The 57,671-nt window shown below is 47.7% G+C and carries 52 protein-coding genes and 7 pseudogenes (2 of these 59 running past the window's edge); 17 read left to right on the forward strand and 42 right to left on the reverse strand.

The window, feature by feature from the left end:
* Window positions 1–675 carry the 3' portion of an MFS transporter gene (locus tag NNL21_RS00800; RefSeq protein ID WP_204815509.1) on the forward strand. It extends 510 nt beyond the left edge of the window, so the window shows 675 of its 1,185 coding nt (coding positions 511–1,185); the start codon falls outside the window, past its left edge; it ends in the stop codon at window positions 673–675.
* A gap of 46 nt (window positions 676–721) precedes the next feature.
* Here the strand turns inward: NNL21_RS00800 and NNL21_RS36705 are convergent, their stop codons facing one another.
* From NNL21_RS36705 to NNL21_RS36715, 5 genes are all read right to left on the reverse strand, one after another.
* Window positions 722–967 carry a cupin domain-containing protein gene (locus tag NNL21_RS36705; protein WP_204815510.1) on the reverse strand — a complete coding sequence of 82 codons (246 nt, stop codon included), beginning with the start codon at window positions 965–967 and terminating at the stop codon, window positions 722–724.
* Window positions 964–1,371, reverse strand: a complete 408-nt coding sequence (locus NNL21_RS00805) for a hypothetical protein (protein ID WP_204815511.1) — start codon at window positions 1,369–1,371, stop codon at window positions 964–966. Before NNL21_RS00805 ends, NNL21_RS36705 begins: the two co-directional genes overlap by 4 nt.
* 137 nt (window positions 1,372–1,508) lie before the next feature.
* Window positions 1,509–1,997, reverse strand: coding sequence for a cysteine hydrolase family protein (locus NNL21_RS00810; protein WP_204815512.1), 489 nt, complete (start codon window positions 1,995–1,997; stop codon window positions 1,509–1,511).
* A 724-nt stretch (window positions 1,998–2,721) separates the two neighbouring features.
* Window positions 2,722–2,859 (reverse strand): 23S rRNA (pseudouridine(1915)-N(3))-methyltransferase RlmH, encoded by a 138-nt coding sequence (locus NNL21_RS36710; RefSeq protein ID WP_373567512.1) that lies wholly within the window; start codon window positions 2,857–2,859, stop codon window positions 2,722–2,724.
* On the reverse strand, window positions 2,834–3,010 hold the full coding sequence (locus NNL21_RS36715) for a 23S rRNA (pseudouridine(1915)-N(3))-methyltransferase RlmH (protein ID WP_204815514.1): 177 nt from the start codon (window positions 3,008–3,010) through the stop codon (window positions 2,834–2,836). The genes NNL21_RS36710 and NNL21_RS36715 overlap by 26 nt, the downstream gene beginning before the upstream one ends.
* Before the next feature lie 422 nt (window positions 3,011–3,432).
* Here NNL21_RS36715 and NNL21_RS00815 point away from each other — a divergent pair, with 422 nt between their 5' ends.
* Complete coding sequence (locus NNL21_RS00815) at window positions 3,433–3,633, forward strand: hypothetical protein (RefSeq protein WP_204815515.1); 201 nt, start codon at window positions 3,433–3,435, stop codon at window positions 3,631–3,633.
* A 1,010-nt stretch (window positions 3,634–4,643) separates the two neighbouring features.
* On the opposite strand, the pseudogene NNL21_RS36720 reads toward NNL21_RS00815, so the two are convergent.
* The 4 genes and pseudogenes from NNL21_RS36720 to NNL21_RS00830 form a co-directional block, all read right to left on the reverse strand.
* Window positions 4,644–5,021 (reverse strand): annotated as a pseudogene (locus tag NNL21_RS36720) (DUF418 domain-containing protein); the annotation flags it as partial.
* Window positions 5,022–5,847: 826 nt separating this feature from the next.
* Window positions 5,848–14,409 (reverse strand): LamG domain-containing protein, encoded by an 8,562-nt coding sequence (locus NNL21_RS00820; RefSeq protein ID WP_204815516.1) that lies wholly within the window; start codon window positions 14,407–14,409, stop codon window positions 5,848–5,850.
* A 22-nt stretch (window positions 14,410–14,431) separates the two neighbouring features.
* Window positions 14,432–16,030, reverse strand: a complete 1,599-nt coding sequence (locus NNL21_RS00825; RefSeq protein WP_204815517.1) for a phospholipase D family protein — start codon at window positions 16,028–16,030, stop codon at window positions 14,432–14,434.
* A gap of 29 nt (window positions 16,031–16,059) precedes the next feature.
* Entirely contained in the window at window positions 16,060–20,373 is a 4,314-nt protein-coding gene (locus NNL21_RS00830; protein WP_204815518.1) for a fibronectin type III domain-containing protein, read from the reverse strand.
* 419 nt (window positions 20,374–20,792) lie between these two features.
* On the opposite strand from NNL21_RS00830, the gene NNL21_RS00835 reads away from it, so the two are divergent.
* The 3 genes from NNL21_RS00835 to NNL21_RS00840 all read left to right on the forward strand — a co-directional run bounded on the left by NNL21_RS00835 (window position 20,793) and on the right by NNL21_RS00840 (window position 22,387).
* Window positions 20,793–20,948: a hypothetical protein gene (locus tag NNL21_RS00835; protein ID WP_204815519.1), complete on the forward strand. Its 156-nt coding sequence runs from the start codon at window positions 20,793–20,795 to the stop codon at window positions 20,946–20,948.
* 19 nt (window positions 20,949–20,967) lie between these two features.
* The gene (locus tag NNL21_RS36725; protein WP_204815520.1) at window positions 20,968–21,402 is read left to right on the forward strand and encodes a TIR domain-containing protein; all 435 of its coding nucleotides are present in this window, start codon (window positions 20,968–20,970) and stop codon (window positions 21,400–21,402) included.
* Window positions 21,403–21,901: 499 nt separating this feature from the next.
* Window positions 21,902–22,387 (forward strand): DUF3995 domain-containing protein, encoded by a 486-nt coding sequence (locus NNL21_RS00840; RefSeq protein WP_256554989.1) that lies wholly within the window; start codon window positions 21,902–21,904, stop codon window positions 22,385–22,387.
* A 680-nt stretch (window positions 22,388–23,067) separates the two neighbouring features.
* On the opposite strand, the gene NNL21_RS00845 is transcribed toward NNL21_RS00840, so the two are convergent.
* Both NNL21_RS00845 and NNL21_RS00850 read right to left on the reverse strand, forming a co-directional pair.
* Window positions 23,068–24,957, reverse strand: coding sequence for a putative phage tail protein (locus tag NNL21_RS00845; RefSeq protein WP_204815521.1), 1,890 nt, complete (start codon window positions 24,955–24,957; stop codon window positions 23,068–23,070).
* A gap of 320 nt (window positions 24,958–25,277) precedes the next feature.
* Window positions 25,278–25,439, reverse strand: a complete 162-nt coding sequence (locus NNL21_RS00850; RefSeq protein ID WP_204815522.1) for a hypothetical protein — start codon at window positions 25,437–25,439, stop codon at window positions 25,278–25,280.
* A 519-nt stretch (window positions 25,440–25,958) separates the two neighbouring features.
* Between NNL21_RS00850 and NNL21_RS00855 the strand changes: the two genes are divergently transcribed.
* Both NNL21_RS00855 and NNL21_RS00860 read left to right on the forward strand, forming a co-directional pair.
* Window positions 25,959–27,326 carry an ABC transporter substrate-binding protein gene (locus tag NNL21_RS00855; protein ID WP_204815523.1) on the forward strand — a complete coding sequence of 456 codons (1,368 nt, stop codon included), beginning with the start codon at window positions 25,959–25,961 and terminating at the stop codon, window positions 27,324–27,326.
* 86 nt (window positions 27,327–27,412) lie between these two features.
* Window positions 27,413–27,577 (forward strand): annotated as a pseudogene (locus NNL21_RS00860) (IS256 family transposase); the annotation flags it as partial.
* A gap of 99 nt (window positions 27,578–27,676) precedes the next feature.
* On the opposite strand, the pseudogene NNL21_RS00865 reads toward NNL21_RS00860, so the two are convergent.
* From NNL21_RS00865 to NNL21_RS00920, 12 genes and pseudogenes are all read right to left on the reverse strand, one after another.
* Window positions 27,677–27,772: pseudogene (locus NNL21_RS00865) on the reverse strand (phosphotransferase-like protein); the annotation flags it as partial.
* 372 nt (window positions 27,773–28,144) lie between these two features.
* Complete coding sequence (locus NNL21_RS00870) at window positions 28,145–28,489, reverse strand: hypothetical protein (protein ID WP_204815524.1); 345 nt, start codon at window positions 28,487–28,489, stop codon at window positions 28,145–28,147.
* 112 nt (window positions 28,490–28,601) lie between these two features.
* Window positions 28,602–28,868, reverse strand: a complete 267-nt coding sequence (locus NNL21_RS00875) for a DUF5071 domain-containing protein (RefSeq protein ID WP_256554990.1) — start codon at window positions 28,866–28,868, stop codon at window positions 28,602–28,604.
* A gap of 117 nt (window positions 28,869–28,985) precedes the next feature.
* Window positions 28,986–29,513: a hypothetical protein gene (locus NNL21_RS00880; RefSeq protein WP_204815525.1), complete on the reverse strand. Its 528-nt coding sequence runs from the start codon at window positions 29,511–29,513 to the stop codon at window positions 28,986–28,988.
* Between the two features lie 324 nt (window positions 29,514–29,837).
* A complete protein-coding gene (locus tag NNL21_RS00885) occupies window positions 29,838–30,377 on the reverse strand; it encodes a hypothetical protein (protein WP_204815526.1) in 540 nt (179 codons plus the stop codon).
* Window positions 30,378–30,423: 46 nt separating this feature from the next.
* A complete protein-coding gene (locus NNL21_RS00890; protein ID WP_204815527.1) occupies window positions 30,424–31,029 on the reverse strand; it encodes a histidine phosphatase family protein in 606 nt (201 codons plus the stop codon).
* Between the two features lie 188 nt (window positions 31,030–31,217).
* Complete coding sequence (locus NNL21_RS00895) at window positions 31,218–31,673, reverse strand: GNAT family N-acetyltransferase (RefSeq protein ID WP_204815528.1); 456 nt, start codon at window positions 31,671–31,673, stop codon at window positions 31,218–31,220.
* Between the two features lie 129 nt (window positions 31,674–31,802).
* Window positions 31,803–32,177, reverse strand: coding sequence for an NUDIX hydrolase (locus NNL21_RS00900; protein ID WP_204815529.1), 375 nt, complete (start codon window positions 32,175–32,177; stop codon window positions 31,803–31,805).
* Between the two features lie 223 nt (window positions 32,178–32,400).
* Window positions 32,401–33,702 carry a GerAB/ArcD/ProY family transporter gene (locus NNL21_RS00905; RefSeq protein WP_204815530.1) on the reverse strand — a complete coding sequence of 434 codons (1,302 nt, stop codon included), beginning with the start codon at window positions 33,700–33,702 and terminating at the stop codon, window positions 32,401–32,403.
* A gap of 7 nt (window positions 33,703–33,709) precedes the next feature.
* Complete coding sequence (locus NNL21_RS00910; RefSeq protein ID WP_204815531.1) at window positions 33,710–33,934, reverse strand: hypothetical protein; 225 nt, start codon at window positions 33,932–33,934, stop codon at window positions 33,710–33,712.
* A gap of 1 nt (window position 33,935) precedes the next feature.
* The gene (locus NNL21_RS00915) at window positions 33,936–35,120 is read right to left on the reverse strand and encodes a Ger(x)C family spore germination protein (protein WP_256554991.1); all 1,185 of its coding nucleotides are present in this window, start codon (window positions 35,118–35,120) and stop codon (window positions 33,936–33,938) included.
* Window positions 35,117–36,661, reverse strand: coding sequence for a spore germination protein (locus NNL21_RS00920; RefSeq protein ID WP_256554992.1), 1,545 nt, complete (start codon window positions 36,659–36,661; stop codon window positions 35,117–35,119). Before NNL21_RS00920 ends, NNL21_RS00915 begins: the two co-directional genes overlap by 4 nt.
* A gap of 221 nt (window positions 36,662–36,882) precedes the next feature.
* Between NNL21_RS00920 and NNL21_RS00925 the strand changes: the two genes are divergently transcribed.
* The 4 genes from NNL21_RS00925 (at window position 36,883) to NNL21_RS00940 (ending at window position 39,159) form a co-directional block, all read left to right on the forward strand.
* Window positions 36,883–37,218, forward strand: a complete 336-nt coding sequence (locus tag NNL21_RS00925; protein ID WP_204815532.1) for an ArsR/SmtB family transcription factor — start codon at window positions 36,883–36,885, stop codon at window positions 37,216–37,218.
* 101 nt (window positions 37,219–37,319) lie between these two features.
* Entirely contained in the window at window positions 37,320–37,817 is a 498-nt protein-coding gene (locus NNL21_RS00930) for an SRPBCC family protein (protein WP_204815533.1), read from the forward strand.
* A 22-nt stretch (window positions 37,818–37,839) separates the two neighbouring features.
* Complete coding sequence (locus tag NNL21_RS00935; RefSeq protein WP_204815534.1) at window positions 37,840–38,643, forward strand: alpha/beta fold hydrolase; 804 nt, start codon at window positions 37,840–37,842, stop codon at window positions 38,641–38,643.
* 54 nt (window positions 38,644–38,697) lie between these two features.
* Window positions 38,698–39,159, forward strand: coding sequence for a hypothetical protein (locus NNL21_RS00940; protein ID WP_204815535.1), 462 nt, complete (start codon window positions 38,698–38,700; stop codon window positions 39,157–39,159).
* 174 nt (window positions 39,160–39,333) lie between these two features.
* On the opposite strand, the gene NNL21_RS00945 is transcribed toward NNL21_RS00940, so the two are convergent.
* A complete protein-coding gene (locus NNL21_RS00945) occupies window positions 39,334–39,831 on the reverse strand; it encodes a DinB family protein (RefSeq protein WP_204815536.1) in 498 nt (165 codons plus the stop codon).
* An 89-nt stretch (window positions 39,832–39,920) separates the two neighbouring features.
* Between NNL21_RS00945 and NNL21_RS00950 the strand changes: the two genes are divergently transcribed.
* Window positions 39,921–40,100 (forward strand): hypothetical protein, encoded by a 180-nt coding sequence (locus tag NNL21_RS00950; RefSeq protein ID WP_204815537.1) that lies wholly within the window; start codon window positions 39,921–39,923, stop codon window positions 40,098–40,100.
* Between the two features lie 90 nt (window positions 40,101–40,190).
* Here NNL21_RS00950 and NNL21_RS00955 read toward each other — a convergent pair.
* From NNL21_RS00955 to NNL21_RS01010, 12 genes and pseudogenes are all read right to left on the reverse strand, one after another.
* Window positions 40,191–40,319: pseudogene (locus tag NNL21_RS00955) on the reverse strand (S-layer homology domain-containing protein); the annotation flags it as partial.
* Between the two features lie 12 nt (window positions 40,320–40,331).
* A complete protein-coding gene (locus NNL21_RS00960) occupies window positions 40,332–40,544 on the reverse strand; it encodes a hypothetical protein (RefSeq protein WP_256554993.1) in 213 nt (70 codons plus the stop codon).
* Window positions 40,545–40,714: 170 nt separating this feature from the next.
* Window positions 40,715–40,846, reverse strand: a complete 132-nt coding sequence (locus tag NNL21_RS00965; protein WP_256554994.1) for a YdeI/OmpD-associated family protein — start codon at window positions 40,844–40,846, stop codon at window positions 40,715–40,717.
* Entirely contained in the window at window positions 40,794–41,210 is a 417-nt protein-coding gene (locus NNL21_RS00970) for an SOS response-associated peptidase (RefSeq protein ID WP_204815538.1), read from the reverse strand. Before NNL21_RS00970 ends, NNL21_RS00965 begins: the two co-directional genes overlap by 53 nt.
* 751 nt (window positions 41,211–41,961) lie before the next feature.
* Window positions 41,962–43,416 carry an alpha/beta hydrolase family protein gene (locus NNL21_RS00975; protein ID WP_204815539.1) on the reverse strand — a complete coding sequence of 485 codons (1,455 nt, stop codon included), beginning with the start codon at window positions 43,414–43,416 and terminating at the stop codon, window positions 41,962–41,964.
* Between the two features lie 314 nt (window positions 43,417–43,730).
* Window positions 43,731–43,865, reverse strand: a pseudogene (locus NNL21_RS00980) (site-specific integrase); the annotation flags it as partial.
* 199 nt (window positions 43,866–44,064) lie between these two features.
* Entirely contained in the window at window positions 44,065–44,463 is a 399-nt protein-coding gene (locus NNL21_RS00985) for a DUF6223 family protein (RefSeq protein ID WP_204815540.1), read from the reverse strand.
* A gap of 353 nt (window positions 44,464–44,816) precedes the next feature.
* Entirely contained in the window at window positions 44,817–45,209 is a 393-nt protein-coding gene (locus NNL21_RS00990; protein ID WP_204815541.1) for a DUF6223 family protein, read from the reverse strand.
* A gap of 100 nt (window positions 45,210–45,309) precedes the next feature.
* Window positions 45,310–46,539, reverse strand: a complete 1,230-nt coding sequence (locus NNL21_RS00995; RefSeq protein WP_204815542.1) for a cytochrome P450 family protein — start codon at window positions 46,537–46,539, stop codon at window positions 45,310–45,312.
* A gap of 41 nt (window positions 46,540–46,580) precedes the next feature.
* A complete protein-coding gene (locus NNL21_RS01000) occupies window positions 46,581–46,655 on the reverse strand; it encodes a sigma factor (protein ID WP_309145309.1) in 75 nt (24 codons plus the stop codon).
* 222 nt (window positions 46,656–46,877) lie between these two features.
* Window positions 46,878–47,279 carry a DUF6223 family protein gene (locus NNL21_RS01005; protein WP_204815543.1) on the reverse strand — a complete coding sequence of 134 codons (402 nt, stop codon included), beginning with the start codon at window positions 47,277–47,279 and terminating at the stop codon, window positions 46,878–46,880.
* 73 nt (window positions 47,280–47,352) lie between these two features.
* Window positions 47,353–47,745 (reverse strand): DUF6223 family protein, encoded by a 393-nt coding sequence (locus NNL21_RS01010; RefSeq protein WP_204815544.1) that lies wholly within the window; start codon window positions 47,743–47,745, stop codon window positions 47,353–47,355.
* A gap of 167 nt (window positions 47,746–47,912) precedes the next feature.
* On the opposite strand from NNL21_RS01010, the gene NNL21_RS01015 reads away from it, so the two are divergent.
* The 4 genes and pseudogenes from NNL21_RS01015 (at window position 47,913) to NNL21_RS01030 (ending at window position 50,856) form a co-directional block, all read left to right on the forward strand.
* A complete protein-coding gene (locus NNL21_RS01015; protein ID WP_204815545.1) occupies window positions 47,913–48,599 on the forward strand; it encodes a response regulator transcription factor in 687 nt (228 codons plus the stop codon).
* The gene (locus tag NNL21_RS01020) at window positions 48,596–49,738 is read left to right on the forward strand and encodes a sensor histidine kinase (RefSeq protein WP_204815546.1); all 1,143 of its coding nucleotides are present in this window, start codon (window positions 48,596–48,598) and stop codon (window positions 49,736–49,738) included. The genes NNL21_RS01015 and NNL21_RS01020 overlap by 4 nt, the downstream gene beginning before the upstream one ends.
* Before the next feature lie 216 nt (window positions 49,739–49,954).
* Window positions 49,955–50,278 (forward strand): DUF2834 domain-containing protein, encoded by a 324-nt coding sequence (locus NNL21_RS01025; RefSeq protein ID WP_204815547.1) that lies wholly within the window; start codon window positions 49,955–49,957, stop codon window positions 50,276–50,278.
* 131 nt (window positions 50,279–50,409) lie between these two features.
* A pseudogene (locus NNL21_RS01030) lies at window positions 50,410–50,856 on the forward strand (acetyltransferase).
* A gap of 162 nt (window positions 50,857–51,018) precedes the next feature.
* Here the strand turns inward: NNL21_RS01030 and NNL21_RS01035 are convergent.
* Window positions 51,019–51,516, reverse strand: a complete 498-nt coding sequence (locus tag NNL21_RS01035; RefSeq protein WP_204815548.1) for a hypothetical protein — start codon at window positions 51,514–51,516, stop codon at window positions 51,019–51,021.
* Between the two features lie 143 nt (window positions 51,517–51,659).
* Window positions 51,660–52,868 (reverse strand): Gfo/Idh/MocA family protein, encoded by a 1,209-nt coding sequence (locus NNL21_RS01040; protein ID WP_256554995.1) that lies wholly within the window; start codon window positions 52,866–52,868, stop codon window positions 51,660–51,662.
* 137 nt (window positions 52,869–53,005) lie between these two features.
* Between NNL21_RS01040 and NNL21_RS01045 the strand changes: the two genes are divergently transcribed.
* Window positions 53,006–53,809, forward strand: a complete 804-nt coding sequence (locus NNL21_RS01045; protein WP_204815550.1) for an AraC family transcriptional regulator — start codon at window positions 53,006–53,008, stop codon at window positions 53,807–53,809.
* Window positions 53,810–54,034: 225 nt separating this feature from the next.
* Here NNL21_RS01045 and NNL21_RS01050 read toward each other — a convergent pair whose 3' ends face one another.
* The 4 genes and pseudogenes from NNL21_RS01050 to NNL21_RS01065 form a co-directional block, all read right to left on the reverse strand.
* The gene (locus tag NNL21_RS01050) at window positions 54,035–55,048 is read right to left on the reverse strand and encodes a phosphotransferase enzyme family protein (protein WP_204815551.1); all 1,014 of its coding nucleotides are present in this window, start codon (window positions 55,046–55,048) and stop codon (window positions 54,035–54,037) included.
* Between the two features lie 787 nt (window positions 55,049–55,835).
* A complete protein-coding gene (locus tag NNL21_RS01055) occupies window positions 55,836–56,423 on the reverse strand; it encodes a metallophosphoesterase family protein (RefSeq protein ID WP_204815552.1) in 588 nt (195 codons plus the stop codon).
* Window positions 56,424–56,833: 410 nt separating this feature from the next.
* Window positions 56,834–57,193: pseudogene (locus NNL21_RS01060) on the reverse strand (transposase); the annotation flags it as partial.
* A gap of 145 nt (window positions 57,194–57,338) precedes the next feature.
* Window positions 57,339–57,671, reverse strand: the 3' end of a protein-coding gene (locus NNL21_RS01065; RefSeq protein ID WP_204815553.1) for a Ger(x)C family spore germination protein. It continues 873 nt past the right edge of the window; only the last 333 of its 1,206 coding nucleotides appear in the window; its start codon lies beyond the right edge, outside the window — the gene reads right to left on this strand; the stop codon is at window positions 57,339–57,341.

Below are 57,671 nucleotides of genomic sequence, written 5' to 3' on the forward strand. Positions count from 1 at the left end.
ATTACATTCGTGATTTACCGCCTGCTTCCGGAGATCGATGGAGACGAACCGATTTCATTCCGACAACAATTCAAAGTGCTGGGAAGCGTCGTGATCGTTAGTGGGTTGTTCCTTACCTTCTTCAGGGAATCGGGCAATTCGGTCCTGTTTACGTACTTAACGCCATTTATGCAAGACATCCTTCATATTAGAGCATCGAGCATCAGTATCGTCATGCTTGTGTTGGGTCTATTCGGTGCAATCGGCACACGCTTGGGCGGTTACGGGATCGATCGATGGGGAGCTTCACGCATCATTGCTTGCTGCACCATCGTTCATGCTGCTGTCCTGGCGCTGCTTCCCCTCTTTGCTGAATCAATGATCATCGGATTAGTGCTGATTTCCCTTATGGTTGTCTCTATGTTCATGGCCGGTCCAGCCACTCAAACGTATTTTATCCAACAAGCACCTCAGTCCTCTAATCTCATACTCAGTATAAATACATCGATTGTGAATTTGGGATTGGCGGTAGGAGCCGGGGCTGGCGGTGCAATGATAGAGGTCAACTCCACCGTTATGTATAATCCATGGATGGCAAGTATCGTTGTTGCGTTAGCACTAGTGGCTGCATACATGAGTTTTTCGATGGGGAAGAAGCGGGTAGTAGCGCTGCAAAAGCGAAAGACATCCCTTTAAACAGCCTACTGTTTATACAACGTTCTGCGTTAATGGGACGTCTCATCTAGACGGATCGAAGTGATATTCTCGTTGTGAATACTCTGCAGGAGAATACCACTAGAATGGTTAAATCTTGTGTTATACTGTGAAACTTGTGTGCAGCATGAGCGGGTACATAAATGATGGAGCCTTGCTGCACCTCGAAATCTTCATTTTCGATACAGAATCTCCCTTCACCTTGGACAACATGATAGATCTCGTCTTCAATGCCATAGTCCCTCCCTATCCCTTCTACATATAAATAACTCATTTCATAATGAGCGACTGTTCAACATCTATAAGTATTATCTTACTTGGTATGTTGGTTATATTCGTGCTTGTTATTTCTATTCGCTGGTCTGCTTCAAGCAACTCCAATACCTCAGGTACAATGATCTTAAATCTCTGCATCTTCCCGTCATCACTTAATACATGTATGATTTTCCCCTCTTTATTAATAATTTTCCCACTAATGATTCTTCTCTCTCTAGAAAACAAGTCTATGGTAATAACAACAGCCAACCCCAGAAAGACAGCTGTAATTAAAAAGGAAATGAACCCGACACTCCTTGCATGATTTTCGATTATTAATCGGATAATGGATAAGACGAATTGCACAGAACATATCACAAGTAGGATGAGCAAGATCTTTCTAGGCTTTAAATTAATATCCATTCCCCTCCTGCGGATCAGCTTACTGGTATTATATCCCATGTGAGAGCTGCTCGTATCTATTATTCCAACAAAAAAAGCCCCGCGGCGCTTATTCGGGTTTCTCCTTCGCTCTTTTACAGCGTGTGTTGTTAAAATCTTTAACTCACCATAAACTCAATTACAGGATAAGATACAAGGTTGCGATCACGATATGTACTCGCAATCACATCACCATGTGTACTTAGAATTCCATTTTGCAATAACACTGTTTTAAAACCTCTTTCTTTTGCACCGTTATAGGTGAAGAGTACGCATTGCTCTGCAGCAAAACCCGCCACTATAACTAGACTAATTTGTTGTTTTATTAAAATCTGTTCTAAATCTGTATTCCAGAATGCATTTGATTCTTCCTTAGTAATCCGGATATCAGTTTCGTTGACTTCGATCTCCGGGATAATAGGAAGTAACTCAGGGTTATGGTCATCTGCTCCCTCGATATCCTGAACATGTATGACACAATGATTATTTGAACGAAGCAGATCTGCAACATGGTTGATGTGTTCACATGCTCCAGCGACATTAAGTTCATTCTTTTGATTGTGTAAAAAAACTTCCTGCATATCTACAATTAAAAGTCCTATCTTCATTGTAAGTCTCCTCTTGTGTTGGATGTGTTTGTAATATCATCAAGCAAAACGCACTTAGCTTACCTTATACGGTTACCCCATTCATCCTTCGTTATCTGCTTAAACCCAAGCTCATAGAGCGGCGCAACTTGAACCTTCCATTCCTTAGCATTATGAGTGTCAACAGCTACAATATCCAGGTTATCAAACGCATACTGTATCATTATATCTAAAGCTTCAACATCTTCACCATATTGATTATACAGAGTGATTGTTCAATTTCTTTCCAATCAAGAACTCTCTGAATATTCTCATGAACACATTATAAGGTTTGTTTAGCAATAATACGTTGATTCCATTACTCGCTAATTCAATAGCATGTCTCGGGTGATCTTTAATAAATAGGGTCACTTCTAGCTTCTTCGCGCTTCCGCTTTACCTTCTGTATGTTCAGAAGCACAATGATACTCTTCAATAGCTATGCTGTCTTTCTTGATCCACTCAATGGCAGAATCCATCCATTCTGTTGCCGGGCGGTAATTAATACAAGCTTCCCTTTATCACTCAGCTTCTTAATTACTTCAACTACGCTGCCTTCAGGTTTAATTTGGTTCAAATGAAATTGATTTGTAGAAAAGAAACTAAAAAATTGATTAAAATCATACTGATACAAATCTGAAACTTCATATAATAACTCGTGTAAAACGTGTTGTTTAAGCGGGATTACGTCTTAATTGGTCGCTCTTTACTTATGGTATGGATGGTTATTGATGCAGTAAGCTCGGTAAATTTGTTCAATAATAATAGTCACTTTGAGTCCAATATCCATTCCCATAGGGCTTAGTGCTAATGTTTGGTCAGATGGAATGCACTCCGGCTCCAATTATAACCGCTACATCAGACCTACCTGATGTTCCCAACTCATCTATTCTAGAAGCAAATTGTTCAGAAGATAGCATTGTGCCATTTGTATGTATAAGTATTTTATAGGACTTATCAGTAAGTTTATTCACTAGTTGTTCTTCCCGCTTCATGTGGTGTAATTGCCACCCCAAGGAAGAATAACTTGTATTAAACCTACAGTGGGATTATTGTCATCAATATTCCGCCACTAAACCTAAATATAATGAGACGAAGGTAACCGAGAAATTGGCACCTTCGTCTTTTTGTTGTGCTTCCTCAGTGTTACCTAATTCCTTAAGTCCGTGTTCTATCCCCTATCACCAAGAAACTTATCCACTACCTCAGATTTATTTTACAAACCCATTTAGTTGATCTTCCCAACCTGCGAGGCATACGCTATCATATTACATCGCCATATTTATACGGTAACAGCGATAAACTACTGAGAGAGGTGATTTCATGGAATTCGTTGATTTCGTTGACAAAGGGTTTGAAGATGCAGTGAGGACAGTATTGGGTACGGCACAAGAGTGGTTAACACAGGGGGATATTAATGTTATCAGTGGGATTTTGGTCAGTACAGCAACAGACGCGGGTTCTCCCTGTTCCTTGGTTGTTAGACACGATTGTCAATAAACTGGTGGAGGAAGCCGTCCGTACCGGTGTAACGATCTGTCACAATAAGAACGTTATCGAAATTAGTCATGAGGGGGCCGTCCGGCATATTCTCTTCAACAATGGAGACGGCAAGTAGAAACGACAATGCGACGAACCATGGGATCTTCGACCTCTCGGTCTACCCAATCCGTTAAGCTGACACCGGTTAACTTCTCTAGGTTCATTTTACGCAATTTCAACATCAGATTAATAAACTCCATTTTCCCGGACCATGACATTAAAGTAGATGTCATCAAAGACAATCCACCTGCCGGCAAAGGGAGGACCTGATTCTGATCCACTACCGCCACCTGACTTTTCCAACAATACAACGGACAAACCGGCTTTGGCCATTAGAATTGAAGCTGACAAACCAGTTAACCCCCGCCGATGACGGCGACATCAAATTTCCCTTCCACACCTGATCACCTCATTATCAATATAATGGTAATTTTTATGATAGCATGTCTATTTTATGAAGATTATATGAAAACACACAAAAAAAACGAGTCCCTCACTTTGGTAGTCCCTCGCCTCATTCACTATTTCCAAATTTGAAAAATACAGCAGTTAATCGATAGGTAACCTTTACATTTCGAAGTTTTCCCTTCCAGCAAATAGTCGAGTGACTGTTGCTGTTCTTCCAAACATTTTACAAAAGATCACTGGAGTCAGCAATACACAATTTTTGAGAGCGATATTAAGGGAGTTAACAAAACGTGGTGTCTTCTATCCAGGCTTAGTTTCCGAGCTAAGGAGAACGGTTACTTTCCGAAAAAATCTATCAGATCATGCATATGTTTTCTTTATTGAGTGGAGGTTCTAATGCATGATACAAAGAGACTTAAAAAATTTCCCGCTATAGGCGGAAAGAGCCGCCTTCTTTTACTTTTGTTCAACTGTTGAAGCATATTATCTACCAAGGAGAGATCACCAGGTAAAGCCTGTGGGTCCCCACCATTGTTGGGCCAATTCCGAATCTGTCCAAGCAGCCCACAACTCTAAGGAGCTTTTATATGGGGAGCGGTAGCTGCTCAATTTCTGATGATTTGTATCATGGTTAGACAGTTCGAACCATCCACTTATTGGGCCCGGTAAATGTCATTGTCAACGTTTGATGAATTTCCACTTACTGTAAGTCAACAAACGCCATACCCATTCTACCGGTCCGAACTTGTATCTACGTAGCCACAACTGGCTAGCCCATACTTGAACGACAAATATAAGAACAGAAAGTACAAATCCCCATAACGGCGAAACCTCTCCGTATAATCCAAGACCGAAGCTGTAAAATATAAAGGTACAGATAATAGATTGCAATAAGTAAATTGTAAGTGCCATACGTCCTGCTGCTTGCAAGGGATTTAGTAGCTTCCGCCATATTTTATTCTGGATCAATAGTAAAAACGAGGTTATATAAAATATACTGAGCGCTGGTCCAGAGATGAGTACACCTGCAAAATGCGCATAGTTATATCCACTATTCTCGGTATCGACTGTTGTATATAAGAAAAATTGAAATAAAGCTCAGCGATTCGTTCGCCCCGATTAACTGGATTCAAATCTACTTGGTTATAATCCATGCTCTTCATCTCCTTGGCTCGTATCAAACAGTTTCTGCAGAAGCGTGATCGTTATATCGACCCCTTTTTCAAAAAAATGCGAGAATATTTGAAGAAATACCCTCCTCGGAATCTAAAAACTCACCAAAAGTTTTCTTACCAAAATAGACGATATCACGCACAATGAGCAATGACCAGTTATTGCCAAAAGTCTCCAACGAGAAATTAATCGGGCAATGTGATTATTATCTGAACGGTGGATTCATGGTCGCTAAAATTGTTGAATGAGCTCCATATACCCCTCTTAAGAACTGCTAAACAGGTAGTTCTGCTATGTTGTGCGCTCAAACGCTACTACGAGCAAAGAAATCTTCATAAAAAAATCGTACGCAAAGTCTGGATGAAATACACCACTCCATCCATGCCATCGCGATTAGGATACTTTACAAAATATCTAAGAAAATTAGTAGGTACGGTAATTCCACTCGCCACTGGAGTATTTTCGGCTCGGTTAAGGATACATGTTCTTATCCATTTCGGCTATGTGATGAAACCGATATGGCCCGTAAAGAACCACCATCCCGATAGACTCCTGATTCATCCCGATCCCTCCGAGCCTTTATAAGTTCGAAAACCCCCATAAGATATGCAAAATTACGACCGTTTCCCGGTAAAGAATGAAATAGTGGGAAACGGTCGTAGTAAAAGTACCCTTCGAACCAAAACAATTTGACTTTAATGAACCTTTCTTACAGCGTATAACCCGGGATGTCTAAGACCGTGCGCTCAGGGGATGCCTTCCCCGCTTCCCGCAGCACCAGGCTGTCCGGATCTATGCTGGTATTGTCACGCCGATAGGTCCAGGTCAATCGATAGGATCCTGCATCGGGGACGATCACGAACACGCCCGTTCCGTCCCGGTTGCGGATCACCTTCGCGGGTGTATTCCCGTACAGTGCGCCGGAAGGAAACTTGCGGTTATGCAGAATGCCCGCGCTTCCTGCCTGCCGGAGCCGAACCCTAACCCCGCCATTCCGGAAGCGAATCGTTCCCGCTTCATCAAGAGCGGCGGCGGATCGGTGCAGCATACCCGCCTCGGCGGCGTCCGGAATCTGACCGGAACGGACCCGAATTTGCGTGCCTGCCGCATACCGTTTCTCACGCCCGAACCGGTAATAGGTCGCCCATGCCGGCGCAGCCACGCAAACTTCCTCGAACCGGGCACCGGGATCACCTGATGCGTAAAGCCCGATACTACCGGAAGGAATGTCTCCGTCCTCAATGCGGAACAGCGGGTAGCCGTCCAAATATCCCGACATGACCGGTCCGTCCAGATCGACTGTGAACAGGTGCCGCTGCCCCTTCGCGATGCTGCTTCCTTCTCCCCACAAGTATGTCTCCACGCCGTTCTTCCTTTTGACGACCAGACTCGCCCCACCCGGCATCGAGGAGAATTTATAAAAGTTATTATCATCCTTATATCGGAAGATAACGCCTATCGCACCGTTAGCCTCAGTCCGAAGAACGACGCTAATGCGGTAATCCGTCCAGCCGGCATCACCCGCGAGCGCATAGGTGCCGCGCTCGTTAGGATCCGCAGCCGGCGTACTGACCTTGCCAGTCTGCAGCAGCTCCTCTCCGCTGCAGCTCCAGCTGCCTTCGCCTTCAGCCTCCGGATCGGTTGCGAAGGTCCAGCATCCGGGAACGAGGGCGGCGAAGGAATCTGTCAGTAGCCAATCCGAGAAGGCGAGCTCAATGGGGTACAGCTCTACCCGCGAGAATCGTATGTCCGTGCCTCCTGAACAGAACAAACCGATGCTTCCTGACGGGATATCCTTATCGTTGACAACGAATGCCGGAACGTCGTCGATGAATCCCCGAAGCTCCGAACCGATCGCTATAATCGTCAATTCGTAAGTTTGGCCGAGCTGGTAACTATTCCGATCCTCCCATAGGACCATGGTGATTCCCGCCTGGCGCTTCACCAATCTTCGGAAGCGGGCCCCTTGGTCCATCACGAAGCCGTAATAGTCGCCTGGTCCCGCGAAGCGGAACAGGAGTCCCATGATCCCTCCGTTCATTGATCGAAGCGCGGCCTTGATTATCAAATCTCCCTTTGGGGTTCCCGGCAAAATAGCGGCTGCGCCGGATAGCGCCGGTTTGGCATCCAAACCGAATAGAGTCCCCGTCTGTCGCAGTTCGCCGTCTGTCGTTCCCCAACTCGCCGTTCCCCACACGCTACCTAGATTAGGGAACGTCCATCCGGCCATGTCGCCGGTGCGGAAACGGTCGCGGAACAGCGCTTTCGCCGACAATGGCGGCCGAACGACCTCGACGCGCTCGAACCTCGCCCCGTTGTTCTGTGAGCTGTACAGGCCGACTTGACCTGAGCCATGCGTTCCGTCCGTCAGCTCGAACAAGCGGTTCCCGTCTACGTATCCGGTAAGCCGGTTCCCGACGGCATCCACCGTGATTGTGAACGGTATCCCTTGGACATAGCTTCCGCTCGCTTCCCATAGTACGGATGCCGCGCCGTCCTTCATGCGAATCAGACGACGGAAGGCCCGCTTCTGATCGAGCGATAGCCTGTAATAGTTAGACGGATCCCGGTAGCGGAACATAACGCCGATAGCGCCGTCTCCGTCGGAGCGGGCCTGCACCTGCAGCCGGTAATCCCGCCAGTCCGATCGGCCGGATACGGCATACGTTCCAGGCGCGGCTAGCATTGCCGAGCCATAGACGCCTGAGCGTTGTTCCAGCGATCCATCGCCCAGCATCCAGACCGAAGGAGCATTCAGCTCGCCTTCGTCCCGGATCGTCCATCGGCCGACGCGGCGCACGGACTCCATTACGGCTATCCGTTCAAAGGAGGCCGCGATATTCGCGCGGGTATACAGTCCGATTCTCCCTTGGCCGATCGCCCCGTCATTGACGCTGAACAACGGCAAGCCGTCCAGATGGCCGATCAGCTCGCTCCCGTTCATCGTTATCGTAAGCTCATAGCTATGGTTGCGGACGTAGCGCACTTTGTCCTGCCACAATACCGTCTCGATACCCGCGACGCGGCGGACCAGCTTCCTGAAGCTCCGTTCCTTATCCATCACGAAGATATAATAATGATCCGTATCTTCATATCTAAAAATGACGCCAATCGCGTCGTTATCCTTGGAACGCAGACGCACCGAGAGGACGATGTCCCGCCATTCCTGAGGCCCTCCGATTGCAACGGTGCCCGGCTGAACGATATCTTCGTTGAAGCCGTAAATATTGCTGTCCTGGACGATCGATCCGTCTGCCGCTTGCCAATTCGACGGACCGTCATAAGCGTACGGCGCATCTGAAATCTCGAACCCGCCCAAGACGTCGTCATCCAGGAACGCATGCCAGAGCAGCGGCGAGTTCGCCAGTGCCTCTACACTCAAGGCTTCGAAGTGGGCGTCGAGGTTGGCCCAGCAGTAGAACCCGATTTGTCCGGACGCCAGCTCCCCATCCTTTAAGCAGAATAGAAGCTCGCGGTTCAGATAACCGATCAGCAAATCTCCGAACATGTCAATCACAAGCTCATAGCGGACCCCGACTTGATAGGAGACTTTGTCTTCCCATAAGACGGTCACATTGGCATTGCCGCCGCCTGCTTTTCTGATGAGGCGGCGGTATCTGCGGTCTCGGTCCATCGAGAAGCGATAGTAATGGTTCGGGTCGCGGTAGCGGAACACGAGTCCGATCGCGTCGTCATCGCCCGAACGCAGCGCTGCCCGCACCCGGATATCTGTCCATGCGGCCGACCCCGTGATCGCGAGCGTGCCCGGCTTCTCCGGATCCTTATCACCCCCCGACCCGCCGTACAGATTGCGCAGCTGCACGAGGTGGCCTGACGCGATTCGCCAATCCGACGGCCCGTGGCTTCTCCCTTCGTCCACGATCGAATAATGATCCAGCGCGTTCGGGCCGAAATCCTCCACGAATAGCATACCGGAATCACGGTCCGCGAAGTCGTCCAGCAGAAGCGGTCCGTCGTCCGATGGATTCGCAATAGGCCCGGGCGGGCATGCATATTCAATGCTCAGGTTCGACAAGTCGGAGGGCTCCCTGAGCATCAAGGTCACATGCTCATCGCTCGGCTGAGAGGAACCGGAAACGGCGCCGATCGCCTTAATCTCTTCTGGCCGGACCTGCGGCGCGGGCATCTTTAGCCCCGCCAGACCAACCTGGAGGTCCGTGCGGCTCCAAACAATCGGTTCTGGACTGCGAAGCAGCAGCGCGCGCACCTTTCCTTGGGATTCGATCCTCTCAATCTCGACCCTGCCGCTTGGTGATTGTGCGATAGCACAGGCCAATTCTCCGATTAAAGCCTCGTAGCTACGGTACTCTACATCCGACGGTACTGCCTGCGGTGAGACAGCTTCGGCTTCATACGCTGCCCACGCCTTATCCGTCATACTCTCCGCGGCAACCGGCCAAACCGCATCCTGATAGCTGTGAAGGTGATGGACAAAATTCGCAAAAGACGAAGTAGTAAACGAGTACCGATAGACCGCCGGGGCATCCATCCGGTAATCCTCCACCCGTACGTCGCTGAAACGCGTCCCCAGGTTGCCCCAGGCATACAGACCGATGCTGCCCGCGTCATTGGAACTATCGGTGACGGCGAATACCAGCGTCCCGTTCATATAGACCTTCAGCGAGTCCCCCACCACCTCGATCGTGATCAGCTCATCCCGATCGGGCACGTAAACGTAATCATCCTCAGCCAAAATCGTATGGACACCGCCGAAGACCCTTATGAATCTGCGGTACTTGCGCTCCCGGTCCATAACGAACCGGTAATGGTGCTTATGATCGCGGAAGCGGAAGACGACGCCGACCGCATCGTCGTCCATCGAACGGAGATATGCGCTGAACTTGTAATCCGTCCATCGGGACGGTTGGTCGCGATGGGACGCAGGCAGATTCCGATCTTCGCCGATCAGCAGCATCGTGCCTGGCTTGTTAGGATCCGAGCGCAGCAAGTTCCCTCCCCAAATCTCGGTCAGCGACTCGATCCAACGGCTGCCTTCAGCGGCATTCTCCCGGACTTCCCAACGAGACGGGCCGGCATACTGGCCTTCATCAAGCACCTTCCAGCGTCCGAGCGTTCCGGCAGGGCCCGAAACGATGGTTCCGGTGGGCCAATCGCCGAAGTCGTCATGCCACAGCAGCGGCACAAGCTTGGCTTCATAAATGGTATCAGCATCCAAGACGTGAGGAGCGGCGGACAACGTCACGCTGCGAAGGATGGGATCCTCGTCGACAGACACGCATTTGCTTTGATTAACCAGCTTCAGATGGCGAATCTCGCTCCGGGTCAAATTCAATTGATCGCTCCGTCCCCAAAGATTGGACAAGGAGACGAGCCTGCCTTCCGCATCCCGGACGGGCCGGTTATTGTTGTCGTACAAATACAGCCCGAGATCCCGCCGGTCGATACGATACATAAGGTCGACATAATCTTCGTTAAACGCGACGCCGACATCGTAAGCGCGATAGACCGGCTTCGGCAGCATCGGCTTCTCGCCCTCGCCCGGCACGGTGGGCGGTACCGTCTGTGCAACATACCGCTTTAGATCGTCCAATCCGCTGACGAAACCGTCCGGGCTCTGTCCGGCGGGAATCGACAGCTTCGCCAGACCCGGAGGTCCTTCCGTACGGAAATAGACGTATTTCTTCTGCTCCTCCACCCGTTTAACATAAGAGAGCTCCCTGAGCCCTTCCGCCTGGACGGTGGCAATCACCTTCAGACGGTAGGTTGAATTCGGCAGGAGCACTTCACCGCTCTGCGACCATCGCGCCGTTTCGGAGACCATATGTTCGGTCATCGTTTGGCGGCGCACCGCTTCGACACGGTCGCCTTCTTCTCCGGCGCAGATGCGGAACAGGTGGATTTGGTAGCCGCCCGTCAGCTCCACGCGGACAATTCCGAGCCCCGTCAATTCCAAACGAGGATTGTCGGCGGCACCGCCGTTGTAAGGGCCATAGGCCTTGCCGTTCCCATCATAAGCGGTCACGGAAACGCCTTCCACGTCCGTCACGACGAGTTCGACGCGGTCGACGGGCTTAGGCAGCGCGATCGAAATGACATTTCGTACGGATTGCATCGGGCCCGAAGGCGCACGTGACGGAAAGATCAGTGCATTCTTCAACCCTGCTACCGCGCTCGCGACCGTCACGACGCTCTGCTTCGCCGGAGCCATCCAGCTCAGCGTAAAGCTGCTCGGCTGCGATGACGTCCAAGGCGATATCAAGATGGTATTGCTGGGCTGCCGCTCAAAGTCGAGGCAAGCTCTCTCGCTGGGTACGGGCGGGATACACGGATAATCCGCATACTCCTCCGTGAACCACTCCTCCCATGACCCGTTCGTATGCCGGGAATAGTTGAACGGCGAGCGCGACCACAACCACAGCTTTGTCTGCGCCGTGAACGCGCCTTCTCCGCTCGGCAGCTGCGGAACCGGCGCCCAGGAGCCCCACAGCTTCTCCGCACCGGCAGGCGCCCCAGCCGTTGTTTGGGCGATCGTCTCCCACACCGTGCCGTTTTTGCGCTGCAGCTCGATCGAATTCAGCGCATACCTGGCTTTCATCGGACCTTCGCCCTTGTCCGGGTCGCCCACCGTCTCCCACGGAACCGGCTGCGGATTGACTCCGGCGAACGCATCGTCGTTGACCGACCGGCTGAAGGTCAGATGCGGGCGCACGTCGAGCGGCACGACCGGAATCGCCGCCGGATTCGGTTCGACGCCTTCGTCCATGTAGGGAACCGGCCATCCGGCCGTTACCTTGAAGTGCTCCAAGGTGGCTTCCTGCAGAGGCTTCGGCAGAGCCGGCTCTTTAGGCTCCGGCCCCCACTCCAGCTTCACGTCGGCAGTCAGGTCGGGAAGCGGCCACGGCAGCTCGAGCGAAGAATGCAGCTCGCCAAGCAGATGGAAGGGATCGAACACGTCCGCCGACAGCTTCGCGTCCGCCGAGATCCCGAGCCCGATGCCGAATGCGGATAGCTCGAGCTTGCCATGCAGCCAGACGTCGCCGTGGAAATGCGCGGGCCTGAAGCTGATCGCCGCGTTTCCTTCCAGCCATGCCTCGACCACGAGCTTCAGCGGACCGAACTTCCAGCTCTCGTCGTAGCCGATCCATGCGCCCATCGCCAGCGAGCGGGCATCCAGCATGAAGTAGGCATTGGCTTCGAACAGTTTGAACAGCTCGGCGCGAATACGCTTATCGCGAGGCTCTTTCTCTCCCAAATACAGGTGCCAAGCCGAGGCGTCCTGGAAGTTGAAGTACGCTTCCGCACCTCCGCGAATGTCAATGAGTTCGCCGCCTATCCCGTATTTATAGCGGGCGTCCAGACCGACCTCCAGCATGCCCGCCCGGTTGTCGATGACCGCGAGCGCTCTGAACGTAGGATCATCGCTCAGTTTGGCCCGATCCTGGAGCAGGTTCGCCTTGCCTTCAATCAGGATAATCGGTCCCGGGAATATGATGACGAGCAGCATCTTGCCCGAGAACGTAAACCCGTTGTCCGCTACCGTGCCGATTGTCACGCCGGCACCGAGCGCGAGACTGTCTTGGTTGTTCTTCCATTTTTCTTTAAGCTTTTCGATGCCGGCAGGCGTTCTTTTGTACCAGTGCTCATACCATTCTTCCTCCGGCTTCCTATTCGGCTCCATTTGATAGGCGAACAGGCCGGACAGCCCGTACAGGGCAAGCCCCGTCGACCAGAGCGGAATGCCCGCCGGAAGCTCCGCCCCCAAATACAGGGCGAAGAAGTTATACCCGTTCGTCGATCCGATGACGATCGTCGCATCGAGCTCCAATCCGAGCGAAGGAAGCTTCACCCGGATGTCTCCGTCGAACCGGTTGATGTCGTTCCCCGCCTCCTTCAGCTTTCGGTAGGATACTGCGCCCTTGAATTGCAGCGTCCCGGGGATTTCAAGTTCAACGCCTACGCCGTTCATAGAAATGCCCGGCGGCCTGCCGGACCCGTCGTCGTACCATGTGACACGCAGGCCTTCGACCGATGCGCCGGCTGGCAGCCCGTCTACCAGCTTGAGCCCGCCGGAGAACCCGATCCAGCTGCCGCCGTCGTCGCTTTTGCCAAAGCCTAGCTTCGTAATTTCGAGACGGAAGCCGTACAAATTGAATGCATATTGCTCGCGCAGATTCAGCCATCCGCCCTCGAGGCGCACGTTGCCGTCCGAATCGACGGCGAGCTCCTCCACTTTGAAGGCAGGCCAATCGAGCGCGGGCGCGCCGAAGGTAGGACGGACCTCCCCGCTAAGCATAGCGGTGAACTTCCCGTCCATCAAGCGGAAGCCTAAGCTATCCAGCTTCATCGTTAGCACGGAATTACTGACGGCTGCCAGCCCGCCGGCTGCATTCGCCAGCTTCACCGTCACGCCTCCGTCGCCGATTCCGAGGTCGACGTCGACAGGCGCATTGAAGAAGGGCAGCGTCATCCGTCCGCTGATCTTGGAGGCCGTTAGCGCGTTCTGCCGGAAGGAGATTTCCGCCTTGCTCAGACTAAGTCCCATGCCGAACAGCTGCGCCGATAGCGCCGACCCCCAGACGGCGCTGACGCTGCCGGAGAACCCGCCGTTGCCGATATAGCCGTTAGTCAGCTCCAGCTGCCCGACGATCTCTGCCAGCTCGCCGGGCAAATATAGTCCTGCCTTGGCGATATGAAAGCCTCTCCATCCGGCAGGCATGCCCGGCGGCGGGCTGTTCGCGTCCAGAAACAGGCGGATGTCTTTAGCTTCGATGACAATCCCGGTGCTGCCGATGAAACAAGGCGGCAGATCGATACTGACTCCCCCGCTGATCCCGAAGTTGCCGTCCATGTCCATGGATATCGTTACTTTGGCAAGCGTGATATCCACATGATCGGCAGCGGGATCAGGTTCGAACGTATCCGGCTTATCCGGCAATTCCGCATGCAGCATGCGCGCCGGCTTTAGAAGGCTCGCATCGAGGCGCAAGCAAATCGGGACGTCGATAATCCGGACGGTCGGTACCGGTTCGGACTCGAACCTGAAGTGAAAGGCAGAATGGGAGCCTCCCGGAGCAAACACGAGCTTCAGAGCGTCCAGTCCCGGAATGCCGACGGCGAGCTCCGTCTCGAACAGCACACCGGTATTTACGGTAAGGGACGGTTCGCGTATCATTTCCAACGGCTCGATCCATATGCGTTCGAAAGCTTCAAGCGGCGGAGGGTCCAACAGGCTCTTCGGCCACATGGATTCCACGTAGCGGCGAAGGGAAACGTATGCGGTCGTACTCATGATCCATCCTCCTTCGTCAATATCAGAGCGTTAGCGGCTCGCGCGAATCATAGTCCGACAAGTCATACAGCGCATCCGAAGAGGCCGGCGGGAAAACGAGAGTATGCTTCTTGATATAGGCCGGCAGCGGGCATGGGGGAGCCACCGTCCCCCACGTGGATTCCCAAACAGCGAGCGCGGCGTTCAAATCGAGAAGTGGCAGCCGCGGCGCCCCGACGGTCAGTCCGAAATGGCCTCCCCATAAATCCGCCCTCGTCTTCTTCGCAAGCAGGTCATCCTCGTCCAGCACGCCGACGGACAGCTCCCCGTCGGTATATAAGCTCCTTCGCATGCAATTGGCCGAACCGATGAACAGCCAATGATCGTCGACGATCGTCACTTTCGAGTGAACGATCGCTCCGTGTAAGAAGACGCCCAGGCGAGCCAAGTGAGCGGGTTGAAGCCCTTTTATCAAGTGATCCCGCAATGCCGTCTCTTGCCATGAATTGGGCGGATCGTTCGGATCGGGAGCGCCTGTCAGCAGAAGCACCTTGACGGAGGCGTTCGTCTTCAATTTATCGTTCAGCCAGCCCATAATCTCTCTGGACCAGAACCCTTGATCCTCCATGTAGATGTAATTCTCCGCATTCATAATCGCTTTGCGAAGCGCCATTTTGACCTCGAATGCGCCGTCGGGAGCGAACGATAACGGCGGCTTCCTGTCGTAGAATTGGAAATTGAATTGCGGCAGCGTTCTTGCGACCTGTACGCGGTGCTTGCCCGTCGTCGGCGCAGCAAGCGACTTTCCGGGAATCGCCTTCGTAGAAGGAACCACGCTTAAAACGAGCTTTTGGTTCTCCAGCATATAGAACTCTAACGGGCGCGATATTTGTTCGTTCCACAAATCCCGGAACAGATTGTAGCATGCTTGAACGGCAGGCCCTTCGATCCGAATGGCCATATCATGCCACCTCCCTCCCGTATGGAGCTCGTCTGCGATGCGGCTCGGAAGGAAATCGATGCCGCCGGTGAACGCATACGTATGCGTCCCATCGGATGCGACGACCATTTTCAGATGCATGGCGCCCCGGGGATGCCCGATATTAAGCGCGCATGCGCTTCTCGCCAGCGGCTTCGAATCGCCGACGGTTAGATTGCGCAGGTGGTCAATCGATAACAGATTATAAGTGACAATGTCATTAAGCCCGATCAGAGAGCCGATATCGCCCAGCATGAATGGATCTACCCAAGCAAGCATCCGCACGTCGACGCCCGCCGCTGACTTCGCCGCCAATACTTCCGCAAGAGGTGGAGGAGTCACGCCATCGGTTCCCTCGAGGCGAAACGAATCATCGGCATCCGCTCCGGACTCGACCGAAGCGCCGGTGCCGCTCGGGGCGCTCGGATGCGCCGGTCCATACATAAGGTGGAAGCACCACCCCGTCATATAGAAGAATTGATTGGTCGTGTCTCCGGTACCGATCCGGTCCAACAGGTTCCGAAGCTCCTGGAAATAATTCCTGCCGTCGATGAGCGGCAGGACCGTGTTGCCCGTGTACTTGGCCGGCAGCGTATCGCCGGGATTGCTCACCGAATCGCCTGCCGCCGCGAAATACTTGGTCACTTGCGTATTGATATCCATCGTACCGCCACCTTTCCGAGGTTCCGCCTTTAACGTGCCGCCGCCAGCTTCACCGCGCGTCCGATCGACACGGCGCCGTTCTCGCCGTGCGCGCGCAGCCGATATTCGTAGGCGTTCGCCGCATCCGCGTGAACGTCGATCCATTCCGCCAAGCCCGGGTCCCGCCATCCGCCCAAGCTTGCCCAGAACAGCGCGTTCTCCTGTCTTCTTTCCAATAACGATTCATCCGTGCTGTTCCACGCGATCCGTGCCTGCAAGATACCGGTCCCGTCATCGACCCACGCGGCTGTCGGCTCCGGCGCAACCGGGATGGAGTCGTCGTAAGCGCGGGCGGGGTACGCCGGAGAAGGCTTCGAGACATTGCCGGCATTATCGACTGCGGTGAGCCGGTAATAGAACGTCTTCTTTCCGGGGACCGGCTTGTCGGTCCAAACCGGATCGGCCATGCTGCTCGGCAATGTCTGTACATGCGACATCAAACGGATATCCTCCGCAGCATCCTCGCGTTCCGTGCGGTAAACCCGGTATTCAGCGAGGTCCTCCTCCCTGTTGCGGGCCCAGTGAAGCGTTATTTCCCGATCCCCGCCGAGCACGCTCGTCAAGACCGGGGAGCGCGGCGGAACGACATTCGGCAGCCATACCGGCGGACTCGATAGGCTGAGCTCGCTCCGGTTCTGAGCGCCGTCCACATAGGCGGAGCGATAGAAGTACCGATTGGCTGATCTCCCGTCAAGCGAATCCACGTAAGCACATAGTCCCGAATCGGGCGCGTAATTCGCCAAATTATCCGGTCCTGCGCGGTCGGCGTATGCGGGATCATTAGTCTCAAGCGGCTTTACAGTCAGCTGGCTGAAGGCCTCCTCGTTGCCTGGAAGCGCTGCCAACACCCTCAGCGCATCGTTGGACAGCGAGCGGTATGCCTCTATACTCGCGATCGCGTTTACCTCTGCTGCGACGAATCCGCGCTTAATGGCATCCCAATCCGGCGGAAAATAATCCAAGTACCCGGAGTCGAGTGTGCCCCGGAGACTGCCGCCCATGGATCGGATACGCCAATCCACACGGAATAACGTATCATCCATCGCACGATACAGATGCGCGCTTAGATGATCGGCTCTGCGAAAGCGGTACGTAAAGAACGACTTGTCGTGATAATCGGCCGGAGTCGCCCATACCTGCTCGGAATCTGGCGGCGGCACGGGTCGGGCCGGGCGCCCGCGCAGAACACGGTATACGGTAGCCGGCGCTGAGACCGGCCCTTCGTTTCCGAAGCGGTCTCCCCATGAGGTGCCGTTCCATTTCGGCGAATCGGCCGTATGCTTCTTATCGTCCGCTGCCGTAATCCCGATCCTTGCATACACGATGGGATTGGTAAAATCCGGATGAAGCTGCAGAGATTCGCCGCCCGCACCAGGAAGGAAAAGCTCATATTGGCGCATACGCCGGCCGGAAGCGTCAATCGTCTCACGGAAATAAGCCGTATCGTCGTAATTGACGACATGATAACGACTCTGCCATTGTTCCGCTGCTCCGTACCCGACGTATAAGGGATGTCCCTCCGGCAGCGTGACCGAACAAGCTGCCCATGCTTTCGGAGCGATCTCGCCCGACGTTCCGATCCGCCGGACGGTAAGTGTCAGCGGGGTGCCCGCTCCGCTTCCCGTCACTTCAAACGAATCCGAACCGATACGCAGCCATGCGCCCTTATAGGCATTCGCCGCCGCGGCTGCGCCGATATCAGTCACGACAAGGGTGCATCCACCGGCATCAGTCGCCGACACTGTTCTGCCGATCAAGGCGTTGACCGGTCCGGACTGGTAATAGATGCGAAACTCATGCGTATCCGGAGCCTGGTCCATATGAGACTGCGTCCAGATCCACTTGACTCGAAGGCCGATCACAGCCCCCCTCTCCCATTGCGGCAAAGAGGCGAGCCAATCAGCATAAGCGGAATCGCGCACGAGCGCCGGATCCTCAGGATCGAGCGCGTATGCTTCTACGCCGGTCGGCGGCGGAGGTGAACTCTTATCCAGCAGGTGAACGGCATACGGATGAACGGCAGCATCGGAAGGTCCGCCGATGTAATACCACGGCCGCGGATTCGGGATCGGCTGCCACTGATGCCAGGCGCCCGAGTCGCTGTGACGGCTGTGACGTCCGAACAGATCGATGGAGCTGATTTTGTATGCATACCAGCCTTCCTGCAGCATTTGATCCATCCCGTACATCGGAAACGGCGGCCAATCAGCCGGCCTATCCGGAACTAAACCGGCGGACAGCAAAGCCCGCGGAACAATCACAGGGAAGTCCTGCGTAATAGGCTTGAATATATTGCCGTCAGGCTCCATGGCCGGCGTGCCTTCCCCAAGCTCGGCGCGCCATAAGTGATACATCACGGGCTCACGGAATGGAAGCCATGGTTTATCCGCTGACTGAATCTTCCAGCGGATTCCGGCATTACCGCATGCCTCGGCGAGGCTGCCGTCTCTTCGGCGCATCGTCGTCACGGGTAGCGAATAGACCCGCACGTCTTGAGGCTCGGCAAGCGGAGCGGCTTGTTCCATTTTCAGGTTAAATGCGATGAACCCGTCCAATGTCGCAAATTTGTCCGTCTGTATTTGTTTCAGCATCTGCTCTCCGGTCAGGATCTCCTTGCCTTGAAAAGCAGTGACGATCAAGTAATCATAACTGACGCCCGGGACGGCGGTACGGTCGATCCAATACAAGCCGAGCGCCTGAGCGGCCGCCGGGTCCAGGGAAGCGAGCAGCGCCAGATCGAGCGGGTATTGGCGAGGCTTGCCGACCGGCAGTATGGCATATGGCCGACCGCTTAGGTTATTGCCTGCATACGGCCGGTCCAGCTCAATTATGGCCGCAGATTTCACCCCCGTAATACGGTACGCGTGACGCTCTTCCAGCAGATACGGGAGCAATGTACCGCCCGTTCCTTGATAAGATTCCACAAGCTTGAGCTGCGTCGGGCTGTCTACGCGTTCAATGGCATACGAACGCGTATCTCCTGGAAGGAAGATCACTTGCCCGACCAGCCCTGTTTGCCATGTCGTACCAAATCCGATCACGAGATCCGAACCCTTATTCACCGAAGCCGTTCCCGTGTTCTTGAACATCAACCGCATTTCAAGGCCTTCCATGTCGGTCGTCCATTGCGTTCCCGCTCCGGTAACGGTCACGGAACCTTTTGCCACCGTGACGGTTCCCGATTGATAGGCGCTCTTGGGCAAATAGCGCTTATACATCGGTTCAGCAAGGAGGCCGCCTTCCACCAACCGGAGCAATTGATTATGCAATTGAGCGAAAGAATCCTCCAATATCTCATAAGTCTTCATGCCGATTGCCGGACCGTTATAAGCGCATTCCATCACTAGGCGATCGCGGCCGAACACATCTACGATGCCGTAAGAGTTTGAATCGCCTTTGAGCCGGATTACGGAGCCGATCATCTTATCGGTCCAGCCGGTTCCCGAACCGCGGACAATCGCTGAGCCGGGCGTCAACTGCACCAACCCGGCCGAATAAGGAGGAATGAGCGGACCGGTCAGACGGTCCGGATCGCCATAGGAGATGCGGCTTCGCGCAAGGCTGCGGGCTTTCTCCAGATTCGGCGCCATGCCCATGGTTGGCCGATAATCCGGATGGTACACGGGCAGAGTGATCGGGTATGGACAATCCTTGATTGACTCCCAGCCGTAAAAAGCGTCCAATGCCGCGGGACTGACGCAAATGTCAATCAAGACGGCAGCACCCTTCGAGAAGGATAAGCCCGTAATCCAATCGAACTCGAATTGAGCCTTGCGGATCTCACCCTTCTTTCCTTTCAGTACGGCGAGATCGAGTTCTGCTTCACCGGAAAGCAGCCTGACTTCTACCTCACCGTCGCTCATGAAGCCTACGCTAGCTTCAATCCACCTGGCCGGTTTGCCGGGCGGCAAGGCGAACCGGAGATAGCTGCCGCTGGCGAGGCTCACATCTTTGCGTCCCGCCGGGGAGAAATTGTCCACCGACTCCAGCGGCACATCGCTGCTCAGCTTGCCGGAGCCGATGTCCCACTCCACTAAGACGTTGGATTCGAACTGACCGAACGAGCTGCCAAGGCAGCCCCTCTCGATCTCGCGGCGCATCCTTCGGAACAGATAAAAGCCCGGCCAAGGAAAGCCTTTCTCTCGTCTGAATCCCCAGCGAAGATGGACCCCGTCGGGCAGAGGGGGCTGCAAATCAGTTCCAGGCACGTCATCATTGACACCTAATCCCTGCATGATCAAATTCTGGGTCTGAAGCGGCATGGTATAATCCCGTCCCTTCCAAGACAAAGAGAAACCGAACAAGCAGAATGCTCCCTCAGTTTCTCTGATGTAAATATGTACCTATAGAATACACAATTAAACTCTTAAATGGAATATGTTGTATTGCAAATGATCTAATAGTCATATATCAGTTCTGTCAGTGTCGATGATATGCAAAAAGACACATCCCGAAGGTTGTATAGCTTTTGAATAAAGATCAACCGAAACAACTTTTTGAGATCTTTATATTACATACTCTGTGTCATCAGCCTTAAAGCGTAAACGCCAGAAAAAGAATGTGAAATTGCTAAGCTTCCCGAGCCACTTTCCGAAGACGTTTTCATTTATCGAGTCTGTAAAATATTCTGTGTAAACTCCAAAACCATATTACTATAAGAGAATGGCTGGTTTGAGAGGATGACAATATTGCGGGATTTAATAAGGAACAGGTGAAGGCGATTGTGAAGGAGAACAACCTCAAGACGATGGATGATGTGCAGTCTCTCCAGGTGCTTTCGAAGCGAAAAGATATATTGAGCAAGATGATAGGCTTGGGTGTTCAGTCTCACACCTCTATTCTGGACAAATTCCGTCTAGTACGTTTGACCATTAAATAGATTAATGTAATTGCGATAAATGCAAAGAGTAATTACAAAACCGCCCCATGCATATGTCAGTAGAGCGCCAACAACAACAGCTAACTTGTGCCATATATTCCACCATGTAAGTAGTGATCTGAAATATTATTCTCTTCTAAGAGCTTGGAATAAGTCTGATAATCATGATTTGACTTTTAGTAATAGTCATGAGAAAGCGTATCAAGTGAGGGATTCAAGTACTCAAGCAACATTAAAAGCAAGATTACTGGAACGCATGAAAAATTCCAAGAATATGCTCCTCATAATTTCAGACGATACAAATTATGATCGTGGTTTGCTAAATTTTGAAATCGAAAAAGCTGTCGATTATTATGAATTACCGTTAATTATTGCGTACCCAGAATATCGGAGTATTTTAAATCCCTCATCACATCCGCAAATTGGCTTAATGCGAATGTTGACAAGTAAATGAGCAGGCTATCGCCCAGTGTACCCCCAACCGTAACAACTACACAGACAATATCAACAATACCGGCATTGCGGGTTTCATCTGAGAAATATGTATATGATGTGAGGTACTCAGATATTGATTTTTTAATTAATAATGGGAGGGCTTATTTAACTTATAAACAAGCACCTTCTATGTTTCGGGTTTTTGTCTTTTGATGAAAAGTTGGGTGATTTGTATGTGAGAGGCCCGAATCGGACACTGAATTGGAAAGTGAATTCCAGTACAGCTGAGATCAATGGAAAACGTCACAATACTGGATACGGCATCGTATGTACGGCCATCGGCACCAAGATGCCACATAACATAGGACAGTCAGCTGCGGATCGCCGAATCTCACCTTCAGCCGACAGGATGGCAACTCGTAAGAAACAAAACAGCACTATAGTGTGTTAGTATAGAGTTGGCCGATTCTAAGACCGTTAGAACAATCCACCAAGGGATCGTAAAGGTGACCATAATCGTGAAAAAGCACACTTGGCCCGTCGTCGGAGGAATTATTTGGTCCTTGCTGTTCGCTGCGATGAGCTTCTACTGGGCGAGCGGCGGCATGTTTGGGGTTTCATCGCTGGGAGAATTCATCGCCAGGCAAGCCGTTATGAGAGATAATAGTTTTATGTTGCTCGTATGGCTTACGGGAGTCGTCAAAGTTCTGGGCGCCGTTCTGCTGTTCGGGCTCTTGAAACCATGGAAAAGCAAGATCGCGGCCAAAGGGCTCTATTTCGCTGTGGTGGTGGGAGGAGCATTTCTCTTTCTTTATGGTTTACTGAATTGGCTAACCGTTCTTCTTGCGTCTGCTCAGGTGCTGAGCATGAATATCGACCGTTACTCCGCAAACTGGCGGCTATTCTTCTGGGAGCCCTTCTGGATGCTAGGCGGGGTTCTCTATTTCGTTTCCGGCCGGCGTTTCTCTGCACGAATGAGTTGGAGAAAACAATCAGAGCCATAAATTCACCAGGACACAGGAAATGTTTTCTGGCAAGCTGCGGAAGGAGATGCGAATGAAAGCTTTCACCACAGGAAGGCGGATTGATCAGCTCTCCTCGTTTTGACGGGTCTGGAAGCACTGACTGCTTGTTAAATCCATTCGTCGTAGGCCGGCATGACATACTCTGAATTATACCCTACTCCGATTAAGCGAACTAAAAAGGGGTCATTTAGCAGTGGAGAACAATTACCCGCAATCTAACGTGCCTAATTTCTATATTTCATCGATCAACTTTTTCGGGATGTTGCTCCGAATATACTCTCCCACGAATCGATCCCATCGATGAGTAGATGCCACCTGGATACGATCACATATGCCAAAATCGCAAGAAGCGAATGCTTCAATGTTCTATCCGTTCATCCAGTTTTTCTCGAGTGAAAAATGCTAATTCGGCCGAAAAATCCTGGGTCATCGCGCCTGCCTCCGATTCACTTATGAAATGGTCGAACAATACCTCCATCTTAACCGTTTATCGGCCTCTTGATAATAGCCGAAATAGAAAATCCGCCGCGCAAAGGCGGCGGAAACGCTTCTTCTTGCCCGCGGCGCCGCCTTTATTCGGCCGGCTGCGGCGAAACGGCTTGATTCCCCTCAACGGACCGCAAATCGGACAAGTTGTACACGTACAGGCGCTCACGTATTCAGTCCACGAATTGAACGTTTACCCATGAATTTCTGGAGAAGTATACGGTATCGCCGGGCGAACCGTTGCTTAGCACAATCGTCCCCGTAACATTCTCCGTGCAGTAAAATGGAATATCGACCGATAGATACTGGATTTTTGCACTGACCGGTATTGTTGTCGAAGACCAATCTGCTCCCCGGGGGACGACCAATTGCTCCGGCAGCGACAGGTTCAGCACCCCTTTTCCTATAATCGCATTCACTTCACCGGCCAACCGAATCACTCCTTTCTGTCCTTGGCCAATACTCACCGGAAGTGAAAACATTTTTCCGCGCGGAAGCGCTTTATTAGTCGGGATTTGGATAAACTTGTTGAAATATTCTCTCGTCGCCACATCGGCCGGCAGGCACCGGATACCACGTAAATAGACCGGCTGTTCCAAATGGAGCGCTTGTCCGCTCCCCGCGTAGGTATAATCTCTTATGCTAACCAAGGACTGCTTTCCTTTAACGCGAATGCCTGATGTAAACTGTTCGTCCGCCCATACATTCGCCAGATCAATATTCCGGTTTTCGCCGACGAGCTCGGCGACGACGCCGGTATTATCCGGAAACGAGTAAAACCGGCAATTCGTCACGGATACGTCGCAGGCGAACATATTCATGACGAGGTTAACGCCCGGAATCCACTCGAATACGCAATTGGAGAGAACGGTATTGTATCGAACCCCACCCGATTCATCTCCATTCATGACTACCGGTTTGCCCCAGAAGTAAATATTAGAGATCGTGATGTCTTTTGTATGGGTTGCCGGCCCTCTGCCGAAAAATAGGCTGGCGTCCCCTTTCTCCTGATTGGAAGCTACGAACGAATTCGTCAATTGAAACACGAATACATTGTCGATCCACACCGTGCGGTAAAAATTGTCCAGTGTGCACCCTGTGATCATTATGCCTTCCGGATAAGTATTCCCCGATCCGTGCGCAATCGTCCTGATGCCATAATTCATCGGTTCTGTCGTCGATCCGTAAACGATCGTATCCGTAATATTGATTTCAACGGATTTATTCTCGATCAAGATGCCGTTCCGCGTATAAAACATGCATTTGTAGATGGAAATTTGCCGGGCGTAGTTGGCGCGAAATCCGATGTTGAAGAAGAGCATATGGATATCTTTCAGATGAATTCGTCTGGACGTGTTCGGCAGGTTGCCATTGGCCCCTTCGAAGAAGAATGCCGTGTTCGAGCCCGTATCGTCAAGGATCAACATGTCCTCAATACTGAACTCCTCGATTGTATGCGCATAAAATAAATTCGAATTCGCGCCTCTAAACGAGATAACGGAATGATTGCCAATGAAATTCGTTTGATGTGGAAGCGTTATCGTCGATGAAATGATATAGTGAGCTTTCGGAAAATTGAGCGTCCCTCCGCCGATGTTGCTCATGTAATCGATCGCCGCCCGAATCGCGCCGGTATCGTCGGATTGTCCGTCGCCTTCGGCTCCAAACCATCGTACACTTACCGGTCCTGCATACTTACGCTTGAACCTCGCACCGGATGCCGATACGATCGTCGTTCCCTCATTATCGGGCGATGCACTGTCCGCAGGATCATAATGAAAAAGTCCTTCTCGTCCTTGATCCTTGACATAGTAAATCTGTTCCTGAGTTGGCGTTGCGATTTTTCGCAATTCTGCAATCCATATTGTCTGCACTTGGACGCCGTCAACTATCGGTTGTATGACAGGTTCAGCCGGGTCTGCCGCTTGTACCAAATTGTTGTTGATCAGAGCGTTCGTCAATACGGCCGCGCCTGCGATTCCTATTGCAGAGACAAATCTTCTTCTGCTCATCATACCGCTTTCCTTGATTCGTTCTAACGAGTGCTCGTCTTTTGACATCATACTTCCTCCCATAATCTTTATTGTGAACGGTTTCATAATAGTATGTATCTACAATACTACACGAATTAGGAGAATCTTGGAATAATAGTATTGAAAGGATTTTGATAATAACATGATTTGCGTGTATTACCATGGCTGCTGGTCTGGAAGTGCAGCCCCGACGGTTGCCGCATTAACTCCTCTAGCTCGCACGATATATCATTCATTGTTTATCTTTAGACCAGCTGTATTCTGGAGCCATCCAATTGCTTTCCGTAAAAGTCCAGAAAGGGTTCTTTCTATGATATTCTGGCTCCCGCTACATATATCTCAACGGGTGGTTAATCAAAGGACGGTTCACCCGAGTGGGACCCGATCCTTATGGGAAGGCCGTGCGCCGTCAGCCGCTCCGCTACACGTCGACCCGTCTTACCCGTGCCGCCAAGAATTAATGTTGGTTTCTTATCCTCGAAAGCTGCTTCCATGCTCGTTACTTTGTTCATATAAAATCTTCTTTTTGGTTATCTTGTTTTAATCCTTACTGGCCTCAGATGAATTGTTTTCACAAGCAAATTGTCAGAGGCAGCAAAACGTCATAAATACGCGCAGCATTCCGGCACCGTCAAGCGACCTAACTAACCGGGATCTCCGGACTACCTCTCTCTTGCAATATCTTTTATCGTCGCCATATTTTTAACCTCGATTGCGTAAATATATAGGGAAAGCTTCAATTGGTCGATTACTTCGTTATAACATGCTTAAAACAGCAATATAACCCTTACAGTCTAGAACACGTGAAATAAAAACGCATTATAATTTAAGGGTAAATATGGTATTATTGGGTTCATAGGTCAGATATTTTTCTTGAATCATAAAATGGAAAGGCTTACATAACACTCGTAATCCAAAATTCTGAAGGGTGGTGGTTCGCGACCAGAGTCGGAGTGGCAATATGTAAAAACGTTTTAGTTAGCATTAAGACTGTTTTTACGTATTTATATCATTGTCAAGGAGGTAGTACAATGCACACAATTACTAGAAAAAGTTTATTGATTGCATTCATCACTATTATTGCTTTTACGCTAGCAGCATGTAGCTCGGGTAACAATAATAAGAGTAACGAGATGACACCGCCGGCTAACGATGAACCTAAGAATAATGACACGAAAGAGCCCGAAGCCGAACCTCCTGTTAAGAAAGACCCTGTTGAATTGACTGTCGGCAGCTTTGGCAGTGAATCGGAGAAGAAATCGGTCGAAGATTGGTTCGTTGTCTACCAAAAGACACATCCGCATGTAACGCTAAAATATATTACGCTTGAAGGGGATCCGGCCTCGACGGCGATGTCAATGGCTGCCTCAGGCAATATGCCGGATGTCGTCTGGTTATCAGATGGTCATGTACGTACTTTCTACGAGCAAGGTATTGCAGCTCCGCTTAACGATGCATTTGAACGGATGGGTGTCGACCTGAATGACGTCAACCCTGCAATGATAAGCTATGGAGCAATCGATGGAAACTATTACTTCGCTCCTCGCGATCTAAGCCACATGATAGTATTCGTTAATAAAACGCTCCTCGAGCAAGAAGGTATCCCGATGCCGACCGATGGATGGACATGGGATCAGTTCGTTGATATCGTCAAGCAGGTAACGAAAAAGAATGAAGTCGGCGAAACAATTCAATATGGCGTCGATTTCCAATTCAATTGGCTACCAAATTATATCGCTTTCGCGCAAGCCGCAGGCGGGGACTATTTAAACCGGGAGACCATGAAGCTTCAATTCTCCGATCCTAAAGTCATTGAAGGATTGAGCATGTACTCAGATCTGATCAAGGAAGGCTATGCATTCAACCCATTCACGCCATCTCCAAACTCATTTGCCGAAGGAAAGGTAGCATTTTTATACGGCGTACGACCGCATGCGAATTCTGTTAACGATTGGTCAAAAGCAATAAATTTCCAATGGGATCTCGTTACGCTTCCTAGAACACCGGTCAAATATGCGGTAGGTTCTGGAACGAGCGGCTATGCGGCTAACGCAAAATCGAAGCACTTGGAAGAAGCTACTGATTTCGTCGCTTCGCTGCTTACTCCAGAGGCGCACAAAGCTTTCGGATTAGCCGGAAATGCCGTTCCGCTCTTGAAATCGCTCACTGAAGATCCATACTGGAGAAACATTCCTGAAACAGGCAAAAATGACGATGCATATGTAGCCCATCCGGAGAGCGATGTAGGCCGTGATACCGACATATTGCTGCCTGCCGAAGCAGGTTGGAAAATTGTAGGGCTTCTTAACGATGCCTTCACGAAATATTTGAATGGTCAATCTTCGCTTGAGGATGCCTTGAAGGTAGTAGACGAACAAGTAAACGCACTTATTAAATAGCCATCTTCTTGTAACTATAGGAATAAAGGGTTGAGCAGCACTATCTCTGCTCAACCTACGACTGTCGAGACTTTCTCAACAGCATGAAGGGCAAAAGTATATTTCCTTCCGATGAAGCCCTTCTTAAAATGCTCTATCTTTCCACGATGGACGTCATTCGCAAATGGACAGGCCGTGTTCAAAACTGGGGTCAGATGCTACTCCAACTCTCCGTTTTCTTCCCAGGTCGGGTTGGACAGCATCTACGTTAAGATGGATTTCCCCCTCGGGGGAATCCTTGAAAAAAGTTTACACAAAATTATTGACAGACCCTTTCATCATCGATTTTATAAGGGGTACCACCTCAACTTATAAAACTCTTCAGATTTCGATTGAATGGCATCTACGATTGATGTTTCCCCTGAGCTTGTCACACCATTCAAAAAGACTATTTTTCCTTTTTCCACTTTCCTCATCCTCCATCTCATTTAACCATCAATATGTTTTTGTTTCTTGTCCTTATACAAGTCTCTTCCAAACTCAACTTCAGGTGCAACAATGCGAATAATTCTATTTGCCTGTATTGATTTAGTTAAAACTAACTGATAGTCCTCGAATATGTATTCCATAAAGCCTCTATCCGTTAAAGTGTCGATATACACTTTCGAATCTTTAGCGATTTCTTCCCGTCCAATTCTTAGAAAGTCATTAAAACTCGTGATTAGATCAGCTCGATTCCACATCATTCTTTCACCGATACGCCAGATAATGGTATTGCGAAGGTGACCAATGAACCACCAACAATTAGGTCAGCTCCTATCTTTTTTTGAAGTAAACAATTATTTAATCTCATTTTGTAGATAATCATTTAGTTCGCTTATTTTATCAGTAACAAATTCAATACTTTGCGTCTTTTGTTTTATTAATACATACAGAGGTGTTTGGGATACTTTTATTCTATCGTCCGGTATTCCGATACCTGGAATTCCAATGCCATGACCTTGTATTCTATGGTTAGGATCCTTCAACCCATCAACTTGAAAGTCATTATTCTCTTTGTTGTTATAGACAATAAGAGTATAAGTTGTCTTCACAAATAAACTACTAACGATTAGAACAAAAATAAAGCTTATAAATATAGCCTTGCCCAAATTATATAAATATTTATTAATAGAGTTGTTCATAGTTTCTTCCTTCGATTTTATAGTTTTCAGCAATGTCCCCAAACTTCTGTGCTTCATGAACCTCACTGGATAAACTGTCGCTGGATTTGCTGCTTAGATAAGTACAAGTGATTCATATACTCTTGTCTTTTATAATCTCCATAGCAGTGATATGTACTTCTTCAAGTTCTTCACCCTTTGTTGGTCTATGGGCAATTCTTTCAATCTCCTCTTGTAAACGATGTCTTAATTCCCTGGGCAGTTCCATTACAAAATATCTTAGACACCATTCTTTCCAGATATCATCATGTCCATTAAGTACATTTCTAATGAATGGAATGGTTTCTTCAGGAATAGTTAATAGTAGCTTCGAAATCTCAATTACAATTGGCCAGTTCATATCTTGCAGCCACTCTAGTAATTCCGGTATTAGATTATCAGATCTTTTTTATCTATATTTTTTAATTCATTTACTCTTTCAAAGTCATGTCTGTCTCTGGGGATAAGATTGAAAAGATCACTCATTATCTTTAATCTCCTTACGATTATCAGTGTATTCATAGAGGCCAGTTAAAAAAATATCCTTTTCCATAAAACAATCAATCAATGATTGAGCTTCATGATCCAGCATCACCTTCATCTCAAGTAACTGTTCTTCATTCCCATATATATTTATCTCATCATGATTCGCTGTTGTTATGAATGGAATCGCAAGATCTCTTAAAAATGTGTACCCGAAACAATATTCGTTATATATCTGCTCTGATAGTCTTACAACTTCGGATTTATTATGGATTAATTGTTCTAACAATCCTTTGAGTCTCTCTTGCTCTAATACGTTAATTATTCTTTCGATGATTATTATAATATCCTCATAAGCGTACTTTCCATTAAAGTTCATTGAGATAAGTTCTAAATATTCATCTGGTGGTAGGTGGTTTTCTAATTCAGGATTCGTATACAACCAATTTTCAAAATCTCGTTGGGATACTTCTTGTTTTAATAATGAGATCATTATTTTATGTGTCTCTTTAATGGAGATCATCCCTTAAAACACCTGCTTTATCAAAAAGTAGTTACCCGTGAGTTACTCAGTTTTTCTTATTCAGAAGTTTTATTACTTTGTAGAAAAGATAACCAACCAGAACAATAAGTGCGATACTTAGGATCTGAGCTAATGCTGATGAGAAAGAAAATGACATAAGTGTTGCTCCCCTCTTTTTACAGCTCATTTAGTTGGCCCTCATTGAAAATATGACTAAATCTATGTTCCATCTTAATGTTTTTATAAGGCGCGACTTGTTACTGATTTCTGAGGTATTATAGGATTTCCTGATCACTTTCGAGTAATCAACAATTGTATTCAAAATTACTCTTTCCAATATACTGGGTCTCCATATTCATATAATACGTTTCCATCCTTATCTGTTGCTTTGATCGTTATTGGATCATTAATTTTTGATCTTAGTGTTAAATACCAAATCTTTACTCCGTTATCTATAATATTCGCAGGTTTATTACCTTCACTTATTATTATCACTTGAGTAATATTCGGATCTAAAACTGCACCATATAAGATACTCAATTCCCCTTCTGGTGCCCCTGACCCAGACCATGTAAGAGCCTTATCAGAAATTAATTCGATATGGCCAGATGAACGTATGAATTTCACTCCAAATCTATTATCTCTAAACATACCATACCCTAATTTGTGTTCATCTGTGCGATAAATGGAGATGATCTCATCGCCGATAATTTGAGTAAATATTATGCCATTGAAGTTATTATCTCGTTCTTTCAAATAACTTGAAATTTTATCATTTGTACTTCCATAATTGAAGTAAATAAAACCAAATAGTATTAGTAATGGTGTAAGAATAAAAAAACAATATTTATACCAATTTTTCATGTGCTCCCCCATACTTTTGCATGCTAGTATTTCCTATTTGAGCATCCTACGTTTTTAAATGTTCTATTGAGGCAAAATCATTAATCGTGAATATTCCTTTGTCATAAATTAGTTTCGTTATCGAGCATTCGGGAATCAAGTTGCTTTGTGCTGCAACAAAGTTTGGATGCCAGACATTTAGTTGGTTTTCTGATAATGTATTTACCAAAAAATCGGTAATTAATCCGCCATGGGTAACAATTACAATATTACTCATGGGTGGATGTATCTTTACTAGTTCTGATAATAGCGAGGACAATCTTTCACCAGCCTGCTTGGCAGAATCACCAATTGGAGGTATATATTCCATATCACGTGTACTTCTCTCCCACATCTCAACAAATTCTTCAAATGATTGATCTTGCAAATCGCCCCAGTTTGCACGTTCTCGCAACCGACTTTCTATAATAATGTTCGTTTGCGTAGCTGAAGCAATATATTCCGCGGTTTCTATTGCTCTTCGAAGTGGACTAGTAACTATGGTCGATATGTGTAAATTGATAAAATGTCGAGCTGTCAATTGCGCTTGTATGATACCTTCTGAGGTAATTGGGACATCTCCAATCGCCTTCTCCTTTAATGCATGCCTTACAAGATAGAGAGTTCTAGTCATAATCCAAATCTCCTGAAATAATTAATATGGATCATACGTTTTGTTTTTCTATACGCTGATTTCCACTGACGTTGTCACTGTCACATTCACGAGCCCTCACCGAAATTACTTCTGGTGGACCAAGTGGCGAACGTCGCGCAGCGAGATGCAGTGTTATCAGTAGTTCTCGCCTTCGGAGAAATTACAAATTATAAAACGAACTTCATTCTTGGTCCAATCTCTTCAAAACCCATTCTCCTATAAAAATCTATCGTTCTTCCCCACTTTATTGAATTAGGCGCTCCGACTTCTATTCTCTTCCATTCTTTTTCCTTACCTAAGGCTTTTACAACATTAAATAATTGACCTCCAATATTTGCTGAACGTCGTTCTGGAGTTACATACAGTTCGTGAATGATTCCAAATCTCCCACCTGCATAAACTGCATTTGATTCAGTTACACTTATTAACCCAACGTAGTTATCCGTTCCTTCATATGCTAGGAATACAATATAATTAACTGATTCATGGAGTAATTCACCAGAAATCTTTACAAGATCCTCATTCTCCGTATATGAAATGCCACTCAGTTCAGAATCAAGTTTATTTATCATGTTAGATACTATAACTGAATCTTTTATATTTGCTTTTCTAATTTTTAACATTGTAATCACCTTCACTTGAAAAAGTTATTTATGATATCTGGTCGTTCTTGAATTAATCTTGCAAGAAATTTCATCTGTACTAGAGGCTGTAATACAAAATCTTTACGATATGCATTTCTTACGATATTTCTACCGCCCAAGTAAAATAATTCCATTATTTTTAGAAGATAGTCTCGGTTCATCAGTTGATTGAGCAAAAAACATTACATTTTGTCCGATTCCCAATATTGGTTTTAAATCCTCATATTCATCTTCTACTTCTATGAGTTGACTATCCCAAAAGTCAATTTTATAAGTAACTGGGGACGAGATTAGTGTAACCTCAAGTGCTGTCTCTTCCCTCACTTCTCTTAAAGCACATTCAACAATTGTTTCACCTTCTTCGATGTGTCCACCAAATCGAGCAATCCCTAGTTTTCCTTCGTGTTGATTTGGTCCAAATGCAAAAGCATAAAAACCATTCAAATTCAAATAAACCCCAACTGTTTTAGGTTGATTGATCATTCTTCCTCCATGTCTTGGCATTGAGGGATACTATTGCATTCTGACGTTTGTATATAACGTTCATGTATTCATGAACCATCACTGGCAACCGGCACACAAGCGCAGGGTAGCATTCTGACCTACACCATATACATGGTATTATATACCACTTATGGATGAGTGACAGAAGTTTCGGATCACGTTCCCTCACGCCTGTTAGCTTAATCCTCGAATAGTCAATGACCTACCCTTTGTTCAATATCGTCTCCCCGTATTGACGGAAAGTAAAGTACATGCACAGAAGTAGGAACATGATGAATAATCCCGCACTGACCGTGCCATACCAGCCCAGCTTGCTGCCGAAATAGGCCCCGAATGCGATTGAAGCCCCGCAGCCGACCAGCATTGCGCGCGCGAGCCCTCCGAAAAGTCCGATATTCACGCCGGGGCTGGTTTTCGTTCTTCCCGTCCATTTGCTTATTGAAATCCCAACGCTCAAGCAACCGAAGAAAACGATATGCACCAGAAGCGTTAGCGGAATCATACCGTAGTTGTTAAACATGATGACCTCGTTCGTGTTATCGAAAGCCGCGATAGAAAACAGCATAATCAACAAGCCCACCATCAGATTACCGAAGTTGCGCCCTTTCTTCGTATAAGATGCGAGCCCTGTTAGAATCGCGATGAACAGAACCGCGTGTTTAATCAGAATAAGCGGCATAAAGAGCGAAAAAACCATTAAATCAACACGATCCAGGAAGTCGGTGACATGAATCTGCTGCACCAGAATCCAACCGGTGAAGATAAGCCTGGAGACAAAAACCGGACTAACAACGCTAATTAAACAGAAGTTCCAGACTGTTAGCAGAAAGGACGATACCATTACGCCTAATTTCATTGCCATATAAATATCACGCGGGCCCTTGACATGATGTAGAAAAGCTCCGATTGCCAAGACATCACCGAATGCTGCCGCTGCAAGAATGCTGCTTTTCAGCGGAGGAATGAAACCGCTGCTCAAAACCGGCTCAAGTTTGTTCAGATCGATTTCATTCAACAATATGATGGGCAGAAACAAAAGAATGATGGAATAGCTCAGAATAAAAATGACGTTCGTCCTGGCCAAATGCTCCATTGTTCCGCTCGAATAGTAGATGATAAGCAGCGTAATCATCATAATGATCAGCTCAGGCGGCGTCCGCAGAAGGATCGACGAGCTGAAGAAATCGGAAAATAATCTCGTCTGCGCAGACAAATCGACTATAAAGTAAAGAATGAACAGTGCATTTAGCAACCCTCCCACAAACTTGCCGCACACCGAATTCGTGATCTCGTACATATTTAGCCCGGGAAATTTATGCGCTAACTTATAGAAGAACATCCCGGCACCACATCCGTATAAGATTGGAATAAAGTAGGAAAACCACGCATCCTGCTTCGCGGACCCGGCTAGCGCCATGGGCAAGCTTGCTTGGCTGGAGATGGCAAGAAACGTACAGATCAGCATCGCAAGCTGAAGCGTGCTGATCGTCATCTTATCCTTCATGCGCTCGTCACCCTTTCATGAAATTCATTGTTGCTTTCATGATATCTAACACAAACGTTTGCTCAATGATAGAGAATTTGAAAGGTATGATATAGAGCACGATCAGACCGATCGTCAGACATGCAGTACAGAAGTAAATGACCTTACGTGCTCCGCAGCCATGCTTGTTCCAATTGGCTATGATCGATGCGATATACAACGCGAGGACTAGAATCAAGAACGGGTTTCTCATTTTATTGTTCCTTCTTCGCCAAATTTTCTTTTGTCATGCCAATCCGGTGCAGCTTGTTATCGACACTAACGGCAAAGGAGCAGTTGGGGAACAACTCGTCCCACTTGTGCTTCCATGTGCGCTGCCATAGACCGGGGAAAGCCCGGTTCGCGATCTGCCCGAAGCCGATCACATCGCTGTTTGACTCCTGCATCAGCTTCAGCGCCTTCATGATATCCTGCTTCATGCTTTTTTCCACAAGCTGCTCGATTTCTATGCGCTGACCGATATCATCGTAATTCCGCTGTATATTCATATCCTCCTCGATGCTGGATTTCGAATGGACATTGATTTGAAAACTCGGTTTGCCGTTCTTGATTATTGGTTTAATCCGAACAATCGCCGACGTAATCCCAAGCGTCGTATTCCCACCGTTCTTCCCCTTCAGCGTCAAAATATATGGTTTGAATTTCCCGCTTAACAGTCGGATTCCAACCGAGGCGCCTCCTTTGGCTATCGCCGTCATCTTTGAGTTATGGGTTAATGCGTAGCCGGATACAGTTATATCCTCCGCCTGCTGTCGGGCCAAGCTCGTCTCCTTTAACTGCACATACGGCAAATACGCATCGCTTCCAGTCGTTATGGCCTGTCCGGCAACGTCCTTCAACGTCACCCGGAGGCTGGAATCGGACTGAAGGATCTCTCGAATCGCTTCGGCTGAGAACCGTTCCAGACGTGTATTCGCATTAAGGACGTCGATCGCTTTGCCTTTCGTCACGGCGACAAAGACAGTCAGCCGATTTTCGGGCATTCTAGTGACCGCGTCGATCATCTGGTCCACGCCTGAACGGGCATATTCCTCGCCGATCAATAACACGCGGCGATGACCGAGAAACAGTTTCCGCGGCAGCCCTCTCTGCAGCTTGGCTACAGCTTCTCTTATGCTGCTGCCTGTTTCTTCTTTAATGACGAAAGGCTTCTTTCCTCCCGAACCGCCTCCCCCGCCTGTCGCTCCGCCCATATTGCCAGGCAGAGGGATGAGCACACTGATCCTGATGCCATCTCCTTCCTTGTCTATTCCGCTTGCCAGTACTAAGGCGACGTCATTGACCTCTCTACGATCCCAGCAACCGCTCAGCAGGATTACAAAGAGAAGTACTAGTGCAGACAGAAGAAAACGGCACATGCAGCTTTTCATGTTCTTCATGCTTCATCCCCCTTGTCTACAGCGATTGAGCTGGCGTCCTGTTGGCGTTGTTGGTCTTGTACGTTCATAAAGGAAGGTCTTCGATTCATCTTCTGCCATGGTGCACGAATGAATATATCTTTCCAGTCGCTGAAGGAAATTGGGGCGACGGGAGCAAGATACGGAACCCCGAACGATCGGAGCTTGGCCATATGACCCATGAATGCCATAACGCCAATCACGATACCGAGCAGACCAAACACGGAGGCGAGCAGCATTAACGGAAACCGGAGCATCCGAATCGAGATAGCCGCATTGTAACGAGGCAGCGTGAAAGAAGCGATCCCCGTCAGCGAGACGACAATTACCATCGCCGCCGATACGATTCCCGCCTGAACGGCGGCTTGTCCGACGACGAGCGCTCCCAAGATGCTAACCGCCTGACCAACGGTACGGGGAAGCCTGATCCCCGCCTCCCGTAGTCCTTCGAATGCAACCTCCATAATGAGCGCCTCCACGACCGCAGGAAAGGGTATTGCTTCCCTGGAAGCAGCTATGCTAAGCAGCAGACTGGTTGGAATCATCTCGGGATGATAGGTGGTAGCGGCAATATATAGTGCGGGCGTGAGCAACGCAATAAACAAAAAGATAAAACGGAGTATGCGAAGCAGGCTTCCCGCCATAAACCGCTCGTAATAATCCTCGCTTGCCTGCAGCCATTGCCAGAAGCCGAATGGCGCTAGCAGCACGAATGGCGTTCCGTTCACAATGATGGCCACTCTGCCCTCCAGCAATGCCGCCGCGACCGTATCCGGCCGTTCCGTATTCTGAATTTGCGGGAACGGCGAGTAAGCCTCGTCCTGAATCAGCTCTTCAATATAACCGCTTTCCAGCACACCATCGATGCATATACGTTTGATGCGGTCTTCGATCTCTTGTACCAGTTCCGGATCGGCAATGCCTGCAAGATACGAAACGACAACATCGGTTTTCGTCTCCGTTCCGACGACGAACGACTTCATTTTCAATCGCGGCGATTTAATTTTGGTTCGGATCAGCGAGGTGTTCGTCCGCAGATGCTCGTTAAAGCCTTCACGCGGACCACGAACGACAGTCTCGGTTTCGGGCTCTGAAACGGTACGCCCCTCTGTCCCTCTTAATCCTAGTACTAGAGCAAGTGTGCTGCCCTCCACGAGCAGGACGCTATCGCCGGATAAGACGGCGGTAAGCAGCTCACCGTATTGTTCGGCTGTCGACGTCTGGACGACGGGGAGTGTATTCTTCGCGATTGTTCCGATATCGAAGGCGTTGCCCTGCAGCACCATCAGCGATTTCAATACTTCATCGACGGCGGTGCTGAGTACGATCCCGTCCACATAGCAGATAAGCGCATCCGGACCGTTCTCCATCGTAAATTCACGGAAGACGGCATCGGAGCAGTCGCGGAAGATCTCCTCAAGCATTCGCTTATTTTGATTAATCGAAGGCTCAATAAGAACCTCTTTATAATGCGCAATCGTCTGCTGATCAAGCTTCTCTTCGCGCTTTCCTTTACCCGGCAATCCCGATCACCACCGATCCCTATATGAGGTTATATTTACCTCGATAGTAAAAAATATTCTTCAGGTGGAGCCGAATCCCATTACATGGACGTTCCCCGTCCCCTTGCCGAGTGAAAGATTCCACGATGTATGAATGCGGTATTCAACACAGTCATGCCTTTAAGACCTCATCATTAATATATACGTTGACATGTATATACGTTTTAGTGTATATTTTAACCATGAACACATCAGCGATGCAATTAACCCTTCTCACGATAGCCGAGCCAAACCGCTTTAATATCGTGGAGCTGTTAAAGAAAGGACCGCGCTCAGTAAGCGATATTGTTCAGGCATTGAACATAGGCCAGCCTCAAGTATCCCGTCATTTGCGTATTATGAGCGATGCCGGACTGGTATATGTGGAGCGCAAGGCCCAACAGCGAATCTATAGCTTGGAGGCGCAGCCCTTTCAAGAGCTCGATGCCTGGTTCGATTCGTTCAGTCGTTTGTGGGAAGACCGTCTCGACAAATTGGATGACCTGCTAAGTGAAATTAAAAGAGAGGAGCAGGAATAACCGTAATAAATAGCAATGCGATTCTTTGAATGCACTGCTAATTGGAGAATCGTAAGCGCCGATTAACTTCCTCGAATAGAAGATGACAAGGATGGATCGATATGAGAAAACAAGTGAAAATAACGAAAAATCGGGATCGCCGTGAACTCGTCGTTGAACGCGTCATGACGGCATCAACCAAGAATGTCTGGCAATGCTGGACCAAGCCGGCCTATCTTGAGCGCTGGTGGGGACCACGGAACTGGACCGCTACCATTTACGAAATGGATGTAAGGCCCGGTGGGGTCTGGCGCTATAGTCTGGCCTCGAACGACGGTACAGGTGAGGTAGCTCGCTGTGTAGCTACCTATAATGAAGTGATTGAACCGGCAAGGCTCGTCTTCACCGACACATTCGCAGACATGAACTGGAATGTTGTTGAAGGCAGCGACATGCATACGACCGTAACTTTTGAAGAAGCAGACGCAGGTACCAGACTCACAATTACTACTCTATTCGCCAGTGTCGAGGATCTGGAGAATGCCGAAGCGATGGGTATGATTGAGGGCTTCGAGGATACCTTAGCTCGCCTGGAAGATATTCTAAGTACGACTCATTAATGAACCTGCTAGGAGGATATCTATGTTAACCGTTATTTCGAAAGATGGAACTCAAATCGCTTATGAAAAGATAGGATCCGGCCCTGCAATCATTGTGGTTGCTGCAGCAGCTGCGGACCACAACGATGCCACTCCGCTCGCACAACAGCTGGCCCAATCCTTCACGGTCTACAATTACGACCGCCGAGGGCGAGGTAACAGCACCGATAATTCATCCACGTATACGGTGGACCGAGAGATTGAGGACATTGAAGCTTTAATTCATGTGATTGGTGAGACTCCCAGCCTATTCGGAAGTTCTGCCGGTGCCGTACTAGCCTTGGAAGCGGCCGATAAGCTTGATAACCGTATTGCCAAGCTTGCTCTATATGAGCCTCCTTTCATTATTAATGACGGCCGCGCCCCTGTACCAGCCGATTACATACAGAACCTGAACAAGCTCGTCCATGACGGCAACCGCAGCGATGCAGTGGAATACTTCATGACAGCAGCGATCGGCGTTCCGGCTGAGTTTCTCGATTATATGAAGGCAGATCCATCTTGGGGGAACATGGAAGGCATGGCACACACCCTCGCTTACGATGGCCTAATTATGGGCGACACTCAATCTGGCAAGCCGCTCCCTACCGACCGTTGGCATGTTCATGTTCCTACTCTGGTCATGACAGGCGAGAACAGCGAGCCATTCATTCAGAGTGCTGCCAAGGCTTTAGTGGAGCTGTTACCCCACGGTGAATACCGGGCGCTCCCGGGTCAAGATCACTCAGCAGTCATGATGGCCCCTGATGTCCTCGCGGGTGCAATCACCGAATTTATTCAGCCTTAGTCAACGATTCACAAATTCGAATGAACAATATATAGTTCTGAGAGGAGAATTCCAATGAAGGACGAGAACGTACAAGCTCAAGAGCACCAACAACAACTACCGACGCCAAATTCTGATCTCAAAGCGCTAGACCGCTTAGTTGGTACTTGGGAGGTCAGCGGTGGCGCAGAAGGAACCGTAACCTATGAGTGGATGGAAGGCGGATTCTTCTTGATCCAGCGTGTCGACCTAAAGCAATTCGGCCAAGACGTGAAAGGTATTGAACTCATCGGGCATTTGCAGCCTTTTGGTGAACAGCCTAGCCAGGACATTATGTCCCGCTATTATGATAGTGTTGGTAACACGTTTGATTACGTCTACGAAATGGATGGAGACATCCTGATGATCTGGGCTGGAGCTAAGGGCTCACCTGCCTACTTCAAGGGATCCTTCAGCGCAGACGGCAATACCAATCGTGGTTCTTGGGTCTACCCCGGCGGTGGCGGTTATGAATCAACCATGATCAGAATGACATAATGATGAGCAGACCTTATATCGAAATCCGCGGCACACGGGATAACAATCTGAAGGATATCAATCTGCGTATTCCTAAAGGTGAAATTCGACGATAATAAAAAACAGTCGCAGAGTACCGGGGGTCATGCCGGTGCCCTGCGACTGTTTGGCGCGTATCGATTCGAGTAACTTAGTTCATTGGGCTTCCTCGTCGGCCGAGGGACCGTATATGCCCGGCACCGGAATATCGAGAAGCCGCAAATATACCCCGAGCTGCGCCCGGTGGTGGACCATGTGGCTTAATCCGAAGGTGCGGAGCGCGATCGCCCGCGGCTCGCGGAGGATGATATGGTCGCCGTGTCGCAGCGTCCATTCCTCCCCGAGCGTTTTCTCATCACATTCGGCGAGCAGCTTTTCAAACTTGCCGACGTTCGCGTCGAATTCCTCCAGAAGGTCAGCGCGTTTCTCCAATGGCTCCCGCCGCAGCGGCACGGTCGAAAGATCGAACTCCGGGTACTGAAAAATCGCGATTTGCCAGTTCAGCAGGTTGGTCAGGTGCGTGGCCAGCCCTCCGAGCGTCATCGATTTCTCGTGCGGCTTCCACGACATATGCTCCTCGGGCAAGCGTTCCAGAATTCGGCGCGTAGTGGCCAGTTCATGCGTTGCATCGCCGACGATCAGTTGTTTGACCATAAATTCCTCTCCTCTCTTATGGTTAAGCATACTATAAATTCCGGTCGAGCGGAAAGCTCTTCCACGTCGTTTAACTTCGTTCGTTCGGAATGTACCGACGGTACAGCTTTAACTCCAAGGGAGCCTGCGACAACTGCCAAGGTGCTGGCGTCATCTTCTACATCAACCTCGCTCTTCTGAACGACGCCAATCTGCCTTGGGACGTCTGTGAAGGCAAGCGTTTCAAGGAAGTAGTCCAGGCTGCCGAGCATATCGGCAGCCTGGACTGAAGTCGTTGCGGAAGATGTGATTATGAATGCTAATGAACAAACGAACTCATAGTCACACTTTCTGCATGCCTCCATCAACCATATTGGTATTCATTCTTTGTATTCCAGCATTCTCATCAACAAGGTTACCGCTTCGGCTCGTGTCGTAGGCTCCTGCGGTGCGAACAGATTGCCAGGGCGTCCCGTAACCAGGCCGGCTTTGAAGGCTGCTGCAACATAGGGCTTCGCCCACTAAGCAGCCGCACATTGAAAGACTTGCTTCTCCAGTTCTTCTTCAACTCTCTCCTCACATCGCTCATTTGGTCGTTTGATGACGCTCACTGCTTTCTGTAGACGGCTTCCATCCTTAATTCCTGCCAAGGTCTGGTGAAATCTGCTGTCTTTGAGAACAAGCTTGAACTGTCCGCCGTATTCTTGACCTGCGGTTGTACCAGCCGTTATCACCCTCCCAATTGATGTCATCGAGGCAGCCTATGTAACAGCGCCAGCTGTGAAGCCAAGCTAATGTCTGGTCTCACCTGCAATACGGTGAACATCTACCTGTCTACCGTAGTGATTGTATGCCTGTCACCGGTGTTTGATCATAAGAAAAATCGTTGAGATCCCGTGAAGCATTACTGCGACCGGCCTTCCTTTAACATGGTAACCGCCTTATCGATCCGTCTTTGCCTCGTCTCCGCTGTCTTCGCTTCCTCAATCGAGAGGACCAATCGCCGCCTGTTGCTGTAAAAGACCAGCGAAGCCATAAACGCCCTGTGATTTCAGCTGAAACCGAAACGGCTGCTTCCGGTCATCCTCCTTCCGCCATTCGTAAAAGCCATCGCTTACAACAAGAATACGATTGCGCTTCAGTAAATGGCGAAACGCTGGTTTCTTCTCAATCCCTTCGGCACGTGCATTAATTGTTTTATATCCAATCTTCGTATCTTTGCTCCAAAACGGTATCAGCCCCCAGCGATAAGCTTCCAGGATCCGCTTACCTTCCCGTTCGACTACGCAAGGGACCAACTGTGTCGGCGCTACATTATACCGTTTGGCATACTCCATGTTCATTTCATCCACGGCGAAGGCATTCAAAATCGATCCCTGCTGTGATTGTAAATCGACCACACATGATCCATCCCTCCTACTCTTCCTACTTACCCGACAGCCAAGCTTTAAACACGCGATTGGCAAAACATAACCAACATAAAAAGTAGTAGGCGCAGTTAAGATTAGGATAACGGGCAGAATAACGGAGAATAGCATTGATCTAATATCCTGAGACGGCAGCCTCGTTGAGCTAACGGGCAGGATACTTTCAATAAATTACCACATAGACTTTTAAAAGGATTTTCTATTATCAAATCGAATTAGGAAAAACAAATTGGATTTAAGAGAGGGACGAGTTAGAAAAAACTTTTAGTAATCATCGTCGTCATTTGTATTTTTATCTCGCCGTTTTTTATATCAAAGAAACAACATTATATTGGCACCGACTTGCACCATATTGGAAGGTCACTTATAAATAGCAAAACTCTAAAAAAGCGTCCATTTAGAATGAGTCACTGGGGGACATCTTCATGAATGTAGTCCAAGATCTTATAGACGGCCTGCAAGATCCATCCATAGTTCGCTTTGAAGTGTTAAGCAAGGGTTTCTCTTCAGCCCAAAAATATATCAGGAAGATCAAGCCTGTGACACAAGAAAGAAGCTGCATATTCCATTGGATTTTCCGGCTTATTGACTGCATCAGATGCCACTAAATAATAATCATGAACTGCGGTTGCTGAGTTCTCCCCTATTTCCTCCATCCGACCGACCAACGTTAATACATGTAGACGATCAGGCGATCAAGAAGATTTCCTAGTGCCACCTAGGATCACCGCTTTTCAAAGTGCACTTCAGGATATTGTTTTGGTGGTCCATCAAGCAGTTTTGATGGTAGATCCTTTAGGTACTTATCAAAGAACGCCAATGTGTAAGAATCAATAATATTGTTTGCCCGATCTCCATCGATTGGTCCGGTTAGGCCTGCCCACGACATCAGTGGTGAGAAAAGTGGCGCATCGGAAAAGTTTACGTGAAAAGTGCCAGGTATTAAAACTAAGTAACCGTCTTTCGGCAGTTTCTTGTAAACCGATCTCATAGTTATTTGAGTTTTATCTATATCCTCTTTCGACCACCCTTCCATCTTCATCCACTTAGCTTCACGACTGATAAACATGGTTGGTTGCTTTAAACCAGAACGAACCACATTGGCAGGCATATGAACATCCATTGCTATGAAGGCACGCAAACGAGGTTCTAAGTAACTGGCTTCGGCACCTACATGACCACCCATTGAAGGTCCAAACATACCAACGTGCTTAAGATCCAATCGTCCAGTCAGGATTCCTCTCGGATCAGATTGGTTTAAGGCTGTGAGTTGATCAAGTGAAAAAATAACGTCTTTAGCGAGATAGGGTATAACAATGTTATCAAAGAATTCGCGATCAGCTGGTATACCACTCTGAGGCCCGGGAAGAAGGCGAGAGTCGAGGGGTATCAAACGACCATCAGGAAATACTACTCCGCTAGAGGAGTAAGGATGATCGATGGAAGCCACAATGTAGCCATGTGACGCCAACTCCTCAAACATATGGGTGCTTTCTTGACGAAAACCTCCACGTCCAGCTGAGAAAATTAGCACTGGATATTTAGACTCATCTGTCGACACAGTTGCAGAAGGAATAGCATGAGTTTGAACGTATTTAAATTGCTCAAAGATAAACCCCGGAAAACCTAACATGTGGGCAAGTGATGCTAGGGAGTCCGTCTCCTGAATGTAGGGAGCGTACGGCGATGATAGATTTCCTTTGGCTGGATACCAAATCTGTACCATGATCTCACGACGATCATTGGGATCATCTGTGAAAATCTCCGGGCGAGTTTTATCTACCCAATGATAGGTCAATGTACCGATTTGGTTAGGTCCTGACGGTTGTGGTAAGTGGAATACAGGAAAAAGAATCGGTAGAGCGGAAGAAACTATCAGTCCCAGTGCTCCTAGACCAATAGTAAAACCGAAAGCAAGTCGCCTAATCATACTTGTTCCACCAAGTATAGGCTTTCGCACAATATTTTTAGCTAGCCAGGCCACGAAGAGTATCCCACTCATGATATAAGCTGGGATCATCCCCCAGCGCGAACCCTCCACCAGTACCTGAACACCGGCTATTGGCAGCAGGACGAGAGCCAAATATCGTACCCACTTTATTGACCGTTGCAATGGGATTACCAAGGCAAAAAAAGCCAGTAAATTGGAAAACAGTAGTATTATTTCAATAAGTCTCATCACATCACCCCATACTGGTTACTAACCAAAAAAATTTTTGCTAATAGATCTGTAATATCAAGTTGGATGAAAGAAAAGTAAAATGGAGATTCGTTACGAAAAAAGCTTCCTTCAGGCTTATCGAACCAGGGCAAACGCATTAGGCTTTGAAAACGAGAGCTAAGATTTTCAATAAATGCGTATCGTTCCAGTTGGCTTAATAATATTCCAAGCTTATACACAACTAAGCGGCTTATCCCCATTCTGGGAAGGAAACAAATAATCCGAATCCAATAGTGTAACGGCAATACTTTGGGATTTCGTTTTTTAGCCAAAATGCGCCAGGTGTTTCCAGTCTTTTTCTCCCGCACCTTGAGATGCGTAGCCGACTTCACATCCCACACACACAGCGGCAAAATGTCACTGATCCTAAGGCCCGAATTTACCCCCATAAAAAATAAAAAATAGTGGAATATAATTGGTCAGTTTTCATGTTTTCCAAGATGACAAACACCCGCTTGCTTCCTGTCACTCACACCAAAATGGTTTCCCGCCCACCCTTCTGAAATATCTTATGTCGAGCAAAATTCTTATTACTGGACACCCAGAGTGGTTATTTCTCCAGCATAGCTGACACCAGCAATCGAGAAAACCGTTCCCATTGTTAGGTCAGCTTCTGCGACGGGAGCGGACTAGAATCAGACAAGCGAGAACCACGCCAATTAGCCCCAACACTATGGCTACGATGGACCCAGCTTGCCCGTAGCCAGTGCCGAAAAAACCAGTGGCGTCGAAAAGATGCCGCCCACCGACATAGATGCTGAACACAGCTATCACGATGGCTACGATGGCCCAGTTTCGTCCGTTGCCGTTGCCGAAAAGACCGATGGAACGGGCCAGAGCCACCCCACTGATGACTACGCTGATCAGCCCTATTACCACGACCACGATTGCCTTGAGTTGTTCGATGGTCATTTCATCACCACCGCCAACCATTTCAGCAGAAGCAATCGTTGGTATCAGTAGAATTGTACAAAGTATTCCGAATGAAACTAGTTTCATTTTCATATGCTCATTCCTCCTCTTTATTGTTTTTACAAACTGAATCTATATCAGCTTTCACTTTACACAACAAATGTCGAAAACTTATGCAGATTTTCCTCTGTTTACGTGGATTTCTTTAAAGTGATGGGAGAGTAGTGAAAAATCGATGTTGAAATCTGTTATTCATTCAATACGTTGTGTGGGCCTTCTAAGAAATAAATTTAAAACGGCTGGTTAAATATGCTCAGTGGCACTTCGTTGATCGCGCGAAATATGAGTGGTATGTAAAGCGTTTTTTATTTTTTATCAAAAAAGGTTATCTGGGTTTGGATTAACCAGATAACCTTTTACCTAAGGATAAATTCAGCCCATTTAGGTCAGCCAGCACGGCGGGAGCGGATCAGAGTGATACCGGCAAGAACTATGCTAATGATCCCCGTCACGAAGGCGATGACAGCCGCAGCTCTTCCGTCGCCAGTGCCGAAATCACCAGGGAACATGGTCATATGAATTAAAGCATAGACAATGACGATCAGCGCCACCACTACGGATATGATGGCCCCGTTTCGCCCACCATTGCCAATACGACGGATGGAGCGGGATAGAGACAGCCCAGCAAAGATTGCGTTCATCAGCCCCACAAACGCGTCTACCGTGGACCAGATTCGCCCGGTCGTCATTACATATCCGACTTTGTTTTCAGCAAAGGCAATCGTCGGCACAAGTAAAAATGTACAAAGGATTACAAATGAAACGAGTTTTATTTTCATGCCTACCCTTCCTTTCACGATCAGTTTACAATTGTTCGTAGATTGGATAATGATTTGGCTGTCTGAATCATTTTGCTTAGAGCAGAACCTACTCCAAACATTAAAACACAACTGGTAATTCAATTAATCCACGCATCACAAAAGTTGGACGCCATTTCAACGTTTCAGCATCTGTATTCAGACGAAGATTGGGCATTCTGCGCAGTAAAGTGAGAAGGGCAATCTGACCTTCCAGTCGTGCTAGTGGAGCACCCAGACAGTAGTGAATTCCCATACCGAAGGCAAGATGACAGTTGTTCTTTCTAGTAATATCAAATAGATCCGGATTTTTAAACTGTGTCTCATCACGGTTAGCGGAAGCTAAAGCCACTACAATCATATCTCCTTTACGTATCATCTTCTCATGTAACAGAACATCTTCACCTGCCCATCGACTAGTCGCTAACTCTACAGGTCCGTAGAAACGTAATATTTCTTCAATCGCAGATGAGATAAGTTCAGGATTACTTTTGAGCTTTTCCAATTGTTCTGGATGCTGCAACAAAGCTAATACACCATTTCCAATCAAATTAACCGTCGTTTCATATCCAGCAATAATGAGCAAAAAAATCATTGAATACAATTCATTTTCTGTAAGTTTTTTTCCCTCAGTCTCAGCTTGAATCAAAGCACTAACAAGGTCTTCAGTTGGATCTTTTCGCCGCTCTTCAATCAGATGACCAATGTATTTAATTAAAGACTGAATCTTTGGGAGAGCCTCCTGCATTTTCTCGGGGATGTCAATAGTAATAGCCTCAATTATTACGTTAGACCATTCTCGGAACTGATCACGGTCTTTTGTAGGAATTCCCAACATTTCAAAAATCACAATGATAGGTAAAGGGAAAGCAAACTCATCAATTACATTCATTTTCCCTTTGTCTTGAATCTCATCTAGTAACGTGTCAGTGATCTCTTGAATTCGACCACGCAATTCCTTGATCATTTTTGGCGTGAAAGCTTTTTGAACTAAGTTACGCAAGCGGGTATGATCTGGGGGATCAGAGAGCGCCATATTGTTAATGAGTAAATCCCTTTCCAGCATGGGAATCAATTTGTTCATTTGTTCTTGGCTCAACAGTGTATGTGGATTCTTAATAAACCGATTGTCTTTTAATGCTGCCTGTGCATCTTCGTATTGTGTAATGAGCCAAGCAATTTGACCGTTAGGAAGCATGAAACGATAAACGGGCTCATTTTCCCTGAGTCTTGTGTAAAAAGAATAGGCTTTACCTTTAAATTCAGAAGAAAACAAATCGAGTAGAGGTGCTTTATGATTCGAAATTGACATGGTTCGATCTCCCTTTCATGTTTATTCTGTACACACACGCGTTAACAAACATCCTGCACTACATCTTCCGCGTCTTCTGCAGAGCCTGTCAACTGATAAGCCAGTGTAAACAGCAGCGCTCTGTTAAGTTATACTTGCATCGTCCGTTTTGGGTCGCTGTGCTGTGGACGGTGCACCATAGTGAGACTTGGCGCTTTAGCGCCATAGCGAAACTCGTACACTTTGTGTGAAAAACTCGCTTCGCTCAGAAACAAGTTTCGCCACGCTTACCACCGAACATCGCCTCGTCACTCTGTTCATTCGCCATATTTGGTTTATGAAATGGCTTGTATTTCGGTTCAGCTAGTGCGATATCGGGAGGCGAACCAAGCCATTCCAGAGAGGACGATCGTGATGATCGACAGTATGACGACAAAGGCGGCACCACCTCGCCCGTTACCGGAACCAATATCGCCGGTAGTGTAAACAAAATGCGGCCCAGCGATAAAAAAGGAAATCAATGCCAACGCGATGGCCACGAGGGTCGCAATTCTCCAATTACCTTTGCCAGAACGATCAGAGGCACGGGCCAAAGACAACCAAGCGATACCCACACTGCCCAACCCCATCACCACGGTCACGAGGATCTTGATTCGTGCGGGAGTAAAACCGTAGACTTGTTCAGCTGAGTCAGCTGAGGCAATCGTCGGCACAAGTAAAAATGTACAAAGGATTACAAATGAAACGAGTTTTATTTTCATGCCTACCCTTCCTTTCACGACCAGTTTACAAACTAACTGCACGTTCTTAAGAGAAACAGAAAAAATATTCGAATTATTTGTCACGAAGAGAGCGGAACCAAGCCATTCCAGCGAGCACCAAGCCGATCAGCCCAATCACAATCGCTATGATCGCTCCAGCACGCCCGTTGCCAGCACCAAAACCAGCAGGCGTAACGGCTAGATGAAACATGGAGAGAAGCACACAAAACAGACTCAACACGATGGACAGAACAGGCCATTGACCAGTGGCAAAACGATTGGTTGGACGGGCAAGAGCAATCCCAGCAACAACCGCGCTGCTTAGCCCAATCAACCCAGCCGCGAAAGTCAAGAGCCGCCCAGGGGTGATACTACCATAACCAACACCAGTCCCTTCAGCAAAGGCAATCGTCGGCACAAGTAAAAATGTACAAAGGATTATGAATGAAACGAGTTTTATTTTCACGATGATTTCTCTCCTTTCACATCCAGTTTACACAACAAATGTCGAGAACTTATGCAGATCTTCCTCTCTTTGCGTGGATTTCTTTAAGGACCTACCAAATCACGGTATAATTTCGGTAAGCGATATAACTCTCGTCAAAGCAGACTAAAGGGAAAGATGTGATGGGAATGGAACCGAAATTGTTGCTTGTGGAGGACGAACCGGGCATGCTGGAGGAGATGCAGACCTATTTGCATCGTGAAGGGTTCCGGGTATTGACTGCCTGTACCGGCAAGGAAGCGCTCATGATTGCCCGGTCTGAACGGCCTGATCTCGTCGTGCTTGATTGGATGCTCCCGGAGAAAAGCGGACTCGACGTATGCCGCGAAATAAGGCAAACCTCGCATTGCGGCATTATTATGGTCACGGCACGATCGGATGAATCGGATAAAATTGTCGGTCTGGAAATCGGCGCGGATGATTATTTGACGAAGCCGTTCAGCTTGCGCGAGCTCGCTTCGCGCATCCGAGCTTTACTTCGCCGCTTACGCGGGCCTGAAGATAGGTCGATGTTCTTGGAAAGAGACAACTTGATCATTTCCGAGGCTAAATGTCAGGTATTCAAAGACGGTCAGGAAATCCAATTAACACCTACCGAATTCAAAATTTTGTTGATACTGGCTGGTCATCCCGGCATTGTCTTTAGCCGTTTGCAATTGTTAAAGGCTGCTTTGGAGGATGAGTACATGGGATACGAAAGGACGATGGATTCCCATATCCGAAACCTTCGCCACAAACTGGAAGACGATCCTGCCCATCCTCGATATATTCAAACGGTATATGGTTTCGGTTATCGCTTCGGTGAACATTCATGAAGATGACGGTGCGGATGAAAATATTTGCCTATATGGGACTGATCGTGCTCATTGTAAGTTTCACTTTCTCTCTGACAACGCAAGTCTACATGAGCAACTTGATCGATCAATTTCAAAGGGAACAAATCGATGCTGACAATTTGCGTGCCACGCCCGCAGAGCAAGTCGAAATCTTTAAAGCTTATTTCCTTGACCATACGCGGCTGAATACGCTGCTCTCCGTCACGAACGGCGTGCGTTTGTTCTTTTTTGTTGTGCTCGGGTTGTTCTTCAGTTTTTGGATCTCAGGGGTGCTAACCCGCCCGCTCAAAAAGCTGATAGCCGCCATCGAGCGTGTGGCGCAGGGAGACCTGAGCGTCAAAGTTCCTATAGACACAAAAGATGAATATGGGAAAGTTGCCCAAACGTTCAATGATATGACGTTTCGTCTGCATGAAGCCGAAGAAGCCCGCAGACGATTGGTGGCCGATGTTGCTCACGAGCTTCGCACGCCGCTGTCCGTTATGCAGCTTAAACTGGAAAATTATCAGCAGGCCGGTCATCATGTCCAGCCGGAAATGCTGCTTCGACTTCACGATGAGGTAATTCGGCTCAGCCAGCTTGTGGACGAACTTCATGTATTGTCGCTCGCCGAAGCGGGCCGGTTATCGCTCGATCGCAAACCGCTCGATCTGACGGTACACCTAGAACGAATCGTGGACGACGTGAAATACGAAGCGGAAGAAAACGGATTGGAAATTCGCCTCTATACGATTTCAAAGCCGGTTACCGTGATGGCCGATGCGAAACGGATCACGCAGGTTTTCATTAATTTGCTGATCAATGCGATTCGTTACACGCCTCGTGGAGGGAAGATTACGGTTGAAATCGAAGACCGGGTCGTTGATCGGAATGCGTTCTTTGCACGTGTCTCGGTGATTGATACCGGCATCGGAATACCTGCGGAAAGGTTGCCCCACCTATTCGATCGATTTTACCGCGTAGACGAAGCGCGCTCGCGGCATACAGGCGGTACGGGGCTCGGATTATCCATCGTCCATCATTTTGTAAGAGCCCATGGCGGTTTCATCCGCGTTGCGAGTCAGCCTGATGAAGGTACTATATTTACCGTATATCTACCTAAAGGCAATGGGATTTAAAAAAATTGACAACTCCGGCGCAGAAACATGCAGGACTTCCTCTTTATGATTGCCCCTGGGATCCGGAAGGAAAATAGATAGAATATAGAGAAATACTAAAGGGATATATTCAATATTTGGGAGTGGCGATTACAGAAACAAATAACTCTTACGGTTTAGAGGACATTCAGAATATATAGGCTGTTAAATTTTGCTCGTATTCGGGGAGGATATTTATTGAAATACTTTTATGGAATATTGGTGGTTTTGGGAGTTGTGTTGCCATATTCGCAATTTCTTCCTTGGATCATACAGAATGGTCTTGATCCGTCTCAATTAATAGGAGAAATAACCCAAACGCGAATTGGATCATTTGCATGGATGGATGTTTTAGTTTCAGCAATTGTACTTATCGGGTTCATTCTCTTTGAAGGCAAAAGAAGTGGTATGAGGTTTTTATGGTTACCGATTGTCGGTACGCTTGTAGTAGGTGTCTCATTAGGCTTTCCTTTATTTTTATTACTTCGTGAAATACACATGGAGAGGAAATTACAAGGCTGAACTAAGCAAATTTGTTAAACTAAAGGAGAACGTTAGCTTTCCTGTGAAACTGGAACTTATGGCACTGGATGTTCTCAAGCAGCATTTTATAAAAAAGTAAGATGTATTATTGATCTAACGGAGGATGAATAATGACATACGGAATTGTAGCTTATCAAGAAAAAGATCATGATAGATTAGTGGATATTTGGCATAAGGCTGTTGTTCATACCCATACATTTCTGACGGAAAAGGATATTCAGTTTTAACATGACATGGTTAAAAATGGAGCTCTAAAAGAAGGAGAGATTTGGGTGGAATTTAATGAAGATGCAGAACCGATAGGATTTATCGGGCGTAACGGAACCATGATAGAGATGCTATTCGTAGACCCCAAATACCACGGGAAAGGTATAGGTAGCAGATTAATTAATCACGCTATAAAAATAAAAGGAAGGAATCTTCAAGTTGATGTTAATGAGCAAAATGATGGAGCGTACGCATTTTACAAAAGGCTTGGATTTGTACAGGTTGGACGATCAGAACTGGACAACTCAGGTCAACCATTTCCTCTACTTCACTTGGAGTTAAAAAGTTAAGCTAAAGGGTACTATAGTTGAACGAAACTAGGAGCAGTTTGCCGCGGCAGCTGCTCCTTGGTTTAGACTTTCAAGTCCTAGTCCGCCGCTGATTGGCCCTGCTCCATCCAGTCCGGACCGGTGTAATCGAACTTTCCGGCGACAAGCAATCAAGTCATAGATTTAAGAAAATAAATCCGCTAAAGTTGAAAGTTTTTCTCTACGTTCTCTTTCCTTTTTTTCGCACAACTCCCAAACAACTTGTATTGCTGGGTGTAAATCCTTTTTGGGGCTTCTATCATAAAGACGCATATAGCAATCAACGTCCTCTCTTAACCCAGCTGCAATAGCATACGCTTCTTGCTCCTCTTTGACTCCTGTTAACATCTTGTCAAAAAGCCCCATAGCGGCCCATCGATTTAGCTTTACAGCTGCATATAGTGTGCTCAGGATAGCGTGTCTCTTGATATCAGGTAATGAAGCATAATTGTATACACCTATCATCTTTTGGGCTACTGTCTCAGCAAACTCAAACGTGTATCCAGTAATTTGTTCATTAATCGCCAGCCGGTATTTATTAAGCAATGGCAAAAATTCAGTAGCTAGGCTACTGGAAAAGGCGAAAACTAACCTGTCAGGAATTTTGTGAAAGTATTTGATTACATCGTCATTATCTTCCAAGCTTAAAACTAATTGAATAATTTTATTCGCATTCTCTTGATCATACTGATCTCTTTTTAGATTCTCGTTTGCAATATGCAGAAGTTCTTCATAATATCCTTCCTTGTTTCGATAAGGCTAATTTCATCTTGTTCGACAACTCCTTATCGATATCGGTATGAAGACCTGTTCTTGGTGAAATCCGGAAAAGCTACAGGCTTGCCATGTGCTTCTACCGATTGAACGGAGAGCGGGAACACACAGCTCATCGCTACCGAATCATAGACGTCAATCTCCGGGCGCCGGTCTTCGAGTATGGCTGAAGCGAATTCTTCTATTACAAAATAATCCCCGTTAAATCCTGCCTCTTCGGCTTTTTCCTTATCCTTTTTCCACGATGGATGTTCGAATTCAGATGCATAATCCCACAGTGATGTCCACTCCACTAAGCCGGTATATGATTTCTCAGGCGAACGATCATCAAGCCAGACAAGCGGGTTCTCCGCCGAGCTGCGAGCCGAGAGAAAAGCGCCCTTAGTACCTTGCAGTCCATAGTGGGCATAATTAAACGGTCTAGCCGAAGAAAAGTCGTTGCGCAAATAGATAACCGCACCTTGCTTCGTGCGAATTAACGTTAAGGATGAATCGCCCTGCTTCCAATATTCAGGCTTAGCCCCCGGATGCTCTGTTCCGAATATCTCGCCGAAATAACCGCTTTGGGAAGAAGGCTTCGACACGAACGTGGTCATGTAATCAAAGGCATCGCCGCGGTGAATGCCCAGCCACTGCGCTACCGGCCCAAGCGAATGGGTCGGGTAGTTATTGCCGTTATAGTCCTTCAGCATTTGGCCTCTCCATGTCAAGCTGCCATCCGCTGTATGCGTTGCGCTCCTCAGATCGTGAATATAGCCGCATTCCGCATGGGTAAGATCTCCGAACACCTGTTGATCGGTCATATTCTTAATCATCATGTTCTGGCGGAAGTAGCAGAAATTCTCCGTCATCATATAAATCTTACCTGTCTGCTCGGCCGTCTCGACAAGCTCCCAACAGTCCTCCAGCGTATGGGCAGCGGCTACCTCGCATAGAACATGCTTGCCGGCCTTCATGGCCTGTACGGCTTGCTGGGCATGAAGCATCATCGGGGTTGCTAGAAACACGGCATCAATCGAATCATCCTCCAGTACGTGATTGAAGTCGTGAACGGTCTTTATCTCCGGGTATTTATCCTTCCATCTCTTCAAGACCTCATCATTCAGATCACATATAGCGGCAAGCTCGATCTTCCCTTCAAGAAATTCGATCGATTTCGTATACATAGAACCACGATTTCCCCCAATAACAGCCAAGCGCACACTTTTACTAGTCGTCATACTGTATAGCCAGCTCCCTTCGCTTCCGAATTATTATCCCTTCAAGCTATGTTTACTATAGAATGAATCCGTTATAATACATATGGAATTCATTCCGTCCTTCTTGGTAAAATATTCAGATGCAAGGGGAGGTTAGAATGCAAGAAGAGCTCCAGACGGGGATTCTCGTATCCTCATTCGGAGAACTCGGTGAAGCATGGACCCATCTCCATATTAAGGATGATTTTAACCGTTTGTATTTCATGGTTGACGGACGATGCTCAATCAGCGTGGACGGCTTAAGCCTCACTCCTGCCTCCGGACAATTAATTTTGCTGCCCGCAGGAGCCGAGATTTCGGCTACTTCCTATAACGGAGAGAACTTTGCCAAGTACTTCTGCCATTTTACCGCCACGATCGGCGGCAGCCGTCTCTTCGATTTGCTGCATACTGCGCCAGTGATTGAGGTTGAGGACACACTGCTGCTTGCAGAACAATTCCAGGAGCTGAACCGCTGTTTCTCAGGCGAGGGAATCACTTCAATCCTGCGCGCCAAGACGGTACTGAACCAGCTGCTATGTTACTTTATTGAGAAGAATCCTTCGGTCTCTCTTCATGATTCCGGTCACCCCTCCATACAAAGCATGACTCGTGTGCTGGAATATATCGATCACCACTTAGCTGACAAATTGTCGGTTGAGGAATTAGCTAGACTGGTCCATTTTCATCCTCATTATTTCATTCAAGTGTTTCGAACGATGATGGGGTATTCACCCATGCAATATATTGCGAAGCTGCGATTCGAGAGAGCGTCGACCCTGCTCCTGTCCACGAAGCTGAATATCAATGAAATTGCCGAATATGTCGGGATTCATCCGGAGTACTTCACGAAGTTTTTCAAACATCATGGCGGTGTAAGTCCAACAGAATATCGAAATCAATCCAAAGCTGCTATAGAGTGAAAAGGGTTTATTGTTAGGGATGAATCTCCTATGAAACTGCTCTTACAGAAGAAGTATGAGATGCTATCGAAGGTGTAAATGGTGAAAAACGAGGTTGTTAATGACATTAATCATCGGACAATCGTCAGAGATCGCTGCTTATGGTGATTAACGAAGAAACGAATTTAATAGATTGATTGACTAAGAAAAATGTAAAAGGGCGGCACGATCCCCGCCCTTCCTCAGCTAACTCCATATATTAACAATAGGTATACCGTTCTCCAGCCTGTTCCTGCTTTCGGCGATCCAATCCTTGAACCATTGATTATCTGAATGGCTGAATGATTCATCGCCATCATAATTCCGATGAGCTCCAATATAAACAATCAGCTCTCTAAGTTGAAGGAACAGCGGCAGTTGTTTCAACCAATCATCATCCAGCGTATTCTCCGAACGGTAGCCCTCCATGAATGGCTTCATGAATCGTTGTGCTTGTTCTTCGCGGAGTGCTCTTCCATCCTCATCACCATACACATAAACAAGATAATACAGCTGAATCGCGATATCCTCAACAAACCAGCTATACTGCGCTTCATCAAAATCAAAGAGAGTGATATCCCCCTGCTCATTAATGAAGAAATTCCCGACCCCCATATCTCCGTGAATGAGTCCGTAATCATCTTCTTTATGTGATAAATTATTAATCTCATTAACTAATTGCAAATAGCGTTCCTTTATGCGTAGTTGTGAGTCTGGCAGAAAATCAATGTTTTGCAAGTAATAATTGTCTGTCCATTCCTGTCTTCTGACCGAAGCATCCTCAGGTTGATACAGCTTGGATAGAGCATGGATCTTCCCTGTCATCCGTCCTAGCTTCTCATAGAGTACAACGTCTTCTAGACATTCGGGATAGCTTATCTTTCTACCCTCAGCTTTCTCGAAAGACACTACAGTAAAATACATCCCTGACGCTTCGATTACTTCAGTCATAACCCCATTCAGGGAACAGATCGGGATGGACACCGACATTCCGTTACGAGCCAAGTAGAGGATCCAATCCAGTTCAGCTTGGACAATGTTAACGGTTCGATGAGAGCTTGGGGTGAATCTTAAGATATAAGACTTACCCTGAAGTTGATATTCGTATACGAAGTTCTGAAATCCCCCAATATAGTTCAGTTCCTTCATGTTAACACCATATTGGGCCGCTGCCAGTTCTACTAGCCGGTCATTGAAAATCTCTATAATCGATTTTTCCATAGGAATAAGTCCTCCTCATCCATGTCTATGAATCTTAATCCTGTAATTACCTCATACTATTGAAGCATAGGCCTGGTGACATACGAACCCTCTTTTCTTCTACGAAAATAAACTCTCACAATCATATTGAAATAGGTAAATGTAGTCAATACAGCACCTTCTCCTATTGGCTATACTGACGGGTATCGTTTTGTTATAGCCGTTCTTCTCCTGATGAGTCGTGATAAAATCCAACTAACGCTGTTATCATCAACATGAAGCTATGCCTGGTCTTGCTGTCGGGATCATCAACGATTATCGAATGTTATATGCCAAGGGGTTTGGCAGGAACATTATGACAGATCAGGAATGCCGGATGAAGATGATTATGAAAGGGATCGGCCCCGATTAGCTTGGTGAGATACGTGAGAAGTATTCACATCATCGCGAAAGTATCAGGGTTGAGTTTTGAGCATATATGAGGGAGCATATTATAGAACCGGCATCGATGCGAGGCAGTTCGTTTCTCAAGCATGAGGCAGATTGTCATTTGGCAGCACCTCATGTTCTCGGTGTGGAGAACGGTTATGGATGCTCTGTTAGCGATGTATTCCCCTATAATCGTGCTCATGGCCCCAGCTCCACGTTATACGCAAATACCGAAGATATGTGCCGCTATGCTATAGCTCAATTGAATAGAGGTTCAACTCCTGAAGACTAAGCGCGAACAGTTACGATGTAGAGATCATGCCGCGCGACGTAAGTAGTCTCTACCTTCTTTTAGCGGAATCAGGAGAGTCCTTTCTTGCTATACCTCTATAAAATAATATCCAAAAGCATTTACGATCTCTGTGTTCTTATAGCGGTGTATTCGCTGGTTTCTTCCATAGTTCAAGTGCTGATGCCCGTGCAGCAAATATTTAGGATTATACTGGTTCATGAATGTAGAGAAACATTCAAATCCTCTATGGCATAAATCTTCCCCATCTCCAAGCTTATACACTGGGGCATGAGTGACAAGAATATCTACACCTTTGCTAAGCAATAGCTTCGGCTTGAGTTTCGTTATGCGCCATCTCATTTGCCGTTCTGTATATTGATAATCACCTGGGCTATACCGGAAGCTGCCGCCAAGCCCCAATATACGAACTCCTTTGAACGTAACGATCCTGTCTTCAATACTATCGCATCCTTCAGGAGGATTGACTTTGTAGTCCGTATCGTGGTTTCCATGTACATACAATAGTGGTGCATGAATCATGCTCACCAGAAATGATAAATAAGCTGCCTTAAGATCCCCACAAGAAATGATTAATCGGACATCCTTGAACTTTTCAGGATCAAAATGGTCCCAAATGAATTTGGATTCCTCATCGGAGACAACCAATATTTTCATTCGATCTCCTCCGGTTCGACTTCGGCTGGATAATCAATTGTAAGTAAATCAACTTTCTTATGAATGTCATTATATTCGTATGTAGAGAAATAAATCCGATCAACTTCAATCAAATTCCAGAGATTGAAATCTTTAATTGTAATTTCAAATGAAACTGCATCTTTGTCGTACCGTTATGAATTGATTCCCGTCGTCCTTGGTTTCTTTACTAATTATTTGAATATACGAAGTAGCGGAAGTTGGTCCACTACACGAAGTCATGGAAAGTACGAGTGCGATTAACACACATAAGCGCAAGATAAGGCTCACAATCTCACCTCGAATATTTTAATCAATAGCATCGTTCGAGGGTCTGTCAATAATTTTGTGTAAACTCTTTTTCAAGGATTCCCCCGAGGGGGAAATCCATCTTAACGTAGATGCTGTCCAACCCGATCTGGGAAGAAAACGGAGAGTTGGAGGAGCATCTGACCCCAGTTTTGGACACGGCCTGTCCATTTGCGAATGACGTCCATCGTGGAAAGATAGAGCATTTTAAGAAGGGCTTCATCGGAAGGAAATATACTTTTGCCCTTCGTCACTTTACGCAGCTGGCGATGATAGCTCTCAATGATGTTCGTTGTGTAGATGAGCTTACGGATCTCAGGCGGGTACTTAAAGAAGGTCGCCAGCTCGTCCCAATTATTGCGCCAGGAACGAACGATGAGGGGATATTTCGTGCCCCAGATTTCTTCGAAGCGATCGAGCTCTGCGAGGGCGGCTTCTTCGGTTGAGTATCATACATATACCTGTATGGGTATTATTATAATAGGTGATGCTTTACCTTTTGTCAACCATTGTCCTCCAGACTTTCCTCAGTATTCCTCACGGAAGTGACTTAATTTGAATTTCACAGTATAAACCGATTCGAGGTGGTTACTCGATTTCAATTTCCATTCCGTCCCCATGCTGGTTCGCGTTGTCAGGGAAGGGTTCCACCGTCCTGCCGCTATTCGTAATACGAACTTTAACATCGATGCTTTTAAGCGATTCCGCGTCAAGAGGGAACTCCCTGGATCGTGTGATATTGCGCCATTCCTGCAGGTTTTTTCGATATAGGGAGTCCAATAGATTCAGAATATCGGTCTTTTGCTTGAGCCCTTCCATAAAGGTTCGCCTGATCTCTTCTTCGATCAGTTTTTCCGAGCGGCTCGTTATAAACGACTCGGAAGCCTCTCTTCCCATTTCACCAATGCTGCCTTTTACAGT

This window comes from Paenibacillus mendelii, from assembly GCF_024498075.1.
In the GTDB taxonomy this organism is placed as follows: domain Bacteria; phylum Bacillota; class Bacilli; order Paenibacillales; family Paenibacillaceae; genus Paenibacillus_Z; species Paenibacillus_Z mendelii.

Excerpts from the sequence above, each read along its gene's own strand:
- NNL21_RS36705 (WP_204815510.1), bottom strand. The coding sequence starts at position 967 with ATGAGTTATTTATATGTAGAAGGGATAGGGAGGGACTATGGCATTGAA.
- NNL21_RS00805 (WP_204815511.1), bottom strand. The coding sequence starts at position 1,371 with ATGGATATTAATTTAAAGCCTAGAAAGATCTTGCTCATCCTACTTGTG.
- NNL21_RS00810 (WP_204815512.1), bottom strand. The coding sequence starts at position 1,997 with ATGAAGATAGGACTTTTAATTGTAGATATGCAGGAAGTTTTTTTACAC.
- NNL21_RS36715 (WP_204815514.1), bottom strand. The coding sequence starts at position 3,010 with ATGAAGCGGGAAGAACAACTAGTGAATAAACTTACTGATAAGTCCTAT.
- NNL21_RS00815 (WP_204815515.1), top strand. The coding sequence starts at position 3,433 with ATGTTATCAGTGGGATTTTGGTCAGTACAGCAACAGACGCGGGTTCTC.
- NNL21_RS00820 (WP_204815516.1), bottom strand. The coding sequence starts at position 14,409 with ATGAGTACGACCGCATACGTTTCCCTTCGCCGCTACGTGGAATCCATG.
- NNL21_RS00825 (WP_204815517.1), bottom strand. The coding sequence starts at position 16,030 with ATGGATATCAATACGCAAGTGACCAAGTATTTCGCGGCGGCAGGCGAT.
- NNL21_RS36725 (WP_204815520.1), top strand. The coding sequence starts at position 20,968 with ATGCAAAGAGTAATTACAAAACCGCCCCATGCATATGTCAGTAGAGCG.
- NNL21_RS00845 (WP_204815521.1), bottom strand. The coding sequence starts at position 24,957 with ATGATGTCAAAAGACGAGCACTCGTTAGAACGAATCAAGGAAAGCGGT.
- NNL21_RS00850 (WP_204815522.1), bottom strand. The coding sequence starts at position 25,439 with ATGAACAAAGTAACGAGCATGGAAGCAGCTTTCGAGGATAAGAAACCA.
- NNL21_RS00855 (WP_204815523.1), top strand. The coding sequence starts at position 25,959 with ATGCACACAATTACTAGAAAAAGTTTATTGATTGCATTCATCACTATT.
- NNL21_RS00870 (WP_204815524.1), bottom strand. The coding sequence starts at position 28,489 with ATGAACAACTCTATTAATAAATATTTATATAATTTGGGCAAGGCTATA.
- NNL21_RS00875 (WP_256554990.1), bottom strand. The coding sequence starts at position 28,868 with ATGAACTGGCCAATTGTAATTGAGATTTCGAAGCTACTATTAACTATT.
- NNL21_RS00880 (WP_204815525.1), bottom strand. The coding sequence starts at position 29,513 with ATGATCTCCATTAAAGAGACACATAAAATAATGATCTCATTATTAAAA.
- NNL21_RS00885 (WP_204815526.1), bottom strand. The coding sequence starts at position 30,377 with ATGAAAAATTGGTATAAATATTGTTTTTTTATTCTTACACCATTACTA.
- NNL21_RS00890 (WP_204815527.1), bottom strand. The coding sequence starts at position 31,029 with ATGACTAGAACTCTCTATCTTGTAAGGCATGCATTAAAGGAGAAGGCG.
- NNL21_RS00895 (WP_204815528.1), bottom strand. The coding sequence starts at position 31,673 with ATGTTAAAAATTAGAAAAGCAAATATAAAAGATTCAGTTATAGTATCT.
- NNL21_RS00900 (WP_204815529.1), bottom strand. The coding sequence starts at position 32,177 with ATGATCAATCAACCTAAAACAGTTGGGGTTTATTTGAATTTGAATGGT.
- NNL21_RS00905 (WP_204815530.1), bottom strand. The coding sequence starts at position 33,702 with ATGAAGGATAAGATGACGATCAGCACGCTTCAGCTTGCGATGCTGATC.
- NNL21_RS00910 (WP_204815531.1), bottom strand. The coding sequence starts at position 33,934 with ATGAGAAACCCGTTCTTGATTCTAGTCCTCGCGTTGTATATCGCATCG.
- NNL21_RS00915 (WP_256554991.1), bottom strand. The coding sequence starts at position 35,120 with ATGAAGAACATGAAAAGCTGCATGTGCCGTTTTCTTCTGTCTGCACTA.
- NNL21_RS00925 (WP_204815532.1), top strand. The coding sequence starts at position 36,883 with ATGAACACATCAGCGATGCAATTAACCCTTCTCACGATAGCCGAGCCA.
- NNL21_RS00930 (WP_204815533.1), top strand. The coding sequence starts at position 37,320 with ATGAGAAAACAAGTGAAAATAACGAAAAATCGGGATCGCCGTGAACTC.
- NNL21_RS00935 (WP_204815534.1), top strand. The coding sequence starts at position 37,840 with ATGTTAACCGTTATTTCGAAAGATGGAACTCAAATCGCTTATGAAAAG.
- NNL21_RS00940 (WP_204815535.1), top strand. The coding sequence starts at position 38,698 with ATGAAGGACGAGAACGTACAAGCTCAAGAGCACCAACAACAACTACCG.
- NNL21_RS00945 (WP_204815536.1), bottom strand. The coding sequence starts at position 39,831 with ATGGTCAAACAACTGATCGTCGGCGATGCAACGCATGAACTGGCCACT.
- NNL21_RS00950 (WP_204815537.1), top strand. The coding sequence starts at position 39,921 with ATGTACCGACGGTACAGCTTTAACTCCAAGGGAGCCTGCGACAACTGC.
- NNL21_RS00965 (WP_256554994.1), bottom strand. The coding sequence starts at position 40,846 with ATGGCTTCGCTGGTCTTTTACAGCAACAGGCGGCGATTGGTCCTCTCG.
- NNL21_RS00975 (WP_204815539.1), bottom strand. The coding sequence starts at position 43,416 with ATGAGACTTATTGAAATAATACTACTGTTTTCCAATTTACTGGCTTTT.
- NNL21_RS00985 (WP_204815540.1), bottom strand. The coding sequence starts at position 44,463 with ATGAAAATGAAACTAGTTTCATTCGGAATACTTTGTACAATTCTACTG.
- NNL21_RS00990 (WP_204815541.1), bottom strand. The coding sequence starts at position 45,209 with ATGAAAATAAAACTCGTTTCATTTGTAATCCTTTGTACATTTTTACTT.
- NNL21_RS00995 (WP_204815542.1), bottom strand. The coding sequence starts at position 46,539 with ATGTCAATTTCGAATCATAAAGCACCTCTACTCGATTTGTTTTCTTCT.
- NNL21_RS01005 (WP_204815543.1), bottom strand. The coding sequence starts at position 47,279 with ATGAAAATAAAACTCGTTTCATTTGTAATCCTTTGTACATTTTTACTT.
- NNL21_RS01015 (WP_204815545.1), top strand. The coding sequence starts at position 47,913 with ATGGAACCGAAATTGTTGCTTGTGGAGGACGAACCGGGCATGCTGGAG.
- NNL21_RS01020 (WP_204815546.1), top strand. The coding sequence starts at position 48,596 with ATGAAGATGACGGTGCGGATGAAAATATTTGCCTATATGGGACTGATC.
- NNL21_RS01040 (WP_256554995.1), bottom strand. The coding sequence starts at position 52,868 with ATGACGACTAGTAAAAGTGTGCGCTTGGCTGTTATTGGGGGAAATCGT.
- NNL21_RS01045 (WP_204815550.1), top strand. The coding sequence starts at position 53,006 with ATGCAAGAAGAGCTCCAGACGGGGATTCTCGTATCCTCATTCGGAGAA.
- NNL21_RS01050 (WP_204815551.1), bottom strand. The coding sequence starts at position 55,048 with ATGGAAAAATCGATTATAGAGATTTTCAATGACCGGCTAGTAGAACTG.
- NNL21_RS01055 (WP_204815552.1), bottom strand. The coding sequence starts at position 56,423 with ATGAAAATATTGGTTGTCTCCGATGAGGAATCCAAATTCATTTGGGAC.